Annotated in this window: 53 protein-coding genes and 1 pseudogene (2 of these 54 cut by a window edge); 27 read left to right on the top strand and 27 right to left on the bottom strand. The window is 41.2% G+C overall.

Features of this window, described 5'->3' with window-relative positions; all coding sequences use genetic code 11:
* From NMG88_RS17090 to NMG88_RS17105, 4 genes are all read right to left on the bottom strand, one after another.
* Positions 1 to 474, bottom strand: the start of a protein-coding gene (locus NMG88_RS17090; protein WP_254035645.1) for a serine/threonine-protein kinase. It extends 1,371 nt beyond the left edge of the window; only the first 474 of its 1,845 coding nucleotides appear in the window; its start codon is at positions 472 to 474; the stop codon falls past the left edge of the window.
* 162 nt (positions 475 to 636) lie between these two features.
* The gene (locus tag NMG88_RS17095; protein ID WP_254035646.1) at positions 637 to 1,245 is read right to left on the bottom strand and encodes a Uma2 family endonuclease; all 609 of its coding nucleotides are present in this window, start codon (positions 1,243 to 1,245) and stop codon (positions 637 to 639) included.
* Between the two features lie 107 nt (positions 1,246 to 1,352).
* Entirely contained in the window at positions 1,353 to 1,838 is a 486-nt protein-coding gene (locus tag NMG88_RS17100) for a molybdenum cofactor biosynthesis protein MoaE (RefSeq protein ID WP_042157380.1), read from the bottom strand.
* A 183-nt stretch (positions 1,839 to 2,021) separates the two neighbouring features.
* On the bottom strand, positions 2,022 to 3,020 hold the full coding sequence (locus NMG88_RS17105) for a polysaccharide deacetylase family protein (RefSeq protein WP_254035647.1): 999 nt from the start codon (positions 3,018 to 3,020) through the stop codon (positions 2,022 to 2,024).
* A gap of 227 nt (positions 3,021 to 3,247) precedes the next feature.
* Between NMG88_RS17105 and sixA the strand changes: the two genes are divergently transcribed.
* The 6 genes from sixA to nuoK all read left to right on the top strand — a co-directional run bounded on the left by sixA (position 3,248) and on the right by nuoK (position 8,270).
* Positions 3,248 to 3,742: a phosphohistidine phosphatase SixA gene (gene sixA, locus NMG88_RS17110; protein ID WP_026796335.1), complete on the top strand. Its 495-nt coding sequence runs from the start codon at positions 3,248 to 3,250 to the stop codon at positions 3,740 to 3,742.
* Between the two features lie 120 nt (positions 3,743 to 3,862).
* A complete protein-coding gene (locus NMG88_RS17115; RefSeq protein WP_042153892.1) occupies positions 3,863 to 5,035 on the top strand; it encodes a citrate synthase in 1,173 nt (390 codons plus the stop codon).
* Positions 5,036 to 5,231: 196 nt separating this feature from the next.
* Positions 5,232 to 6,350 (top strand): NADH-quinone oxidoreductase subunit NuoH, encoded by a 1,119-nt coding sequence (gene nuoH, locus NMG88_RS17120; protein WP_254035648.1) that lies wholly within the window; start codon positions 5,232 to 5,234, stop codon positions 6,348 to 6,350.
* Positions 6,351 to 6,496: 146 nt separating this feature from the next.
* Positions 6,497 to 7,093, top strand: coding sequence for an NAD(P)H-quinone oxidoreductase subunit I (gene ndhI / locus NMG88_RS17125; protein WP_026785466.1), 597 nt, complete (start codon positions 6,497 to 6,499; stop codon positions 7,091 to 7,093).
* Positions 7,094 to 7,207: 114 nt separating this feature from the next.
* Complete coding sequence (locus NMG88_RS17130) at positions 7,208 to 7,828, top strand: NADH-quinone oxidoreductase subunit J (protein WP_026785467.1); 621 nt, start codon at positions 7,208 to 7,210, stop codon at positions 7,826 to 7,828.
* A 130-nt stretch (positions 7,829 to 7,958) separates the two neighbouring features.
* Positions 7,959 to 8,270, top strand: coding sequence for an NADH-quinone oxidoreductase subunit NuoK (nuoK, locus tag NMG88_RS17135; protein ID WP_026785468.1), 312 nt, complete (start codon positions 7,959 to 7,961; stop codon positions 8,268 to 8,270).
* A gap of 51 nt (positions 8,271 to 8,321) precedes the next feature.
* Here nuoK and NMG88_RS17140 read toward each other — a convergent pair whose 3' ends face one another.
* The 5 genes from NMG88_RS17140 to ndhC all read right to left on the bottom strand — a co-directional run bounded on the left by NMG88_RS17140 (position 8,322) and on the right by ndhC (position 13,257).
* On the bottom strand, positions 8,322 to 9,584 hold the full coding sequence (locus tag NMG88_RS17140; RefSeq protein ID WP_042153887.1) for a M16 family metallopeptidase: 1,263 nt from the start codon (positions 9,582 to 9,584) through the stop codon (positions 8,322 to 8,324).
* Positions 9,585 to 9,838: 254 nt separating this feature from the next.
* On the bottom strand, positions 9,839 to 11,425 hold the full coding sequence (locus tag NMG88_RS17145) for an SdrD B-like domain-containing protein (RefSeq protein WP_254035649.1): 1,587 nt from the start codon (positions 11,423 to 11,425) through the stop codon (positions 9,839 to 9,841).
* 230 nt (positions 11,426 to 11,655) lie between these two features.
* The gene (locus NMG88_RS17150) at positions 11,656 to 12,159 is read right to left on the bottom strand and encodes an NAD(P)H-quinone oxidoreductase subunit J (RefSeq protein ID WP_026785471.1); all 504 of its coding nucleotides are present in this window, start codon (positions 12,157 to 12,159) and stop codon (positions 11,656 to 11,658) included.
* Positions 12,152 to 12,874: an NADH dehydrogenase subunit K gene (locus NMG88_RS17155; RefSeq protein WP_199918569.1), complete on the bottom strand. Its 723-nt coding sequence runs from the start codon at positions 12,872 to 12,874 to the stop codon at positions 12,152 to 12,154. The genes NMG88_RS17150 and NMG88_RS17155 overlap by 8 nt, the downstream gene beginning before the upstream one ends.
* Positions 12,875 to 12,894: 20 nt before the next feature.
* On the bottom strand, positions 12,895 to 13,257 hold the full coding sequence (ndhC, locus tag NMG88_RS17160; RefSeq protein WP_026785473.1) for a photosynthetic/respiratory NAD(P)H-quinone oxidoreductase subunit C: 363 nt from the start codon (positions 13,255 to 13,257) through the stop codon (positions 12,895 to 12,897).
* A 204-nt stretch (positions 13,258 to 13,461) separates the two neighbouring features.
* Between ndhC and NMG88_RS17165 the strand changes: the two genes are divergently transcribed.
* From NMG88_RS17165 to NMG88_RS17195, 7 genes are all read left to right on the top strand, one after another.
* Entirely contained in the window at positions 13,462 to 13,791 is a 330-nt protein-coding gene (locus NMG88_RS17165) for a rubredoxin (RefSeq protein WP_026785474.1), read from the top strand.
* A 25-nt stretch (positions 13,792 to 13,816) separates the two neighbouring features.
* Positions 13,817 to 14,824, top strand: coding sequence for a photosynthesis system II assembly factor Ycf48 (locus NMG88_RS17170; RefSeq protein WP_254035650.1), 1,008 nt, complete (start codon positions 13,817 to 13,819; stop codon positions 14,822 to 14,824).
* A 99-nt stretch (positions 14,825 to 14,923) separates the two neighbouring features.
* On the top strand, positions 14,924 to 15,172 hold the full coding sequence (gene psbE, locus NMG88_RS17175) for a cytochrome b559 subunit alpha (RefSeq protein ID WP_026785476.1): 249 nt from the start codon (positions 14,924 to 14,926) through the stop codon (positions 15,170 to 15,172).
* Between the two features lie 21 nt (positions 15,173 to 15,193).
* The gene (psbF, locus tag NMG88_RS17180; RefSeq protein WP_026785477.1) at positions 15,194 to 15,331 is read left to right on the top strand and encodes a cytochrome b559 subunit beta; all 138 of its coding nucleotides are present in this window, start codon (positions 15,194 to 15,196) and stop codon (positions 15,329 to 15,331) included.
* A 10-nt stretch (positions 15,332 to 15,341) separates the two neighbouring features.
* Entirely contained in the window at positions 15,342 to 15,461 is a 120-nt protein-coding gene (psbL, locus tag NMG88_RS17185) for a photosystem II reaction center protein PsbL (RefSeq protein ID WP_071782613.1), read from the top strand.
* A gap of 160 nt (positions 15,462 to 15,621) precedes the next feature.
* The gene (locus tag NMG88_RS17190) at positions 15,622 to 15,741 is read left to right on the top strand and encodes a photosystem II reaction center protein J (RefSeq protein WP_072005193.1); all 120 of its coding nucleotides are present in this window, start codon (positions 15,622 to 15,624) and stop codon (positions 15,739 to 15,741) included.
* A gap of 111 nt (positions 15,742 to 15,852) precedes the next feature.
* Positions 15,853 to 17,463, top strand: a complete 1,611-nt coding sequence (locus NMG88_RS17195) for a B12-binding domain-containing radical SAM protein (RefSeq protein ID WP_254035651.1) — start codon at positions 15,853 to 15,855, stop codon at positions 17,461 to 17,463.
* Positions 17,464 to 17,535: 72 nt separating this feature from the next.
* Here NMG88_RS17195 and NMG88_RS17200 read toward each other — a convergent pair whose 3' ends face one another.
* Complete coding sequence (locus tag NMG88_RS17200) at positions 17,536 to 18,108, bottom strand: Uma2 family endonuclease (protein WP_254035652.1); 573 nt, start codon at positions 18,106 to 18,108, stop codon at positions 17,536 to 17,538.
* A 229-nt stretch (positions 18,109 to 18,337) separates the two neighbouring features.
* Positions 18,338 to 21,370, bottom strand: coding sequence for a hypothetical protein (locus NMG88_RS17205; RefSeq protein ID WP_254035653.1), 3,033 nt, complete (start codon positions 21,368 to 21,370; stop codon positions 18,338 to 18,340).
* A 374-nt stretch (positions 21,371 to 21,744) separates the two neighbouring features.
* Between NMG88_RS17205 and NMG88_RS17210 the strand changes: the two genes are divergently transcribed.
* Positions 21,745 to 22,470: a winged helix-turn-helix domain-containing protein gene (locus tag NMG88_RS17210; protein WP_227381626.1), complete on the top strand. Its 726-nt coding sequence runs from the start codon at positions 21,745 to 21,747 to the stop codon at positions 22,468 to 22,470.
* A gap of 66 nt (positions 22,471 to 22,536) precedes the next feature.
* Here NMG88_RS17210 and NMG88_RS17215 read toward each other — a convergent pair.
* The 3 genes and pseudogenes from NMG88_RS17215 to NMG88_RS17225 form a co-directional block, all read right to left on the bottom strand.
* Positions 22,537 to 22,758 (bottom strand): annotated as a pseudogene (locus NMG88_RS17215) (serine O-acetyltransferase); the annotation flags it as partial.
* A gap of 353 nt (positions 22,759 to 23,111) precedes the next feature.
* The gene (locus NMG88_RS17220) at positions 23,112 to 25,262 is read right to left on the bottom strand and encodes a polyribonucleotide nucleotidyltransferase (RefSeq protein ID WP_027250159.1); all 2,151 of its coding nucleotides are present in this window, start codon (positions 25,260 to 25,262) and stop codon (positions 23,112 to 23,114) included.
* Positions 25,263 to 25,800: 538 nt separating this feature from the next.
* Complete coding sequence (locus NMG88_RS17225) at positions 25,801 to 27,789, bottom strand: protein kinase domain-containing protein (RefSeq protein WP_254035822.1); 1,989 nt, start codon at positions 27,787 to 27,789, stop codon at positions 25,801 to 25,803.
* A 185-nt stretch (positions 27,790 to 27,974) separates the two neighbouring features.
* On the opposite strand from NMG88_RS17225, the gene NMG88_RS17230 reads away from it, so the two are divergent.
* The 4 genes from NMG88_RS17230 to NMG88_RS17245 all read left to right on the top strand — a co-directional run bounded on the left by NMG88_RS17230 (position 27,975) and on the right by NMG88_RS17245 (position 30,748).
* Positions 27,975 to 28,967: a ribose-phosphate pyrophosphokinase gene (locus tag NMG88_RS17230; RefSeq protein WP_027250157.1), complete on the top strand. Its 993-nt coding sequence runs from the start codon at positions 27,975 to 27,977 to the stop codon at positions 28,965 to 28,967.
* Between the two features lie 120 nt (positions 28,968 to 29,087).
* Positions 29,088 to 29,510 (top strand): hypothetical protein, encoded by a 423-nt coding sequence (locus NMG88_RS17235; protein ID WP_235751387.1) that lies wholly within the window; start codon positions 29,088 to 29,090, stop codon positions 29,508 to 29,510.
* An 82-nt stretch (positions 29,511 to 29,592) separates the two neighbouring features.
* Complete coding sequence (locus NMG88_RS17240) at positions 29,593 to 30,528, top strand: NAD-dependent epimerase/dehydratase family protein (protein ID WP_027250155.1); 936 nt, start codon at positions 29,593 to 29,595, stop codon at positions 30,526 to 30,528.
* Positions 30,529 to 30,553: 25 nt separating this feature from the next.
* Entirely contained in the window at positions 30,554 to 30,748 is a 195-nt protein-coding gene (locus tag NMG88_RS17245) for a tetratricopeptide repeat protein (RefSeq protein WP_158295759.1), read from the top strand.
* A 15-nt stretch (positions 30,749 to 30,763) separates the two neighbouring features.
* On the opposite strand, the gene rsfS is transcribed toward NMG88_RS17245, so the two are convergent.
* Positions 30,764 to 31,180 (bottom strand): ribosome silencing factor, encoded by a 417-nt coding sequence (gene rsfS, locus NMG88_RS17250; protein ID WP_027250154.1) that lies wholly within the window; start codon positions 31,178 to 31,180, stop codon positions 30,764 to 30,766.
* A gap of 463 nt (positions 31,181 to 31,643) precedes the next feature.
* Here rsfS and rimI point away from each other — a divergent pair, with 463 nt between their 5' ends.
* Together rimI and NMG88_RS17260 are read left to right on the top strand one after the other, a co-directional pair.
* The gene (gene rimI, locus NMG88_RS17255; protein WP_026785488.1) at positions 31,644 to 32,261 is read left to right on the top strand and encodes a ribosomal protein S18-alanine N-acetyltransferase; all 618 of its coding nucleotides are present in this window, start codon (positions 31,644 to 31,646) and stop codon (positions 32,259 to 32,261) included.
* 396 nt (positions 32,262 to 32,657) lie between these two features.
* Complete coding sequence (locus NMG88_RS17260) at positions 32,658 to 35,135, top strand: ATP-dependent Clp protease ATP-binding subunit (RefSeq protein ID WP_042153862.1); 2,478 nt, start codon at positions 32,658 to 32,660, stop codon at positions 35,133 to 35,135.
* Positions 35,136 to 35,256: 121 nt separating this feature from the next.
* Here the strand turns inward: NMG88_RS17260 and NMG88_RS17265 are convergent, their stop codons facing one another.
* The 4 genes from NMG88_RS17265 to NMG88_RS17280 form a co-directional block, all read right to left on the bottom strand.
* Positions 35,257 to 35,700: a retroviral-like aspartic protease family protein gene (locus tag NMG88_RS17265; protein ID WP_042153861.1), complete on the bottom strand. Its 444-nt coding sequence runs from the start codon at positions 35,698 to 35,700 to the stop codon at positions 35,257 to 35,259.
* Positions 35,701 to 35,848: 148 nt separating this feature from the next.
* Positions 35,849 to 36,961, bottom strand: coding sequence for a hypothetical protein (locus tag NMG88_RS17270; protein WP_042153858.1), 1,113 nt, complete (start codon positions 36,959 to 36,961; stop codon positions 35,849 to 35,851).
* Between the two features lie 11 nt (positions 36,962 to 36,972).
* Positions 36,973 to 37,701, bottom strand: a complete 729-nt coding sequence (locus NMG88_RS17275; RefSeq protein ID WP_235759218.1) for a hypothetical protein — start codon at positions 37,699 to 37,701, stop codon at positions 36,973 to 36,975.
* Between the two features lie 39 nt (positions 37,702 to 37,740).
* On the bottom strand, positions 37,741 to 39,915 hold the full coding sequence (locus NMG88_RS17280; protein WP_227397756.1) for a dynamin family protein: 2,175 nt from the start codon (positions 39,913 to 39,915) through the stop codon (positions 37,741 to 37,743).
* A 441-nt stretch (positions 39,916 to 40,356) separates the two neighbouring features.
* Here NMG88_RS17280 and NMG88_RS17285 point away from each other — a divergent pair, with 441 nt between their 5' ends.
* On the top strand, positions 40,357 to 40,911 hold the full coding sequence (locus NMG88_RS17285) for a Uma2 family endonuclease (protein WP_227365763.1): 555 nt from the start codon (positions 40,357 to 40,359) through the stop codon (positions 40,909 to 40,911).
* Positions 40,912 to 41,041: 130 nt separating this feature from the next.
* Positions 41,042 to 42,124 (top strand): ATP-dependent 6-phosphofructokinase, encoded by a 1,083-nt coding sequence (locus NMG88_RS17290; protein ID WP_027250148.1) that lies wholly within the window; start codon positions 41,042 to 41,044, stop codon positions 42,122 to 42,124.
* Between the two features lie 124 nt (positions 42,125 to 42,248).
* Here NMG88_RS17290 and NMG88_RS17295 read toward each other — a convergent pair whose 3' ends face one another.
* Positions 42,249 to 43,340 carry a calcium/sodium antiporter gene (locus NMG88_RS17295; protein WP_026795878.1) on the bottom strand — a complete coding sequence of 364 codons (1,092 nt, stop codon included), beginning with the start codon at positions 43,338 to 43,340 and terminating at the stop codon, positions 42,249 to 42,251.
* Between the two features lie 186 nt (positions 43,341 to 43,526).
* Here NMG88_RS17295 and NMG88_RS17300 point away from each other — a divergent pair, with 186 nt between their 5' ends.
* Positions 43,527 to 44,078: a DUF1269 domain-containing protein gene (locus NMG88_RS17300; protein WP_026795877.1), complete on the top strand. Its 552-nt coding sequence runs from the start codon at positions 43,527 to 43,529 to the stop codon at positions 44,076 to 44,078.
* A 33-nt stretch (positions 44,079 to 44,111) separates the two neighbouring features.
* On the opposite strand, the gene NMG88_RS17305 is transcribed toward NMG88_RS17300, so the two are convergent.
* From NMG88_RS17305 to NMG88_RS17315, 3 genes are all read right to left on the bottom strand, one after another.
* Positions 44,112 to 44,729, bottom strand: coding sequence for a TVP38/TMEM64 family protein (locus tag NMG88_RS17305; RefSeq protein ID WP_036833210.1), 618 nt, complete (start codon positions 44,727 to 44,729; stop codon positions 44,112 to 44,114).
* 119 nt (positions 44,730 to 44,848) lie between these two features.
* On the bottom strand, positions 44,849 to 45,835 hold the full coding sequence (gene arsS, locus NMG88_RS17310; protein WP_042153849.1) for an arsenosugar biosynthesis radical SAM (seleno)protein ArsS: 987 nt from the start codon (positions 45,833 to 45,835) through the stop codon (positions 44,849 to 44,851).
* A 200-nt stretch (positions 45,836 to 46,035) separates the two neighbouring features.
* Positions 46,036 to 46,320, bottom strand: coding sequence for a hypothetical protein (locus tag NMG88_RS17315; RefSeq protein WP_042153848.1), 285 nt, complete (start codon positions 46,318 to 46,320; stop codon positions 46,036 to 46,038).
* Between the two features lie 78 nt (positions 46,321 to 46,398).
* On the opposite strand from NMG88_RS17315, the gene dusB reads away from it, so the two are divergent.
* A complete protein-coding gene (gene dusB, locus NMG88_RS17320; protein ID WP_026795872.1) occupies positions 46,399 to 47,406 on the top strand; it encodes a tRNA dihydrouridine synthase DusB in 1,008 nt (335 codons plus the stop codon).
* Between the two features lie 79 nt (positions 47,407 to 47,485).
* Here dusB and NMG88_RS17325 read toward each other — a convergent pair whose 3' ends face one another.
* Positions 47,486 to 49,750 (bottom strand): CHASE2 domain-containing protein, encoded by a 2,265-nt coding sequence (locus NMG88_RS17325; protein ID WP_254035654.1) that lies wholly within the window; start codon positions 49,748 to 49,750, stop codon positions 47,486 to 47,488.
* A gap of 32 nt (positions 49,751 to 49,782) precedes the next feature.
* Complete coding sequence (locus NMG88_RS17330; RefSeq protein WP_254035655.1) at positions 49,783 to 50,568, bottom strand: DUF928 domain-containing protein; 786 nt, start codon at positions 50,566 to 50,568, stop codon at positions 49,783 to 49,785.
* A 265-nt stretch (positions 50,569 to 50,833) separates the two neighbouring features.
* Here NMG88_RS17330 and NMG88_RS17335 point away from each other — a divergent pair, with 265 nt between their 5' ends.
* Entirely contained in the window at positions 50,834 to 52,723 is a 1,890-nt protein-coding gene (locus NMG88_RS17335) for a tetratricopeptide repeat protein (protein WP_254030223.1), read from the top strand.
* Between the two features lie 45 nt (positions 52,724 to 52,768).
* On the opposite strand, the gene NMG88_RS17340 is transcribed toward NMG88_RS17335, so the two are convergent.
* Together NMG88_RS17340 and NMG88_RS17345 are read right to left on the bottom strand one after the other, a co-directional pair.
* The gene (locus NMG88_RS17340) at positions 52,769 to 53,863 is read right to left on the bottom strand and encodes a CAP domain-containing protein (protein WP_227350499.1); all 1,095 of its coding nucleotides are present in this window, start codon (positions 53,861 to 53,863) and stop codon (positions 52,769 to 52,771) included.
* A gap of 163 nt (positions 53,864 to 54,026) precedes the next feature.
* On the bottom strand, positions 54,027 to 54,818 hold the full coding sequence (locus NMG88_RS17345; protein WP_227365771.1) for a Uma2 family endonuclease: 792 nt from the start codon (positions 54,816 to 54,818) through the stop codon (positions 54,027 to 54,029).
* Positions 54,819 to 55,324: 506 nt separating this feature from the next.
* On the opposite strand from NMG88_RS17345, the gene NMG88_RS17350 reads away from it, so the two are divergent.
* Together NMG88_RS17350 and dnaK are read left to right on the top strand one after the other, a co-directional pair.
* Positions 55,325 to 56,389: a hypothetical protein gene (locus tag NMG88_RS17350; protein ID WP_227365772.1), complete on the top strand. Its 1,065-nt coding sequence runs from the start codon at positions 55,325 to 55,327 to the stop codon at positions 56,387 to 56,389.
* 170 nt (positions 56,390 to 56,559) lie between these two features.
* On the top strand, positions 56,560 to 57,671 hold the 5' portion of the coding sequence (gene dnaK, locus NMG88_RS17355) for a molecular chaperone DnaK (protein WP_027250142.1). It continues 916 nt past the right edge of the window; 1,112 of the gene's 2,028 nt are visible here — the first part of the coding sequence; its start codon is at positions 56,560 to 56,562; its stop codon lies beyond the right edge, outside the window.

Genomic DNA, 57,671 nt, shown 5'->3' on the forward strand with positions numbered 1-57,671 from the left:
AATTACCGATTTTTGGTGAATAAATGCTAAAATAGGTAATAAATCTCCTAAAAGATTAATAATTTTAGCTTCTGAAAATGCCCCAGCTTGAGCTAATTCTTGAGCTAAATTTTGTCCTTCAATATATTCTTGAACCAGATATTGACGATGATCTTGGATTAAATAGGCGAATAATTCAGGAATTTGTTGATGTTTGCCTAAATGTTCTAATTGTATCGCTTCTTGTTTAAAAAGTTCTCCCGCTTTTTCTTGATTATTCGTACCTTGAGCTTGGGGTAAAAATTGTTTAATTACACAATAGGGTTGAGAAGGTTTATGCTCATCAACCGCTAGAAACGTCCGACCAAAACCCCCTTGTCCTAATATTTCTAACGCCCGATATCGATCTGTTAATAGTAATTTAGAACCACACTTTTGACAAAAAGTTGTTTTAGAGTTGGTTTGTAAACAATCGGGGTTAAGGCATTTACTCATGTTTAAGCCTAGGGATAGATGACAATGCTAATTTAATTATAGCCGTAAATTGTTCTGCTTGTACCGATAAATTCAAGAAACCGGGTTTCTGCAATAACTTTTGTTAATAACAACAAAGATGAGTTGAGAAACCCGGTTTCTGACCCCCCCCACACCTCCAAATTACCTGCGAAGTTGTTGACGAAAAGTTTGAATAGAGGCTAATTGTTGAGGATATAAAATTAATTGTTGTAAAAGTTCTAAATCTAGTTCTGGAAGTAACAAACTCTGATCAATTTTCTGATAATGTTGGTTCTGTAAACCATAAATTGAAAGTTGGTTATTTTGCCAAAACCAAACTTCAGGAACATTTAACCGTTGATAAATTTCTAGTTTATTGACTCCGCCACTGGTTAAAATTACCTCGATAACTAAATCAGGAATTTCTTTTTCTGTTATAATACAATAACTCTCATCGGGCTCACCTCCTCCCCGTTGTTCTTGAAGACGTAGGGTAGTAGAACCTAATGGAAAATATTCTATATTCCTTTCTTCAAAATAAACTTCTAATAAGGTGGCAATTCTTTTTTTAATCCCTTCATGACGACGACTCGGAGACACAATTTCTAATACTCCATTCCAGTAGGTTAGTCGCAATGATCCTTGATTACCAAGTTTATCAATTAAAGTCTCATAATATTGCCAACTCACCCCATTTATAAGCAAGTAAATGTCTTGTTCATGTAAGTCTTGATGTTCCTGTTCTAATTCTTGAATTAACTCAGTTAACATTCTTTGTTCCTCTTGAACTTTTCCTGTCTGTTCCGTGTTCCCTCCCCCCCTAGCCCCCCGTGCACGGGGGGTTTGGGGGGCTGTTCCGGTGTTCCCTGCTATCGAAATTAACAATTAGTTTCACAAGCGCCAATACTGACCCAACTACTTGAACCATCTTTCCAATGTTCTTTTTTCCAAATTGGTGCGGTATGCTTTAATGTATCAATCGCATATTGACAGGCTTCAAAGGCTTCTCGACGGTGAGGACAACCCACCGCAATTAAAACACTAATTTCACCAATTCTTAACCGTCCAATGCGATGATGAATCACTACACGGGTCACATCTGACCAAGAAGCGCGAATATCTGTGGCAATCTGTTCAAAGACTTTTATCGCCATCGGTTGATAGGCTTGATATTCTAAAGATTCCACGGGTTGACCATTGGTTTGATTTCTCACCATTCCACTCATAACCACAATAGCGCCATTTCTTTGATCATCGGCTAAAGTATAAATTTCCTCTAATAAAAGAGGCGCAATTGTAATTAAAAAACTATCCTGAAACTGAGGTTGATTTTCCGTTAATTTCGGTTCCAAACTATTAGAAATAATCACAACCTTAAACTCCTAAATTAACTAATTAACCTGTAGGGGCGGGTTTATTGAGATCTTTGTTAATCACCTAAATCTCGATGAACCTGCCCCTACGAACCTAACAATATTCTAAGGTTAGTGACAACCGATAATTGATCATAACTTTCCGGTGTCACTAATCCTTGATTAATGATAGACTTAAGGTTGACTGCTATCAGTAGATTGAGATGGTTCAACGGGTTTTTGATCCGCGAGTTTTAATAATTCAGGAACTGTGACAAAAGTATAACCCTGCTCTTTGAGTTTTTTGATCACAATTGGTAATGCTTTTATCGTAGCTGAACGATTTCCTCCCCCATCGTGCATTAAAATAATGCCACCGGATTTAGCCTGTTTTAAAACATTATCAATAATTTTGTCCGATGAAGCTTTCCAGTCCTGAGAATCCACTGACCATAAGATATTCACATGATTCTGCTTAAACGCATAATCCAGTAACCCATTATCCAAAACTCCCCCTGGCGGTCGAAATAAGGGACTTTCAACCCCGGTTACTTCTTCAATTAATTTATTGTTGCTTTCAATTTCCTCTGCGGCTCCTGCTGCACTATATTTGTGATAGCGATGACTCCAGGTATGGTTAGCAATAACATGACCTTCGTTAACTACTTCCTTGCCAATATCTTTCTGATTTTTGAGAGCATAACCCACCCAAAAGAAAGTAGCTTTAATATTATTATCTTTGAGAATATCTAAAACTTGTCGGGTACTCTTAGGCCAGGGGCCATCATCAAAGGTAAACGCAATTACTTTTTGTTCCCCAGGAAGACTCACTTCTTTAACGGTTTTCCCTTGGAATTGTTCAGGAATGGTATAGGTAAAGCGTTGAGTTTCTAGTTGTATTAAGGTATTTTTCAGGTTCTCTACTCCCTGGGCGATCGCATCTTTCGGATTTAAGTCCGATCTGGATATCACCGCAGGAGTTGTCCGCACCGTAGCAGTATCTTCAGCTTTTTGGGCTCCTTGAGAAATCTCCCTTTGGGGTTGTGAAGAAATCGCAGCAATACTCTGTTTACTGGCTCGTTCAACACGCAGATTAAATGGTAATATCACACCGATCACAAAACTTGTAGTCGCCGCTACAAGAGCAAAGAGGGCGATTTTTTGTTGTCGCAGGATAGAACTATACTGAGCCACGAGATTACTCCTTCACACCGAAATGAATTGTAGAACTGAGAGGGATTAAGCTGTACCTAAAAATATCCACCGATCTAACTTTGAGATCAGCATTTATAGACGCATAGTTTCAATAAAAAGTCAAGAAAAAGACTACAAATTTAACTTAACTAATTTTCAGAGGTTTCAAGATAAAACCTTTAAAATCTTAGTATATAAAGCTATCAACAAAAATATTTGTTTATTTTATGACTAATTTATATTTGATTCGTCATGGCATTGCCGCAGAACGGGGAACATATCAAAATGATGATCAACGCCCTTTAACCCAAGAAGGCGATCGCAAAACCCGCCAAGTGGCTAATCGCTTGAAACAACTTAACTTACAATTTGATCAAATTCTCACCAGTCCCCTGATTCGCGCCCGCCAAACCGCAGACATTCTCAAAGCCGTAGGATTATCTTCTAACCTAGAGGAATTTGCCCCCTTAGCTCCCGATGGCAAAATTGAGGATTGGATCTCTTGGTACAAAACTTGGCAGTTAACAGGGGGTAAAAGTTTAGCCTTAGTGGGACATCAACCCGATTTAGGATATTGGGCAGAATTATTAATTTGGGGACAGCCGAAAGCCTCCCTAATAGTCAAAAAAGCCGGAATTATGGGAATTAACCTGCCCGTCACTAACCCCATCGGGAATAGTCAACTGTTCTGGTTAACTCCCCCCAAATTTTTGTTAAGTTAAAGAGCCAAGGGTGATTCATCAGTGTCAGAAAGAGATAACAAAATCCTGTCAAAACGAAAACACTATCAATTGCTCTGGTAATGTAGCTTGATAAATATCCACACACATACATAAACTTCTATGACTGCCATTAGTGAATTCAAGCCCGGTCTTGAGGGTGTTCCGGCTACCTTGTCCAGTGTTAGCTACGTTGATGGACAAAAAGGCATTTTAGAGTACCGAGGAATTGGGATTGAACAACTGGCGAACCAGAGTACCTTTCTGGAAACCTCCTATTTACTGATCTGGGGAAAACTCCCCACCAAAGATGAATTAGCAGACTTTGAACATGAAATTCGCTATCATCGACGGATTAAATATCGAATTCGGGACATGATGAAATGCTTTCCCGAATCTGGACATCCCATGGACGCCTTACAAACTTCGGCGGCAGCTTTAGGACTATTCTATTCTCGTCGGGCTTTAGATAATCCCGAATATATTCGAGAAGCCGTTGTCCGGTTACTGGCTAAAATTCCCACCATGGTTGCAGCTTTCCAATTGATGCGAAAGGGTAACGATCCCGTACAGCCCCGGGATGATTTGGATTATTCCGCCAACTTTCTCTATATGTTAAATGAGCGGGAACCCGATCCGATCGCCGCCCGGGTCTTTGATGTTTGTCTCACCCTTCATGCGGAACATACTATTAACGCTTCTACATTCTCCGCCATGGTAACCGCTTCTACCCTCACCGATCCCTATGCGGTAGTAGCTTCGGCGGTCGGAACCTTAGCTGGGCCATTACATGGGGGGGCGAATGAGGAAGTTTTGACGATGTTAGAGGAAATTGGTTCTGTGGAAAATGTTGGCTCCTACGTGGATAATTTGATTGCGACCAAATCTAAAATCATGGGATTTGGACATCGGGTTTATAAAGTTAAAGATCCCCGGGCTACGATTTTGCAACAACTAGGAGAACAGCTATTTGAAAGGTTTGGCCATGATGAATATTATGAAATTGCTTTGGAATTAGAACGAGTTGTGGCTGATCGTTTAGGGGAAAAAGGCATTTATCCTAACGTTGATTTCTATTCCGGTTTGGTTTACCGCAAGTTAAATATTCCCTCAGATCTATTTACCCCGATTTTTGCGATCGCCCGGGTTTCAGGTTGGTTAGCCCACTGGAAAGAACAAATTACCAAAAACCGCATCTTCCGTCCGACTCAAATTTATACTGGTTCCCATAATGAAACCTATGTTCCCATTCATGAACGCAACTGCGCGATTAACCTACAAGGAGAAACTCTGTAAACCAGTTTGATCGCCGTATTCAGAGGGAATGTTCAGGCTATCAGGCTAAAGTTTTGAGGGCATTCAAACGCTATACTGGTTTACGGCAAAAAATTAGTGATCAGTTCTACAATGATGACTGATTACTGATGACTGATGACTGATTACTGATTACTGATGACTGATGACTGATTACTGATTACTGATTACTGATTCCATGAACCCAGGAATTGATTTACAAGCAAGTTTTGTAGAAGGCCTCACAGGTCTGGGCCTATCCTTAGAGATAGCCAAATTGTTTTGGCTAACTCTGCCCATGGGATTAATGATTGTATCTGCAACTGTTGGTGTTTTAGGAACGGTATGGCTAGAACGGAAAATTTCCGCCGCCGCCCAACAGCGCATTGGCCCTGAGTACATGGGGCCAATGGGAATCTTAGCCCCTTTAGCCGATGGTCTGAAATTACTGTTTAAGGAAGATACGATTCCCTTTAATGCAGACCCCTGGTTATTTACCTTGGGGCCGGTTATTGTCTCCATTCCCGTGTTTTTGTCCTATTTAATTGTCCCCTTTGGACAAAACATGGTGATTACGGATCTAAGTACCGCTATTTTTCTCTGGATTGCCCTTTCAAGTATTCAACCGATTGGGTTATTAATGTCCGGTTATGCCTCTAATAATAAATATTCTTTATTAGGAGGGTTACGGGCCGTCGCCCAATCCATTAGCTATGAAATTCCCCTGGCCTTAGCAGTTCTAGCCGTGGTCATGATTTCCAATAGTATGAGTACCTTGGATATCGTGAATCAGCAATCTGGCTATGGGATTCTAGGTTGGAATATCTGGCGTCAACCCGTGGGGTTCATGATTTTCTGGATTGCAGCCTTGGCCGAGTGTGAACGCTTGCCCTTTGACTTACCTGAAGCTGAGGAAGAACTGGTTGCCGGTTATCAGACTGAATATTCGGGGATGAAGTTTGCTCTGTATTATTTGGCCTCCTATGTCAACTTGGTATTGTCCGCTCTAATCGTGGCGGTCTTATACCTGGGGGGTTGGGATTTCCCGATTCCGGTTGATATGGTGGCTCCGCTCTTAGGAGTCAGTGAAACTACACCCTGGTTACAAGTCATTTTGGCGATGTTGGGCATCACCATGACCGTTTTAAAGGCTTATCTGTTAGTGTTTACAGCGGTTTTACTGCGCTGGACATTACCTCGGGTTCGGATTGACCAATTATTAAATCTAGGCTGGAAATTCCTATTACCCGTTGGCTTAGTCAATCTACTATTAACGGCCGCACTCAAGTTGGCTTTTCCCGTTGCTTTTGGCGGATAAAGCCAAATCAGTAATCAGTTATCAGTGTAAGATTTTAATTTGAAAGCTACTGATTACCAACTGAGTCTGAAATGCTGATTGCAGATCACTTAAATCTTTACTGATAACTAATTACTGTTTACTGATAACTGTTAGAGGGAGACATCATGCTCAAGTTTCTGAACCAAGTTACCGATTACGCGAAGGAAACCTTTCAATCTGCAAAGTATATCGGCCAGGGGCTTGGGGTTACGTTTGATCATATGCGTCGTCGCCCCATTACCGTTCAGTACCCCTATGAAAAATTAATTCCTTCTGAACGGTTTCGGGGGCGGATTCATTTTGAATTTGATAAATGTATTTCCTGCGAGGTTTGTGTTCGCGTTTGTCCGATCAATTTACCCGTTGTGGATTGGGACTATAACAAGGAAACCAAGAAAAAGCAGCTTAAACACTACAGTATTGATTTTGGGGTCTGTATTTTCTGTGGAAACTGTGTGGAATACTGCCCTACCAATTGCCTCTCGATGACGGAGGAATATGAATTAGCGGCCTATGACCGTCATGAATTGAACTATGACAGCGTAGCCCTAGGACGTTTACCCTATAAGGTGACCAATGATCCAATGGTCACACCGTTGCGAGAGTTCGCTTATTTACCCGCCGGGGAAATTGACCCCCATGATTTACCGGAAACGGCAGTTCGACCCGGGTTACGCCCAGAATCCATTATTGAACAAAAGTCAAAAGGCAATCAGGAGTAACGCTGGTACAGACGCGCCGTGGCACGTCTGGCCCACTGATTAAACTGATGACTGATAACTGATGACTGATAACTGATTAAACTGATTAAACTGATTACTGATAAGGATAGAATTGTGAATTTAGCGGAAGGGGTTCAAATTGTTGCTTTTGGCTTATTAGCCGTGATGATGATTGGGACAGCTTTAGGTGTGGTGCTGCTCAAAAATATCGTCTATTCTGCGTTTTTACTCGGGGGTTCATTTATTAGTATTGCTGGATTGTATATTCTCCTGAATGCTGATTTTGTCGCCGCCGCCCAGGTTTTAATTTATGTGGGTTCGGTGAATGTTCTGATCCTATTCGGGATTATGTTGGTTAACAAGAGAGAAACCTTTAAAGAACTGCCTCTAAACTGGCTGCGGAAGGGTGCAACCGCCATTGTCTGTGTGGGATTATTTGCCCTCTTAGGAACCATGGTCTTATCGACTTCTTGGTTAATTACTCCGATTGTTGAACCCGTGGGCGGTTCAGTTACATTAATTGGGCAACACTTTTTTAGTGATTTCCTGTTACCTTTTGAGTTAGCCTCGGTGTTTTTATTAATGGCAATGGTAGGGGCGATTATTCTTGCCCGTCGAGATTATATTTCTGATATTTTACCCACCCAAAAAAGTGAACCTCCGGTTTTAACGTTACAGGAACGTCCCCGGGAGTTGATTTCTGTAGCCAGCGATCGCCCTCAAAAGGGGGAGTAGGGAAGTAGGGGAGCAAGGGAAGCAAACTCTTTCTATTACCTATTACCTATTACCTATTAGCTATTACCTGTTCCCTGTTCCCTATTCCTTAATTTTGAACTACAATAAAATTGGAGAACAATAGAGATTTATGCAATTACAACTGGAGTATTTTTTGTTAATAGCAGCGGCTCTTTTTTGTATTGGAATCTATGGATTAATTACCAGTCGTAATGCCGTTCGAGTTTTGATGTCGATTGAATTATTATTGAATGCGGTCAACTTGAACCTCATGGCATTTTCTAACTTCTTAGATTCCGCCAATATTAGGGGTCAAGTCTTCACTGTTTTTGTGATTACCGTAGCTGCGGCGGAAGCGGCTGTAGGTTTAGCCATTGTTCTGGCTATTTATCGCAACCGGGATACCATAGATATGGAAGAATTTAATTTATTAAAGTGGTAAACCCAATCAGGATTTAAGGATCAACAAAATTAATATTTTAATCTTTAAATCCTAGGGTTGAACTACCATCACGGCATAATTTTCTAAATTCAGCAGTTCCTTCAAAACAGCTTGCAATTCTAAAGGGTCAAAAGATTGTATTTGAGCCGGATAAGTTACCGATATCTCGGGTTCTGCGACGGTAAAATAATATCCATATAGCCCCGCTAATTGTCCTGGGGTTTCCGTTGAAAACGCATAGTCATTACAGAGAAACCTTTGACTTCTCCTTAATTCTGGTTCTGAAATTGGCTGGTTCATTAACTGATTAATTTCTTCACAAATCAGTGCTTCTACTTTCTCTAAATGTCCAGGTTCTAATAAAGCACTAATCGTAAACAAACTAGACTCTTGTTGTAGGGAAAAGTCACTACAAATATCATGGACAAGCTGAAGTTTCTCCCGCAGTTTTTGGACTAATCGAGAGGTTCTTCCCGAAGCAACCACCGAAGAAAGCAAATCGAGTCCATAGGCTTGTCTTAATTGTTCCACTCCTGGGCCTGTCCAAGCTAAGGTTAAACGGGCTTCTTCAACATAAGGTAAACGCAGTTCCCGACGATGAATTCCCCGAATTTGAGGTTGCACCACTTCATAAAGATGGGTGTAAGTAGTTGGGGGTAAAAAGTTACTAAAAGCCTGACTAATCATATCCAGAGCTTGTTGTTCTTCTACATCTCCAATCATCACCACAGCCATATTTTCCGGTTGGTAGCGACATCGATGAAACCGTCGCATTTCATGGGGCGCTCGCTCCATTAATTTCGCTTTTGTTCCCAAAACCGAACGACTGTAGGGGTGACGTTCATATACAGTTTCCATTAATATCTGGAAACTCAGCCAATCGGGATCATCTTGAGCCTGACGAATTTCTTCTAAAACCACATCCCGTTCTCGATTAAACTCACCATCGGGAATACTTGCATGGAGCAATAACTCTCCCAAGGCGTTTAAGGTTTCCTCTAAATATTGAACGGCGGTTGTAATATAAAAATGAGCATAGTCGTGACTGGTAGCAGCATTGGCGACACCCCCGCAACTTTCAATCACATGATCAAACATCCCCGGCCCAATCCAATCTGTGCCTTTAAAAATCATGTGTTCCAGAAAGTGCGCCATCCCTGACCACATATCCGGCTCATAAATAGCACCAGCCCTAACCCAAACATCAACAACCACAACCGGAGTGGCGGTCATTTGCTGATGAATCACCGTTAAACCATTGTTCAGCTTAAAAGTGCGGGCGGGAAATTTTGAAGTTGTCAAAACTTGAGACAAATTATTTTAAGTTAAACTCCACTTAATTTAGCCTACTTCAAATTAATCAGCAGTAGTAGAGAAAATCTGAGTACCTTGATACAAATTGGCGTGTGCCCCACGCTAATTAATCCTTTTTGCAGAATGTTTAAAGCTGCGTTTCTATTTTTGCGGTCAAAAAATATCACCCTAGAGAAAAAGCTAATTCTAAGAATTAGTGCTTCCCTAGGATGAAGATTAATTAAACTGATCGATGTATCAATCAATCACTAAATTTAAACGACTGGGAATCCAGTATTAGGAAAGAAGGCGTTTTGGGCAACAACTTGGACTCCAGGAACAGGAACCAAAGTTTTTTCATTGATAGCAGGGGTCGGTTTAACACTAGACACACCGATAGCCAGTTGGGCTGCTTGACCCGAGCCTAAGATGACATTAGGAATTGCAGTGGTCGGGAAATTCCCTGTTGTCCGTACAATGTAGTCGCCCGGGGTGGTCAGGTTAAAGAAGCCAAAGGAACCAGACGCATCGGTAACAGAAGCCGGCTCAACCAAAGAAGTATCATTATCCCGTTTGGCGTTGTTGTTGAAGTCAAGATAGACTTGGACTCCGGCTTTGTTGGGTTCACCCGGTTGCACAATCCCATCCGAGTTTAAATCATTGAAAACAAATCCAGTAATGCTATCACGCAGCACCGCTGTCGGTGTCTGAGCAAAAGTATACAGGAAGTTGGCCTGAGCCGAACCGCCTGGAATCACAGGAGCATCAATGGTGGCTCCGGGCGACGGTGACGTTCTAACGTAGGCGGTGGTTGGGGGAAGTGAAGTCACCGGGAAGGTCTTGGCGACGGACAGAGGATCATTTAAAAGTTGGTAGGCGAGATAGGGGTTTTGAGCCAAGGTGGCGTTAGATTCCTGACCAACGTTGGTATTTAAGCCTTTGATAATATAAGCCCCATCAATACCACTGACCGTAGACTTTTCGCCCAAGTCAAAGACATTATTTCCGTTAGAGTCAAGAAAGACAGTAATGCCGTTAATTCCGGGTTCGTTGGCTTCTGGGACGCCATTACCATTTAGGTCATTAATGACTTTACCGTAAACACTATTGGGAACCACAACTCCCAAATCCGCTTTGTTGATAGTTGAGCCAGCAAAGACATCAACAACTAAGGGAGTATTGGTTGTTTGTAAATCACCCAGAATCGAGAGAGCTCCATCTACCTTATCAGCAGTTTGAGCAATTCTCAACAGGTAGGAGCCAGCAGGTAAAGCATTAAAGTTATAGAACCCAGCTTCATTGCTCAAGGTTCTGGGTTCGTTAGCATTCAGGAAACCATCGTTATTGAGGTCAATGTAGACTGGAACCCTGGGTAACGTGGCATCCACTAAGGGATCGTATACCTGAGTCTGAGGGGAAAACCCATTGGGATTGGCAATAACGTTGCCCTTATCGTCATAGGCGTAGTTGTAGAGACCCAGTAGATTGTTATCTACAAAGACAGCCCCATTAATGTTGCCAGTCAAAGACGGAACAATAGGAGGGATAACAACTGCCGCCGTATTTACAATATTAAATGTAGCTACCTCAGCAGGGGCTCCCGTCAGGGGAACAGCCGATAATGGAGTTGTCCGGGTCAAACCAGGGGAAACCGTTGATGCAACTAGGTAACTTCCCGCAGCGAGATTAGGAAACGAATAAAGACCGTTAACGTCAGTGGCAGCAATCTTTTCAGCAGTGTCGGGTAAACCATTGCCGTTGCTATCTAAAAAGACTGTGACACCCGGAAGTGCCGCGTCTCCAGCATCAAAGATGCCGTTGCGATTAATATCATTAAATGTTTTACCGTTGAGTGTACTCACGATTTGACTCCTCCACCAGAGTGAATTGCGAAACGCATCGAAAACTTAGACTGATTCCGTTTGACTTAGGGCAGAACTCCTTGCTCAACCTTCAACTACAACCCTTAATCGGAATCACTAGGGTGTATCCAGTCCAAGCAAGATATGAATTCTACATTATCGTAGGCAACTATATCAGACTTCCTAGAGATCTGGCAATTTTGATCGCCAGATTGAATTACGGGTTGCCATTAATAGGCATCTTGCAACTCATGGAAATCAGGAGAGATATAATCTTTTCTTAAAGGCCAACCCACCCAATCTTCAGGCATTAAAATCCGTTTCAGATTAGGATGACCTTCGTAGACGATACCATACATATCGTAGGATTCTCGCTCCTGAAAATCGGCTGCTTTCCATATCCAGTAGACTGAAGGGACTCTAGGGTCACCCCGTGGGACAAAGACCTTGACGCAGATTTCCTGCGGTTGTTCCACATCATCATCAATCTTAACTAAATGATAAACGCTGACGAGGGCATCTCCAGGGCCAGCATCATAAGCACATTGACAACGTAAGCAGTTAAAACCATAAGCATACAGGGCAGTGGCAAGGGGAATCAAGTAGTCTCGATCAACTTTAATCATTTCTACCCCCATGGCATTAGGGCCCAGGGATTCTTGCTCAAAACCATTTTCACTCAACCACTGGGAGACTTTCCCGACTTCGACTAAGGGGGCTTCAGAATTATCCACGTTTTTCCTCCTGGGCAGGTTCAGCCATTAAAGCGGGGGGAACTGCCCCACCCATGGCTTCGGTTAATTCCTTGGGGGGAACCTGACGGGATTGTGTCATCAAATATTGACCTGTTAAAATCGGTTCCACCGGTTTCAGATTGTGGGGGCGGGTGTAATAACGGTGGGTTTGTTGGAGATTGGCCCGCTCCTGTAGGGAATCATTGGCTACTTTTTTCCGCAGTTTGATCACCGCATCAATAATCGCTTCAGGACGGGGGGGACACCCGGGAATATAAACATCCACAGGAATTAATTTATCCACGCCCCGCACCGCCGAGGGAGAGTCCATACTAAACATCCCCCCGGTCACTGTACAAGCTCCCATAGCAATCACATACTTGGGTTCGGGCATTTGGTCGTACAGACGCACCAAAATCGGGGCGTATTTCATGGTAATAGTTCCGGCGGTAATCAGTAAATCCGCCTGTCGAGGGCTAGACCGGGGAACCAGACCAAAACGGTCAAAGTCAAACCGAGAACCAATTAAACCTGCAAATTCAATAAAACAACAGGCTGTCCCGTACAACAGTGGCCATAGGCTAGAGAGCTTTGCCCAGTTGTAAAGATCATCTACCGTGGTCAGGATCAAGTTTTCCGAGAGTTCCTGAGTCACTTGGGGTCGCTCAACCGGATTAATAATTTTTTCCATGTCGGGTGAAACGTTTTGAGTCATGGTTGTATCACTATCACTGTCTATGACCATTCCAAAGCACCTTTACGCCAGGCGTAAACCAGTGCAATGACAAGAATGGAAATAAAAATTAAGGCTTCAATAAAAGCCAAGAGTCCCAAATTGTGGAAGACAACGGCCCAAGGGTAGAGAAACACGGTTTCAACGTCAAAAATGACAAACACCAAGGCGAACATATAGTATCGGATGTTGAATTGAATCCATGCTCCTCCAATGGGTTCGTTTCCTGACTCGTAGGTGGTATGACGGACACCACGACGGCTTTTAGGCCCTAAAACCTTGGAAGCTGTCAAAGCCAGGATGGGAACTAGGCTGCATAAGATTAGGAAGCCTAAAAAGTATTCGTAGCCACTAAGAACAAACACAATAAATTACTGACCGTTCTGGGTTTGTAACTGATTTTTTACATTTTGACATACTCCCACCCTTAATCTTCGATCTCACGGGGATTCTTAAATTTAAACTTAGACAGGGCTTCCCAACTCAGAAAGTTTCCGTGATTTGCTCAAATTTTGTAATATTATTTAATAGTTATTTTAATAATCCCAAACTCATCCGGTGTTGAAGTTATGAGTGATCCGGCCACTGAAGTTACAGTCCTTGATCGCCATGAGTGTAGGGCTTGTGGCTATGTCTATGAGCCGACGAAAGGGAGTTCTAAGGTTTCTGCGGGAACAGCCTTTACCGATCTGCCCAAAAAATGGCGTTGTCCGGTTTGTGGTGCGCCTTCAAGCCAGTTTATCAATATTGGTTCTCAGGAAAACCCATCGGGGTTTGAGGAAAATAAAGGCTTTGGTTTGGGGGTCAATACCTTGACTGCTGAACAGAAGAATCTTCTAATTTTTGGGGCCTTGGCCCTAGGATTTTTGTTTTTTATGAGTTTGTATGGCTTAAGTTGAGGGAGTTCAAATTTCTTTGAATCTGATGCACATTGTTAAATTTCTGAAAAAAATTGTTATAGTATTGACAGTTGCTCTTATCTGTGTTAGCTGTCGCTACTTACCCCAACTCAGTTACAATCCCTGGGAAGTGGTTTCTACGGGAACCCAAGCCGATTTAGCTGATATTGCCTTTACCGGAACTAATCCCCAACGGGGTTGGGTTGTGGGGAGTGACGCTACGCTACTGGAAACAACTGATGGCGGTGACCATTGGGATGTGAAACAACTGGATTTAGGTGAGGAAAAGGTTCGCTTCAACTCCATCAGCTTTAACGGTGCTGAGGGGTGGATTGTAGGACTTCCCTCGATTCTGCTGCACACGACCAATGAAGGTCAAACTTGGGATCGGATTCTTCTGAATGCTAAGTTACCTGGATCTCCCTATAGTATTGAAGCTCTGAGTCCGAATAGTGCTGAAATGACTACGGATTTGGGTGCAATTTACCAAACCGAAGACGGCGGGAAAAGTTGGACAGCCCTGGTTGAAGATGCGGTGGGTTTTGTCAGAAATTTATCTCGCTCTGAGGAGGGTCGCTATATTAGCGTTTCGGCGAAGGGCAATTTTTACTCGACTTGGGAACCCGGATCTCAAGCCTGGGAACCCCATAATCGTTTTAGTTCTAAGCGACTAGAGAAAATTGGTTTTGGTCAGAATGGCCGCCTCTGGATGATTGCTCGTGGGGGTGAATTGCGATTTACTGACCCGGAAAATGCTACTGAGTGGAGTGAACCCATTAACCCTGAATATTCAACCAGTTGGGGATTTTTGGATTTGGCCTATCGCACTCCTGAAGAAATTTGGGTTAGTGGTGGCAGTGGAAACCTCCTCTGTAGTTTGGACGGGGGTAAAACTTGGCAAAAAGACGTGGAAGTGGAAAACGTCCCTTCTAACCTTTACAAAATCAAGTTCCTGGACTCGGAACGGGGTTATGTCCTGGGTCAACGGGGTGCTTTACTCCGTTATCAGGGTTCTACCCCACAAACGGCTTAAACCGATTCTGAGGAAATCTATGGAGTAGGCTTGTTCCACATTCCCTGCTCCCGTATCATTAGATTTGAGTATTTAACTTTTCCTTGAGGAGATTTAACGATGTCAGGTACAACTGGAGAGCGTCCTTTTGGGGATATTATTACCAGTATCCGGTATTGGGTAATTCACAGTATTACTATTCCGGCTTTATTTGTTGCGGGTTGGCTATTTATCAGCACGGGTCTGGCTTACGATACCTTTGGCACTCCTCGCCCCGATGAGTATTTTACTCAACAACGGCAGGAACTTCCGATTGTAAGCGATCGCCTGAATAGCAAAAAACAAATTAGCGACTTTTCAAGTAAATAGTTGACATAGGAGTTTAATAAAATGGCAACGGGTGGCAGTTCCAATGAACCCATAAGTTATCCGATTTTTAGTGTTCGTTGGTTAGCAATTCATACTTTAGCAGTACCTACGGTTTTTTTCTTAGGTGCGATCGCGGCTATGCAATTTATTCAACGATAGGAGACTAACTATGGATCGCAGTAATAATCCTAATCGCCAACCTGTGGAGTTGAACAGAACTTCACTCTATTTAGGTTTGCTGTTGGTTTTTGTTGTGGGTATTTTGTTCTCCAGTTATTTCTTTAACTAACTGGATTTTTTCTCGATTTAACAATTTTGGATTCACTTCGTGACGCTTCGCGAACGTTGATTGAAGAAACATATTTTTTTCTAAAATATTTATCCTAAATCTCATATCCAAAATCTAAAATCCCTTGTCAATTAAACTTTGAATTAACGAGGTAATAACTGTGTTGCAATCAGGTAGACTTCCTTTGTGGTTAGTCGCCACTGTTGCCGGAACTGGCGTTTTAGTGGTAGTTGGTTTGTTTTTCTATGGTTCTTATGTTGGTGTAGGTTCTTCCTTCTAAGAACGATGTCTAATCAGTTATCAGTTAACAGTTAATAGCCAACAACTCAACTGTTGAATATTAAACTGTTAACTGTTAACTCTTAAACTGTTAACTGTTAACTGATGACTGATGACTGATTCTGTCTTTGATGCTGAACGTTTACTTTTTACTCCGACACCCTCTAATTTAGATGCTATTCCAATTATTTTTGCCTTTCCAAATGAATATACCGTTGGGATTACCAGTTTAGGATATCAACTGGTTTGGGCAACTTTAGCGGTGCGTTCAGATGTAGAAGTCAGTCGTCTATTTACCGATTTACACGAACCTTTACCCCAACATCCTGAACTGGTGGGTTTTTCCTTTTCTTGGGAACTTGATTATGTCAATATTTTTGAGCGTTTAGAATTCTTAAATATTCCTTTACGTTCAATTCAAAGAACCGAAAAATACCCCTTAATTTTTGGAGGTGGCCCGGTATTAACTGCTAATCCAGAACCATTTGCCGATTTTTTTGATATTATTTTACTCGGTGATGGGGAAAATTTATTAGGCAATTTTATCGACGCTTATCAACAGGTGCGTCATGAATCTCGCCTAACTCAATTACGACATTTAGCACAAATCCCTGGAATTTATATTCCCAGTTTATATCAAGTATCTTATCACAGTTTAGACGGTGAAATTCAAGAGATTAAACCCCTAGATTCTAGTATTCCTTCCCAAGTTCAAAAACAAACCTATCGGGGCAATATTCTATCCGCTTCAACGGTCGTAACAGAAAAAGCAGCTTGGGAGAATATTTATATGGTAGAAGTGGTTCGTAGTTGTCCTGAAATGTGCCGTTTTTGTTTAGCAAGTTATTTGACTTTACCCTTTAGAACTGCTAGTTTAGAAGCCTCATTAATTCCAGCAATTGAAAAGGGACTACAAGTAACAAGACGCTTAGGTTTATTAGGGGCGTCGGTAACACAACATCCAGAATTTGATCAATTATTAGACTGTTTAACCCAACCGAAATATGATGATGTGCGGTTAAGTATTGCTTCAGTTAGAACTAATACCGTTACCGAAAAACTGGCAAAAACCTTAGCAAAAAGAGAGACTCGCACCTTGACAATTGCCGTTGAAAGTGGTAGCGATCGCCTGCGAAAAATTATTAATAAAAAATTAGAAAACGAGGAAATTCTGCAAGCAATTATTAACGCTAAAAATGGCGGTTTACAGGGTATGAAAATCTATGGGATGGTGGGGATACCAGGGGAAGAATTAGAGGATGTACAAGCCACCGTAGACCTAATGAAAGCCTTAAAAAAATCTGCCCCAGGCTTTAGATTAACCTTGGGTTGTAGTACCTTTGTTCCCAAATCCCATACTCCTTTTCAATGGTTTGGGGTGAATCCCGATGCCGAAAAACGCCTAAAATTATTAGAAAAACAGTTAAAATCAAATGGGATAGATTTTAGACCAGAAAGTTATAAATGGTCAGTAATTCAAGCGCTACTTTCTAGGGGCGATCGCCGTCTTTCCGATCTATTAGAATTAGTTAGAAACTATGGAGAATCCCTAGGAAGTTATCGGCGAGCCTTCAAAGAATTACGGGGAAAATTACCTACTATGGAATATTATGTTAACCAAAATTGGGATTTAGATCAAGTATTACCTTGGGAACATCTTCAAGGGCCCTTACCCGTCGCCACCCTAAAAAAACACCTCGCAGATTCTCTATCTGGTTCATAAGCAAAGCCCAGGAACTTTATGACCCCCTATCTATTTCTTAGCGTCTTTGTGCCTTTGTGATTTCTTCCTCACTTAAAAAGTTAACCAACGGAATAATTCATTAACGGATAATTGGTAATCTTTTAATATATCTAAAACGGGTAAAATTTGTTCTCCTTCAAATACTTCCGGTTGTTGTTTAGGTTTAAATACTAATACTAATCTTTCCTGGGGTTCAATTAACCAACCTAATTGTGTTTGATGTTTTAAACAGAATAAAATATTATTAATTACACGGGTTGTATTTTGTTCCGGGGATAATATTTCAATTGTCCAATCTGGGGCAATATTAACATCATTAGCGATTTCCCCTTGTTCATCTAGGGGAATATTTTTCCATTCTAATACAACAATATCAGGAACAATAGAACGCCCGCCAAAACTACAGCGTAACTCAGGGAAACTGTAAGCGATTTTAGCAGGTACGCCAATTTGATTAATGGTGTCATTTAGACGACCTTGAATGAGGCTATGTTTTCCTTTTGGCATGGGTTTTTGATAAACAACTCCGTTAATATATTCTTGGGCGGGTTTGGTTTCGGGTTGGGTTAAAAATTCCTCTAGGGAGAGAGATTGAATTTGGGGTTTATCTTCAATTTGAATCATAATTTCATTATTGAATCTAGTTATTTATATTGGGGGTAAATTAATTATACAAAAAAATGAACAAGATGCCAATGAGGAATATAGATACCAGCGATCTTGTCTATTGATTTAAAAAAAATATAAATGGGAAGGTTTAAGTAGGTAGGGGGGAAAATCCAAAAGTATGTAATGAAAATTTTATTGATCTTTACATCCTTTTGTTTCTTCCTACCTACCTACTGATGGGTAATTAGCCACCACCCATGTTATTCATTTTGTCAAAGGCTGTGGCAAGAGTATTAACATCTAATGCACCATAAAGCCCACCACCAATAGTGAAAACATCTTTAACAGCATTGATCACTTCCTGAGAGCTAATAATGCCATCTGCTGGGCCAATTCGAGACCCATCAATATCGAAGATTCCATCTACTTTGGTGCTAAGAAATGTTCTATCATTTGGTGATAACAAATCTTCATCAATGATGTAGTTAATATTAGAGCCTTTGACATAGTTATTTAACTCATCACTGGTAGCATTCAATAAAGCTGCTGTAGCTGAACGACCCAAGGCACTAATATTTCCATAGGTTTTGACTGCACCAGCGCCCGTACTGCCTTCTGCACTTAAAGCCCCTATGAGACTGTCCGTAAACCATTTAACACCAGAATTATCAGTGGGATATTTGAATAGACCACCATCTGTTGTACCTACACCAAAGGTTGTACTAAATTTGTCAGTAGTGTTGTAAACAAATTTTCCCTGATTTTCTCCCTCAATATACTTAGGCCAATACTGAAAATGTTGTGATTGTTTCCAGAAACCCGGGGTTTTACCCAAACCATAGGGCTTGAAGTTAGCGAAATTCAAACCCGTTTGGTCTTTACCCTGTAGGAGATAACCATCATTACCAACGGTTTGGGTATAGCCAGAAGGTAGAATTTCATAAACTTTTTTGCCTAAGGCATCTTGACCAAGGTTACTGAAAGACCATGTACCATTAGTAGCTGTAGTGGTTTTGACATCATCTCCATCATCATAAGAACCATTATTATTCTTGTCGATGAAGATTTCTACCCCGCCAAGTCCTGTATCATCTGTGGTGATACCATCACCTTTTTTATCTCGGTATTTCGTACCGGATATATTGAATAGTTTGAAATTAGCGAAATTTAAACCCGTTTGGTTTTGACCACCTACAGTCGGTAAAGTATAACCATCATTACCAACGGTTTGGGTATAGCCATCAGGTAGAATTTCATAAACTTTTTTGCCTAAGGCATCTTGACCAAGGTTATTGAAAGACCATGTACCATCAGTAGCAGTGGTCGTTTTAAGTTCTCCCTCATCATAAGAACCACTCTTGTTCTTGTCGATGAAGATTTCTACCCCGCCAAGTCCTGTATCATCTGTGGTGATACCATCACCTTTTTTATCTCGGTATTTCGTACCGGATATATTGAATAGTTTGAAATTAGCGAAATTTAAACCCGTTTGGTTTTGACCACCTACAGTCGGTAAAGTATAACCATCATTACCAACGGTTTGGGTATAGCCATCAGGTAGAATTTCATAAACTTTTTTGCCTAAGGCATCTTGACCAAGGTTATTGAAAGACCATGTACCATCAGTAGCAGTGGTCGTTTCAAGTTCTCCTTCATCATAAGAACCATTTTCATTCTTATCGATAAAGATGTTTATGCCGGCAAGTCCTGTATCATCTGAACTAATCTTGTCACCTGTTTGGTCTAAGTATTTCGTACCGGATATATTGAATAGTTTGAAATTAGCGAAATTTAAACCCGTTTGGTTTTGACCACCTACAGTCGGTAAAGTATAACCATCATTACCAACGGTTTGGGTATAGCCATCAGGTAGAATTTCATAAACTTTTTTGCCTAAGGCATCTTGACCAAGGTTATTGAAAGACCATGTACCATCAGTAGCAGTGGTCGTTTTAAGTTCTCCCTCATCATAAGAACCACTCTTGTTCTTGTCGATGAAGATTTCTACCCCGCCAAGTCCTGTATCATCTGTGGTGATACCATCACCTTTTTTATCTCGGTATTTCGTACCGGATATATTGAATAGTTTGAAATTAGCGAAATTTAAACCCGTTTGGTTTTGACCACCTACAGTCGGTAAAGTATAACCATCATTACCAACGGTTTGGGTATAGCCATCAGGTAGAATTTCATAAACTTTTCTGCCTAAGGCATCTTGACCAAGGTTATTGAAAGACCATGTACCATCAGTAGCGGTGGTCGTTTTAAGTTCTCCCTCATCATAAGAACCATTTTCATTCTTATCGATAAAGATGTTTATGCCGGCAAGTCCTGTATCATCTGAACTAATCTTGTCACCTGTTTGGTCTAAGTATTTCGTACCGGATATATTGAATAGTTTGAAATTAGCGAAATTTAAACCCGTTTGGTTTTGACCACCTACAGTCGGTAAAGTATAACCATCATTACCAACGGTTTGGGTATAGCCATCAGGTAGAATTTCATAAACTTTTTTGCCTAAGGCATCTTGACCAAGGTTATTGAAAGACCATGTACCATCAGTAGCAGTGGTCGTTTTAAGTTCTCCCTCATCATAAGAACCACTCTTGTTCTTGTCGATGAAGATTTCTACCCCGCCAAGTCCTGGATCACCTGTGATAATACCGTCACCTGTTTGGTCTAAGTATTTTGTACCGGATATATTGAAGGTTTTTGGGACTTCACCTTCAAGTTTGCTACTTCCACCACGTTCACCCTCTTCTATAGTACCATTACCATTGCTATCCGCACCTACACTTTGTAATCGTATCCCGATCTTACTAAAATCACTTACATCTAAACCGGGTGCTAAAAGATTAAAGGTTACTGATTGATAATCATCTTCCTGTCCTTTACCGCCTTTTCCAATTTGGACACCAAGTTGATAGGTTCGCTGATCTCCCCCTCCATTCAGGTTAACGTCATTATCAAGAGCTTCTATCCCATCGATAGTTGAACCTGAATCATCCAAATAGAGTTTTTTGAAGTCTGGACTTGTTGTTGCAACACCTGTTATTGCGTTAGGACTTGAAGATAGAGTGTTAGGGTCAATACTAAAGTTCTGATTAACAGTCAACCCATTATTAAAATTAGCAAAAAAACCTACGATGTCAGCAATATAGCCTGAAACAACGTCTAGTTTAACTTCAACTTGATTTGAACCATTATCAGTCAAAGTTACATTAACTTTAGCAGGAGCACCGGTAAATGGATTGAGTAAAAAGCTATTAGTAGCCATAGTTCTTATCCTTTGTTTATTATTTATCGCTTCCGTATTTTTACGGAACCCTTTGATCATTAAGATTACGAAGCAACTGTGTAAACTTTGTGTAAATACGGAGTTTTAAGCAGAATTTAATAATTTTTTTATAATTTGCTGGAAGAAAAATCAGATTTTGTGGGTTATAAGCGTGCAGATGTATAAGAAAGCACAGGAATTTCGCAATCAAGTTAATATATCGGATTAAGTACAGATATTGCTTTAGAATTGGGTACATAAGTATTACAAAACGAAGGAATGGCAATCTGATCCTAAAAAGTTTTTAGGCAGACCTAAACCTCCCAATTTTTATCAAAATCTTTTTTTAATTTATTTTTTTCGAGGATAAGAATATGTTATTCCCTGGTCAAATCTGCGTAGATACGGATTCATGTAGAGTCACTTATCAGGATGAAACTGTTGACTTATACCCCAAACAATACCAATTATTATTATTGTTTTTAAAACACCCCAACTATATCTTAAGCTATGATTTCATAATCAATCGGCTTTGGGATATGGATCATATTCCTACCTATAGTAGTATAAGAACCCATATCAAAAGTATCAGGAAAGCATTTAAAAAAGTCAAATATTCTGAAGAAATCATAGAAAATGTTTATGGGATGGGCTATAGATTAAATCCGGTTATTAACAATAAAATTCGAGAACATAATTCCCCCATACCATCGGTTTCTGGCTTCCAAAATCTCCTAAGTTTTAAAGGAATAGAGTATTTAGTGATCGATGATCAATTGATCATTCAATATTTATCACCTAATTTGATTTATTATTGCGATTATCCCCAACATCTTCAAGTGGGAGTTTATGCCGGAAATCCCTTTCCACAATTAATCGGTCTGGAAGAAGTCTTTGATAAAATTAGAAAAAAAGAGGATAAAACCTTTACAATTAAGAGAATTGCCAGAAATTGTTATCCTACAAGACCCGAATGTATTAACTTATATGTCATCGTTGATAAAGTTGAAGATATAGGGGATTTAGGAAAACAACTGGTCTTGGTATTCTTTGAAGATGCCTCTGAACAGATGATTTATAGCAATTGCCAGGGTGGTTAGGAAAATATTATAGGCTATCATTCCCGCTTTCGCACCGACTCCCAATTAAGTGTTTAACGCAATCGTTTATTCTGGATTTTTAGAAGATTTTGAAGAAATTATTTTAGCCGGAATTCCAACAACAGTTTGACCCGATGACACATCCGAAAGCACAACCGCATTGGCTCCAATACAAACATCATCTCCAATGGTTAAATCCCCTAAAATCTTGGCTCCTGCACCAATATTAACCCGTTTTCCTAACTTGGGAGCATCGAAAGGTTTATCTAAATAACGATTTCCTATTGATTAATATTTTTATTAAAATATAACTAATTCAGTAATAGCAAAAGCGATTGGACAATTAAGCGAAGATTATTTAGCACGTTTTTCCATCCGTGTTCATGATTCTATTGTTAATAATCAAAAAAATCAATATAATTACCTGTCTTTATTTGATTGGGCTAGATACGAGAATCCCACCCCTTTAGCGTAGCGTAGGGGTAGGAGTGTCAATTTCTTGTACATCAGGTTCAATTTGAGGAATTAATTGGAGAGTCAAATCGAATCCCCAATTTTGTAAAATATGCTGCTTTTTCAGGGGAATTTAGGGGGATCTAGTCTAGGATAAAAACACAGATCCATTACCCATTCCCCCTAACCTATTTCGCCCCTGCCGCCCGTGCAGCCGCAGCTTCATCGGGGTGAATATTCAGACGGGTCAGATTAATCCGACCTTTACTGTCAATTTCCCGAACTTTGACAATCACTTCATCCCCGACGGAGACTTCATCCTCCACCCGAGGAACCCGATAATCTGCTAACTGGGAAATATGAATCATCCCTTCCTTACCAGGAAGTAATTCCACAAATGCCCCAATCGGGATAATCCGAGTAATTCGGCCCACATACACATCCCCGGTATTCAGTTTGCGAGTCATGCCTTGAATGATTTGATAGGCGCGAGCCGCATTTTCGCTATCGGTGGAAGCAATTGTTACCGTACCATCATCATCAATATCAATTTTGACTCCGGTTTCTTCGGTAATCCCCTTAATGGTTTTCCCTCCAGGCCCAATCACCAAACCAATCAAATCGGGATCGATTTTTAAGGTTAATAACCGAGGAGCGTAGGGAGACAAATCCGAACGAGGTTTGCCAATTACCTCCAACATTTTTTCTAGGATATGCAGTCGGGCTGGTTTAGCTTGATGAATGGCATCCGCCACCGTCTTCATCGGCAACCCGGTGATTTTCATATCCATTTGTAGGGCAGTGACTCCGGTATCTGTCCCCGCCACCTTGAAATCCATATCTCCTAAAAAGTCCTCGATTCCTTGGATATCAGTGAGAATCCGAACTTCTTCCCCTTCTTTAATTAATCCCATCGCCGCCCCACTCACGGGTTTAGAAATCGGAACCCCGGCATCCATCAACGCCAGAGTCGAGCCACAGACCGAACCCATAGAAGTTGAACCGTTAGAAGATAAGACCTCTGAAACCACCCGAATCACATAGGGAAACTGATCCTTAGAAGGTAATACCGGAACTAAGGCCCGTTCCGCTAAAGCTCCATGACCAATTTCCCTACGTCCAGGCGATCGCATGGGTTTAGTTTCCCCAACCGAATAAGGGGGAAAATTGTAGTGGTGCATATAGCGTTTTTCTTCCTGGGGATGCAAGTCATCCAAATCCTGAGCATCTCCGGGCGTCCCTAAAGTGGCAATTGACAACACTTGAGTTAAACCGCGATTAAACAAACCGCTACCATGTACCCGTTTCGGTAAACAACTGACCTTACAAGATACCGGACGCACCTGATCCAAGCTACGACCATCCACCCGCACGCTATCTTCAACAATTTGCTGACGCATCAAGGTTTTGGTGATGTCCTTGAAAATCTGACTCACCAACTTAGAATCCTCAGCCACCGCCACCCGGAGTGGATCATCTGCGGGTAGAGTTTCAATCGGAGCAATCACCTCACTTTCCTTGATTTTATCTAGGTTGGCATCCCGGGCGGTTTTATCCAGATCATGTTGTTTGAGAACCTGTTTAACCGGGAGAGTGACGCGATCGCGGACAAACTGGATTAACCCCTGATTTCCTTCGGGGGGCTCTCCGGGTTTGACCTCAATTCCTAAGTCCCGCATTAATTCCTCTTGGGCCTTGATTAAATCACAAACCGCTTCATAACCAAAGTCGATCGCTTCGATAATATCCTGTTCCGGTAGTTGGTTCGCACCCGCTTCCACCATCACCACGCCATCAGGGGAACCCGCCACGACTAAATCTAAATCCCCATTTTTGACTTCCCGGTAAGTCGGATTGATAATAAAGTCATCTCCGACTAACCCAACTCGTACCGCAGCCATCGGGCCAAAAAAGGGAATTCTTGCCAAGATCACCGCTACAGAAGCACCCGTCACCGCTAAAACATCCGGGGGTACTTGTTCATCCATCGACAGAGTTGTGGCCACAACCTGAATATCATCCCGCAACCAATGGGGAATCAGAGGACGTAAGGGACGGTCAATCAAACGACTGGTTAAGGTAACGCGATCGGGTGGACGACCTTCCCTGCGTAAGAATCCCCCTGGAATTCTTCCCCCCGCGTACAGTCGCTCCTCATAGTCCACCAACAAGGGCAGAAAGTCCAATCCGGGTCTACCTTCGGCGCGAGTCGCAGTCACTAGAACTGATGTATCTCCAGACTCGATTAATACGGCTCCACCTGCCTGTGGCGCAAGTAAACCTATTTTGAGTCGAATATCCCTTCCATCAAAGGATATCGACTTAATGATCTCTTCCATGTATTTTATCTTCCTTCTTCTTCCACTATTCTCTCTCTGTCGCCATCGTAACACGGTGATGAGCACGGGTAGGGAGTAGTAAACCCTCACAATCAACCCTTAGTCATGAACAGTTAAGAATTTTCTAGTCGCGATTTCACAAGCAACAGAGGGAGTTTTAAAGTTGGACTGAGGTTTCTGATCTTCAATCTCATCCGACCTCATCAATTGAGGTTGATTTTGACTGATCTTTGTGTTTTAGAAACCTAAGTTCAGCTTTTTATTATAGTTGCTGACCCTCTCAATGAAATAATTCTGCGTTCTAACCTTTCAAAAATCCCCCCCTTTGTCGAGCTAAAGCCACATTAGCCACCGCCTGAGCGATCGCATTGCACCTTAAAATATTTGATCAACGTGAGTTCGATGGAGTGCGATCGCGATAAAACAGACGACTATATTGCAGGAACTTTATGTAGCAGCCGATGCCGCCCTATACCAAGCTAAGGCAATGGGACGAAATCGAGTATTGGTATCGGGTCAGGTAGGTTTAGATTCAGTTTCACTGAACGGGACTCGGTGCTAGGGTTCCTTCCTTGGCAGGTTCCGGGGTGGGACTTGGTTCTAAGGTTGGTTCCGGGGTAGGTTCGGGTGTAGGTTGTGGAGTAGGTTCGGGTGTAGGTTGTGGAGTAGGTTCGGGTGTAGGTTCGGGCGTGGGTTGGGGTGTGGGCTGTGGTGTGGGCTGTGGTGTGGGTTGGGGTGTGGGTTGTGGTGTGGGTTGTGGTGTGGGTTGGGGTGCTGGTGCAAAAGTTGGCTGAGGTATCGGTTCAGGTTCAGGTGCAAAAGTTGGTTGAGGTATCGGTTCAGGTTCAGCAGAGGGAATGGGTTCAGGTACCGGTTCCGGGGGGGTAATCGGGGTACGGGTATTAATTAAAGTCAGTTTTAACTCATAGTTGCTTTCGGGTAGTCCAGGAATATTCAGAATCACCGTATAATCCCCGCTTAAAGGGAGAGTTCCCTGCCATGAAGATACCGATGTGGGTTGATTAATTGTTTGTCCATCTGGGCCAACCAAGGTTAATAACACTCCATCTCCACTGACAGACGCATAAAACTGTTGTCCCGCTTCCGCAGGAACCACATAATTAATAGTTTGATTCGCCTTGAGATTACCCTTAAACACCTGTAACTCATCAACAGCCAAATTTAGGCGTTCTGTGGAGGATGTTGGCACCCCTGCTGGAGTCGTTGTCGGAAGCGGGGATGGTAAATTCGGAGGCGGTGTCAAGTTTGGTAATGGTATTCCGGGTAAGGGAATAGACGGACTCGCGCTGGGCGGATTCACCTGGGAAGACTTATCATCAGGGGAACGATCATTGGCTTTAAGCAATCCTTTTACTAAAGCCCAGGAACCCCAAGCCGCTAAACAAGCGACCAAAACACCCACCACGATTATCGTTGCGGGTTTTTCCCAGATAGGTTGAGATCCCAAAACATCAGGGTCAGGAAGTTGGGGATTGTTGGGAACCACAGGACTATGATTATTCTGGGCTCGCTGTTGTACCTGTGGAGTTACTAACGGCCGTCCTACCGCCAGGGTGGGAAGTTGAGAAAAATCGGGGTTAGAAGTTTGGGGAGTCGGTACAGGAGTCGGACGCGGTTGATTTTGCTGTGTTGGGGGAAAATTCAACGGCTGATTTAGGGTTTGTAGGGCTTGTTCAACTTCTGGGGCCGATTGATAGCGATCGCTCGGTTGCTGACTTAACATTTTATCAATAATTTGAGCAAAATTAGAACTAACCTGAGTATAGGGTCGCCAATTCCAAGATAAAGTCGTTTGATCTAATAAATATTGGGGTTCTTGCCCGGTTAATAAAACAATTGCCGTCACCGCTAAAGCATATAAATCACTACTGGGAAACGCCTGTCCGGTTTGAATTTGTTCAAAAGGTGCATAGCCTAATTTTCCCACCCGAGTCGCCGGAGGTAAGGTTAAATCCGGGGTATTAATTCGGGTAGCTAATTCAATCACCACCCCAAAATCAATTAATATCGGGAGTTGATCTTGATAACGTAAAATAATATTATCAGGAGAAATATCTCGATGAATAATTCCTAAATTATGAATATGAGCTAAAATCGGCAACATTTGCCTTAAAAACAGCACAATTTCTGCCTCTGTAAAGGTTTTTGGAAACCCAGAAGTGGTATTTTTTCGCTCCATTAATAGGGCGTGATAAGTTTTGCCCTCCACATAATCTTGAACTAAAAATAACCGTTGGTTTTCTTCAAAAACCGCTCCAAATTGTGGGATTTGAGCATGACGAATTTGGTAGAGAATTTGCGCTTCCCTGCGGAATAGTTCTTGGGACTTTTGTAGAGCGTAGGTTCCAGTTTGGACAGGAATAAATTCCTTCAGGGCGCAGCGCTCGTTAAACCTTCCTTGATCTTCAGCTAAATAGGTACGACCAAAACCCCCCTGACCTAAAATGCTAATCAAGCGGTAACGGTTTTGCAGAATTGTTCCAACGGGAATAGCAGTTTGAGTCATGCGTAAATGGAGATGAGTATTGGGAAAAACCACTAATAAAAAATTAATTCCTTATATTATAAGGCTTAGGCACAATCCTCAAGGTTAACACTGATAACAGACTACCGATTATGGATTACCGATTACCGATAAATTCATGATAAAATTGTGACAAATGAACTGTGAATGAACTGTGAGGGTTAGCTGTGATCCGTTCTGCTATATTGCCCCTTCCTTATTCTGAGCCATTGGTTGCTGATCATGGTCGGTTACGACTATTTTCGGGGTCGGCAAATATTCCTCTTTCCCTAGAGGTAAGCCGTTATTTAGGAATTGACTTAGGGCCAATGGTTCGTAAGCGATTCGCTGATGGAGAAATTTACATCCAGATTCAAGAGTCCATTCGAGGCTGTGATGTTTATTTGATTCAACCCTGCTGTTATCCGGTCAATGACAACCTAATGGAGTTATTGATCATGATTGACGCCTGTAAACGGGCTTCTGCTCGTCAAATTACAGCCGTTATCCCTTATTACGGATATGCTAGAGCCGATCGCAAAACCGCAGGTCGTGAGTCAATCACCGCAAAATTAGTGGCCAACTTGATTACTGAAGCGGGTGCTAGTCGGATTCTGGCCATGGATTTACACTCAGCCCAGATTCAAGGGTATTTCGACATTCCGGTTGATCATGTCTATGGTTCTCCGGTAATTTTGGATTACCTGATCAGCAAACAGTTACCCGATCTGGTGGTTGTTTCCCCTGATGTCGGTGGAGTCGCCAGGGCTAGAGCTTTTGCTAAAAAACTCAATGACGCACCCCTAGCGATTATTGATAAACGCCGTCAAGCCCATAATGTCGCCGAAGTTCTGAATGTAATTGGTGATGTTAAGGGTAAAACCGCCGTTTTAGTCGATGACATGATTGACACGGCTGGAACGATTTGTGAAGGCGCTCGTTTACTCCGTCGAGAAGGAGCGCGTCAAGTCTACGCCTGCGCCACCCATGCGGTCTTCTCTCCCCCTGCCATCGAACGTCTATCGAGTGGGTTACTTGAGGAAGTCATTGTGACTAATACAATTCCGATCATACCTGAGAAACAGTTTGAACAGTTAAAGGTTTTATCTGTTGCTAATTTGGTCGGTGAAACGATTTGGCGGATACATGAAGATAGCTCTGTGAGCAGTATGTTCCGTTAATTAAGTATCCGCATGATCAGTAATCAGTGATCAGTAATCAGTGATCAGTTATGCTCGGTGAAATCCATGATCAAATTCCCTAATCCTTTCCATCCTTTTTTGTTAACAGGTTGTTTCGGTATGGGGATTATTTTTTTATCCCTGTCCTCCGTTCAAGCTCAAGATCCAATTGATATTCCAGTACCCGTAATTCAGGGAACTCCCGCCCAAACCTATACCCCTGGGGCTTGGCAACCCGTAGCCAGAATTAATCCTAATCAACCGATAACTGTTACCATTACGAATCAAACCGGATATAATTTAGAAACGGGATTAACTACCGGAAAAACGAATACTCAAATTGCTCCAGGGGGCCAATTTACAATTAATAATGTTCCGGTTAATTCTGATATTGTCATTAATTCTATCGCTAGAGCCGCCGTTCTGGATTATAGAATTGATGTGCAAAATAATCAGGTTAATGTCACCGTAAAAACGGCGGCTGGTGTTGCCGGAGATAATGCAATTAATATTCAAAATACCGGGGCAATTTATATTTATTAATTGTTGGTTTTAGACCGGAATTTTTTTCGTAGTGAGGCGTTCACGCCTCTATGGAATTATTGAAATTTTTTAGGAGATAAAAATGCGAATTTTAATCATGGGTGGAACCCGATTTATCGGGGTTTATTTAACTAAAATATTAGTTAAACAAGGGCATGAAGTCGTTCTATTTAATCGTGGTAAAAAACCTGCACCCGTTGAAGGAATTAAACAAATTCATGGCGATCGCACCGATGCTAACCAAATTCAAGAAAAACTTGCTAACGAACAATTTGATGCCATTTTTGATAATAATGGACGAGAACTAAATGATACAAAACCCCTCGCAGATTTATTTAAAGATCGGGTACAACATTTTATTTATATGAGTTCGGCGGGAGTGTATTTAAAATCTGATCAAATGCCCCATATTGAAGGGGATGCAACTGACCCGAAAAGTCGTCATTTAGGTAAATACGAAACCGAGAGTTATTTGCAAGCCCAAAATTTACCCTGGACATCAATTCGCCCTACCTATATTTATGGGCCATTAAATTATAATCCCTTAGAATCGTGGTTTTTTGATCGGATTGTGGCGGGTCGTCCAATTCCAATTCCGGGGAATGGATTTCACCTCACCCAGTTAGGTCATGTCAAGGATTTAGCCACCGCAATGGCCGCGGTTTTAGGGAATCAAAACGCTATTGGTCAGGTATATAATATCTCAGGAGAACGTTATGTTACCTTCGATGGTTTAGCTAAGGCCTGTGCTATTGCTGCGGGGAAATCATTGGATACAATTCAACTGATTCATTACGATCCTAAACAGTTTGATTTTGGCAAACGTAAAGCATTTCCGATGCGAGTTCAACACTTTTTTGCTGATGTGCATAAAGCTATCCAAGATTTAAACTGGACACCCGAATTTGATTTAATTTCCGGTTTAAAAGATTCCTTTGAAAATGATTATTTAGCCCGAGGTTTAGATCAAACAGAAGTTGATTTTTCAACCGATGATGAAATTATCGCTAATCGTTAAAAAAAGAAGCTATCGAGGTAACTCTTTGTACCGTCGCGGTAATGCTTTAGGGAACTTAAAGCATTACCAAGAGGCTATTTCTTCATATCAAAAAGCCTTACAATATCGTCCAGATTATCCAGCAGCAAAGGAAGCGAAAGAAAAGGTAGAAAAAGAAATTCAAGCATTGAATAGTCAAATAAATCCTACGAGTCAGACGGATGATGCTTCTTCTCAATAGGATTTTAGAGTTTAATTAATCCGATTGCCAATTGACTCGCTCGGCGTGACCCCAGAATGCCTCTAATTTATAGAAATCCCGTCCTTGAGGTAACAAAATATGGACAATCACATCACCATAATCCATTAAAACCCAGTTGCCCTCGCCTTGGCCTTCGACTCTCAGGGGAAGTCGTTCTAATTCTATTTCTACTTGGTCTGAAATCGCTTGAGAAATTCCCCGGAGTTGAGCTTGGGAAAAACCGGTTACAATTACAAAATAATCCGCTAAATAAGAGACTTCTGACACACACAGAACCAGAATATTATCTGCTTTCCGGTCATCTGCGGCTCGGGCTGCGACTAGGGCAGTTTCCCGACTGGTATGCTCATCAACATTAGCGCCAGATATCATTTGCTTAGAAGCATATTGGGTTTGGGCATGATCAACCATTCAGTTTTTTTTCCTCATAAATCAAGGGTAACAATCAAATCAAGATATAGCAATCCTACTAAATAGGTTCTAATATTGGCTCCTTGCTGTGCCTGGGTTTCAGGCCCATTTATTCCTATAACTCAAATAGGATTGCTATATAGTGATTATTGTAATCATTATTTTCGATTTTGGAAGATTCAGTTTTAGGAAAAAACCCAATAGGAGTCGGTTGACACTCTCAGGTCTAAAGACACGCTCGTTTTCAATCTCTCAAATATCTTTATACGGTGACTAATTGGGCAGTAGTTTACTATGGGCAAAGGGTTTTAAATCTTAATTTAAAAAAAATATTTGAGTTAATGGAATATTCAGATCTTGTTATCCGTTTTAATCCAAGTATGAAATTACTATTCGATCATAATCTCTAGTTATTCAATGCGTTACAATAGAATAGAAGGTTAGTTAGAAGATGTTCGTTTAAATGGGAAAACAATATTTAGAACTAAAACCGTTAACAGAAAATCAACTTTCTGCTGTGGTGGAACTCGATCAACGGTGTTTAGGGGGACTTTGGACAAAAGACGGTTATCAACGGGAAATAGATAGTCCGAATAGTGATTTAATTATCTGGAAACCGGAACAAGAAATAGGGAATAGTGAACATAAAAAAGAAGAGTTTCAATTACCTAAAATAGAATTAAATCATGGAGGAAATTCAGGGAATGAATTAATCGGAATTGGTTGTTTGTGGGCAATATTAGAGGAAGCTCATATTACTATTTTAGCGATTGATCCAGAATATCAAGGCAAAGGTTTAGGTCAGGCGTTATTATTTCAATTATTAGTATCGGCTTGGAAACGTAAACTAGAACGAGCCACCCTAGAGGTGAAAGTTTCTAATCAACCTGCGATTAATTTATATAAGAAATTTGGCTTTAAAGAAGCAGGACGTCGTAAAGGATATTATCAAGATACCGGAGAAGATGCCCTAATTTTGTGGCGAGGGGATCTCCATCATCCTCATTTTCCCCAAATTCTGTATCACTGGTATCAAGAAATTTGTTTAAAGTTAACCACGGAGCTTACAAACCCGATCTAAGCTACTACGGTTCTGAAATCAATGTGCTAGAATCCATCAATAAATCAATTAAAATCGAAAGTAATCCTTAGCCTCAACACAGTTGAGGCTATTAGAGAGACAACCTCTATACAGAATCAAAATTAAATTTAGGGTAGGCTGTACCTATTGAAATCTTGATCCCTGTGGGTAGTTTACAGAACTCTCTAGGGCAAGTTGTAGGTCAACGCCAATGGGGAAAACAATTCCGATTGGAAGCAAAACCTGACAACGCCGACCTAGAAACGGATTCAGCGAGAAATTAAAGTCCAAAAATGAACCCTTTCGTTTTTGAGTCAACTTTTTAATTTTTCCGAAGTTAGAAGTCTCACGCTAAAATTAGCGTAACGGGTAAGCAACAGGTGATGGGAATTAGCCATGTTTGAACGCTTCACAGAAAAAGCCATTAAAGTCATCATGTTAGCCCAGGAGGAAGCACGTCGCCTGGGGCATAACTTCGTGGGAACTGAACAGATCCTCCTGGGTCTGATCGGCGAAGGGACAGGCGTTGCAGCCAAAGTCCTGAAATCAATGGGAGTCAATCTCAAAGATGCCAGGATCGAGGTGGAAAAAATCATTGGTCGAGGTTCGGGGTTTGTCGCCGTCGAGATTCCTTTTACCCCTCGCGCCAAAAGAGTTCTGGAACTGTCCCTGGAAGAAGCTCGCCAACTGGGACATAACTATATTGGCACGGAACACCTGCTTCTCGGTCTGATCAGGGAAGGGGAAGGCGTCGCCGCCAGAGTCTTAGAAAACCTGGGGGTTGACCTCTCGAAAGTTCGGACTCAAGTAATTCGGATGTTGGGTGAAACGGCTGAAGTTGCTGCCGGAGGTAGTAGCAGTCGTACCAAGACCCCAACTTTAGATGAGTTTGGATCAAATTTAACCCAAATGGCCGCCGAAGGTAAACTCGATCCGGTGGTCGGTCGCCAAAAAGAAATCGAACGGGTGATCCAAATTCTCGGTCGGCGTACCAAAAATAACCCAGTGTTAATTGGGGAACCGGGTGTTGGTAAAACTGCGATCGCCGAAGGCTTGGCCCAACGCATTGCCACGAACGATATTCCCGATATTTTAGAGGATAAACGGGTTGTCACCTTAGATATTGGGTTACTGGTCGCCGGAACCAAATATCGCGGGGAATTTGAAGAACGGTTGAAAAAAATCATGGATGAAATCCGCACTGCGGGTAACGTCATCCTGGTTATTGATGAAGTCCACACCCTGATCGGGGCGGGGGCGGCCGAAGGTGCCATCGATGCTGCTAATATCCTCAAACCCGCTTTAGCCCGGGGCGAGTTGCAGTGCATCGGGGCGACGACCTTAGATGAATACCGCAAACACATTGAACGGGATGCGGCCTTAGAACGTCGGTTCCAACCCGTGATGGTGGGTGAACCTTCGGTTTCCGAAACCATTGAAATTCTGTTTGGGTTGCGCGAACGTTATGAGCAACACCATAAACTGAAAATTTCCAATGAGGCCCTCGAAGCGGCGGCTAAACTGTCGGATCGTTATATTAGCGATCGCTATTTACCCGATAAGGCCATTGACTTAATGGATGAAGCGGGTTCCCGGGTGCGTTTAATCAATTCCCAACTGCCTCCGGCGGCCAAAGAATTGGACAAAGAACTGCGCCAAGTTCTTAAAGAAAAAGACGAAGCGGTGCGTTCCCAAGACTTTGATCGGGCGGGAGAATTGCGCGATCGGGAAATGGAAATTAAGGCTCAAATTCGGACTATTAGTCAAACCAAGAAAGCCGAAACCACCCGCAGCGAAGACGATAGCCCCATTGTCACCGAAGAAGACATCGCCCAAATTGTGGCCAGTTGGACAGGGGTTCCGGTGAACAAACTCACCGAGTCTGAGTCCGAAAAACTGCTGAATATGGAAGGAACCCTGCACCAACGTTTAATTGGTCAGGATGAAGCGGTTAAAGCCGTTTCCCGTGCCATTCGTCGCGCCCGGGTGGGTCTGAAGAACCCCAACCGACCGATCGCCAGTTTTATCTTCTCTGGGCCGACTGGGGTGGGTAAAACCGAATTAACCAAAGCCTTAGCAGCCTATTTCTTCGGGTCAGAAGAAGCGATGGTGCGCTTGGATATGTCCGAATACATGGAGCGTCACACGGTTTCTAAGTTAATTGGGTCGCCTCCAGGCTATGTGGGATACAACGAAGGCGGACAACTCACCGAAGCGGTGCGTCGGCGTCCCTATACGGTGGTGCTATTTGATGAAATCGAAAAAGCCCACCCCGACGTCTTCAATATGTTGCTGCAAATCTTAGAAGATGGTCGTTTGACCGATGCTAAAGGTCGGACGGTGGACTTCAAGAATACCTTGATCATTATGACGTCTAATATTGGATCGAAGGTGATCGAAAAAGGTGGCGGTGGTTTAGGGTTCGAGTTCTCGGAAAACCAAAACGATGCCCAATATAACCGTATTCGCAACTTGGTTAATGAAGAACTCAAACAATATTTCCGTCCTGAATTCCTCAACCGTTTGGATGAAATTATTGTCTTCCGTCAGTTGAATAAGGAAGAAGTCAAGGAAATTGCCGTGATCCTGTTAAAAGAAGTCTTCGGACGCTTGATCGAAAAAGGCATTACCTTGGAAGTGACGGACAAGTTCAAAGAAAGGTTAGTGGAGGAAGGCTACAACCCCAGTTACGGGGCGCGTCCTCTGCGTCGGGCGATTATGCGGTTACTCGAAGATAGTTTAGCAGAAGAAATTCTGTCTGGACGGATCAAAGAAGGGGATACTGCTGTTGTCGATATCGATGAAAACGCTCAAGTGGTGGTGTCCCAAAGTCTCACCAGTCGGGAATTGTTACCCCAAGGTGCTGAGTCTTAATTCATTTTAATTATATCTTGTTTGAAACCCCTCACCTAACAATTGAGGGGCTTTTTTTGTTGTTGGGCTTTAGCCCCATCTTCGATGTTAGGAAGTTCTTAATTGCTTCCTCCTTCTTCTGCTACAAAATCGTTAAATAAGTTTCTGTTGGACTGATGGGTAACGCCTTCAAGGTTTGATTTTGTAAGTCGATTTCTAACCCCAAAGCTTCTAAAGGTATGACTCCTAAAAGAGCATCTTTACCTCCTGGTAATTCTAAGCACTCGAAGGTTCCTTCCCGCTCAAACATTGATATTTTGGCATCTTGGAAAATTCGGGCTTTACCAATACCCATAGCGGTGGCTACGTCCACTTCTTTAAGGAGTTTTAGCCCCAGTTTGGCGATCGCATCTTGTGGTAAACATAGGGTAGTTGCACCCGTGTCTACTAATACATTTTTGAGGGTAATTGAGCGTATTTGGTCTTCTGATTTAACCCCAGCCTCCGCTAGAATTTGGTCGGCGCGGTTAGTAATTGTTAGAGTAGCGAAAACTTTTCCCATTTCATGGTTGCTTTGAATTTGCATATTTTTCTCCTACTTAAGAGTTGGAGTTATTGCGTTTTTTAATTGTAACTTATTTTGAGGGCGATCGCGTAGGATCAAGAAACCCGATTAGGGGTCAACGGCTGTTGACCCAATTATGCGCGATAACCCTAAAATATCTGGCGGTTATTTATTTTTGAACTCCATTGATACGCTCTATTAAGGGCAAGCCTTTATCAGTAAATTCCTTGGCATAATTAAAGATGTCTTCGATTAGTTTGTCTTTTTGTTTTATAGTTTTTTCTTTGTTAACTATGATGTCTTCCTGATCATTAATTCTTTTATCCTGGTCGGCAATTTTGTCTTCCTGATCGCCAATTGTTTTTTCATTCTGTTCAATTTGTTGTTTTTGCATATTGGGAATATTACTGTAATACAAGTAATGTCCAACTATGCCAATTAATAAACCGATTACAAAAGCGACAATAATTGGTATCCATTTTTTTAGGGGAGAATCTTCTGGACTTCTTTTATCACTTCTTGAAGAGGCTGAAAAAGGTGTCGGTAAACCCGAAGGAGACGTATAAGGAGTTCCAAATTTCCCTTTTTCTGGCTGTGAAGATGTATTAGGATCACGATTAGAATCAGAAGGCTGACCGCGAAAGTTGCCACCTTTATCACCCTCCAATGGAATCCACTCATCATCAGAAATCCCATCGGACAAACCACGCCAAACTTGTTTTTGCTCAAGATTATCTTTAGATACCGTTGAGGATACTACAACTAACATCCCCTCTTGCATGGGCAAACAATACTTTTTCAGTTCGTCAATTAGGCTATCTTTCAAGGCGGATAATTTGCCGATTTTTTTAGAGGAATCAGCGCGGTTATTTTCAACAGACGGAAGATCAAGCTTCTTCGGTTCTAATTCCTCAAAATCGACTTCAAACCCTTGAGTATTATTTTTAGAAAAAACAGCTTGATCGATTTTAGCCGATAACTTGCCATTCAAAGCTTGAATTGAAATCGCCCGCAAGGTTTCTTCATCAGAATTATCACCAACCCACAAAACCGAATTTTTGATTTTCCGAGTCCGGTTATCGATGCGATTTTGCGATTTCAAGGCCGTAACCAATAAAGATAACTGACCATTGGCACGATAAATCACCAAAGAAAAATAATCGCCATCCACCATTTCGAGCATTCGCTTGAAATTATCCGGCAGATTGGAACTTTTCGTTGGATTTTTACCTAACCAGCAATACTCTTTAGAAACCCCTCGGCTTTGTACATAAAGTTCCATGATTAATCTCCTTATAGTTTCAATAACTCTATCCCTTGAACAATCTCAGCTTCATCGGGTCTGGGTTGTGCAAAGCGACTGACGGCATTTCTCAGTTCAGCATTTCGACCAAAAGAATCCAGAATTCTGGTGAATATAGAAGCGCGTCTCTTATCCAGATGTAATTTCAGCAAAAAGCGCAATAGATACCGCAAAGGAACTTCAGTATTTTTCGGCTGATAGGGGTCGCTGGGCTGGCCTTTGCGATAGTAGAAAATTGGCTGATTGTCAATTTCCTCAACTCGTGAAAAAACTACACTGCCAACGGTTTGAACTGGAGTAATCACTACCGCTACTTTTGGCAATAACTTCTCACTCGCAAACTGATTCAGCATTTTCTGATATTCTTCTCTCACCTTTCTAAATAAATCTGGGGGGTTTTGCATATATTTTTCACATTTGACCGGTACCAGAATTACTAAACGAGGTGAATCTAAATCCTTGTAGAGAGTTTTGAATAGATCATTTAATTGCGTGGGCTGATTAAACTCCTCATGGTATTTTCCTCCCTTTTCCATTAAAGCTGGGGTCTCAATGGGAATCAAAACCGCTACGGATTCTCGAATCAATTCTTTAACTTTGTTTTTGTTGTCATCCTGTCCTAACCATCCGCCTGGATAATCTTGAAAATTAATTTCTAAAGCTGGAGGAGTTCCGGTTTGTCCAAACTCAAACTTAAATGAACGTGGGTTAAATGCCATTGACGATCCTCACAACGTTACTTTGGTTTTTTGATGGTTCTACAAATTCTTTAAAGACCCTTCTAAGTCATCGATATGACGAGAAACCGACTTTAAAAGTCTTGACCATTCTTGACTGGCATCAATTTGCTTTTGCAGTTTTTCAAACTCATCCCAAATCTGATGCCGCTTTGGGCCCAAAAATCTTTTCCACTCCTTCCTTGCGCTTTTTGCCCGGAGGACGCGATCGGCAAATTCTTCCACAATGGCAAATGATGCTTGACTCGGTTCTGATAAAAATCCATTTAAAGCATTTTCACAATTGTAAATGGTTTCTTGGTACAGTTCGTTTAAGTGGTCTAAAACATCTTGAGCATTCGCCCCTTCCGTTTTCAAGCCTGCGGTTTTATCCGGGGTTAACGGATCTAATTGCAAGCGAATCCGATGCTGAATTAATCCGCGATAAGACAGATTAAATTCTGATAAAATATCAAACCCTTTTTTCAGTTCCGTATATTTAGAGGGAATTTGACTGGCAACTTCCACCAGAAAGTCTGCCCCACCAACATTTGCCAGACCTCCTAAATCACATTTTTCCACTAAAACCTTAGCCACTTCTGCTTTTGTCCCTTCAATGGTTTCTTTCAATCCTTTATCCATATCTAGGAATTTCAGGGATAGACTCGTTCTCATTTCTATCAAATATTCACTGTAAGTGCTGGCGTAAGATTGTAATTTATTTCGGCGTTTCTTCACTTGTTCAAGCGTGGGCATCTCGACATTTTGCCGACAGTCTTGCAACACTGCCTTAATTTGGTTTTTCAGGTTTTCATCGGGGTTTTCACGAGTTTCAATTAGTTTGTCTATTAAGGCCGTCATTTCATTAGTGATCGTGTTCCAAAACTCATCAAATAAATCATCATATTGAGCCTCTATTTCATTCTGATCGATATGTGGTAGGATTCCCTGTGCTAATTGCAATTGCTGCTTTAAATCAGTGAGACTGGCTTGCAAATCGGTAATTTTTTGTTGAGTGTAATTCCGATCTAGTTGAGTGACATTTGATCGCAGATTATCCAGAACTGCCTGAAGCACTTTGTTATTGGCATCTTCTGGAGAAGAACAATCAGCAATCACCCAATCCAAGACGGGCATTTTCACCGTTTCCGAATCAATATCTCGTTTCAGAGAACGGCAACTTTCCCGATTTTCGCCATTGCGATCAGCATTGAGGACAAAAATAGACCGAGAAGGCAAATTGTTTAAAGCTTTATTCGCCAAATCATATAATTTTGTGTCGCTTTGCTCGAAGTTTGCCCGGTCTTTGGACGGCTTGCGAATAAATAGAATAAAATCCACTTCTTGAGCTAGGGCTTCAATGACTAAACTCTCATCTCCTAAGCGAAAATCCCCTAAACCGGGGACATCTACTAAAGCGATCGCGCCAATTTCATCAACCGGAAAAGCACAAGAGATTTTAACGTGCTTCACCGCCAAACATTCATGGTTAATCAGTTGATAGTCCTGATTATATTTTGATGCCACATAATTAGAAATATCTGACTGATCTTGAATTGTTAAATAACCACGCCCCAAGTGTTCTTGATATTTTTTCCCGTTGCTGTGATAATCATCTTTCAGACGGTTATAAATATTAATGTCAGTTTGATCCGCGTCAGTGGGTAAATTGGGAATGGCTCTATGGGCAAACGCTTCAAAAGAATTGGGAACTGGGGTGAGTCCGAGTTTCTTATAATAGGGAGTGATTATCTCGATTAAAAAAGATTCGTGATCGTGAAATTGAATTTCTGCGGTAGTCAAATTCCCAGCTTTATGAGAAATGGTGCTTCGCGCTGCGGTGCAAGCTTTCCCTTGCATTGCCGGAATCACCTCATTTTTTAGTCCACTCAAACTCTGCAACAGGGTGCTTTTGCCTTGTCCCATCCGACCAATTACCCCAATATTTAGGGTTTTACGAGAAAATCTCCCCTGGAGTCTACCCAGTGATGTCAAGTGTTCCCTGATGTTTTCCTCAAAACTGGCAAAATCCAGTGTTTGGAGTTTAGACTTGGTGGCTTCATCTCCTGACCAATGCAGAAGCTGGCGATCTCGCTCTTGTTCTAATCGCTGGAGCGAAGCATAAAGCGATGATAACCCCGTTTCAATATCTGTCAGCTTTTTGGCGAGGGGCTGACGTTGGCCAATAATGCTCTGAATTTCTTGGCTCTTGTTCATGCTAGTATATTTATATTCATGTACATAGGTTAACTTTAGTTAGACATTATACCAGAAAGTATCCTTGGGAGTTCATGAAGCAAATTTATTCAACTTCTCTTAACCCCAAAACTACTCACAGAAACTTAGTTTCTTGCACGTTGCTAAAATAACGTGAATTCGATGGGCGTCTCTGCATCCTTGCTATTATTAAAAGAGATATTGAGCGAATTTGCTCTGGTAAAATTGTCCCATCTTCTGCTCGAATTTGGTCGGCGCGGTTAGTGATTGTTAGATCCGATAGTCCGTGCTCAGAGAGTATAATAATCTTGTTGCAGAGGATTGAACAAAAGTTTTACTCAAAGGCAAAAAAAAGTTATCCATTGCTGTTAGGTTGCTCGATCAAGTGATCGCACCCTAATCAGCTATCTTATAAATACCCACTCCTAATTGTTGATGAAGATGACTATATCGATCGCAAAATGGAAACTGGACGACTATCACCGCATCGTTGAAATGGGTCTACTCGACGAGCGCCCCGTTGAACTACTGCATGGAGAAATTGTTCAAATGTCCCCAGAAGGAGAACCCCACGCCTATTTCAGCACTGAAGCAGGTGATTATCTTAGCCGTTTACTGGGAAATCGGGCCCTAGTTCGTCACGCTAAACCCATTACCCTTGCTAACGACTCCGAACCCGAACCTGATATCGCCATTGTGGAACGTTTGGGGCGGGAATATCTCAGTCATCATCCCTATCCTGAGAATATTTTCTGGGTGATAGAATACTCCAACTCCAGCTTAGAAAAAGACTCTACTGTGAAATACCGGATCTACGCGGAAGCGGGAATCTCCGAATATTGGTTAGTTAACCTACAGCGCCGGGAACTAATTATTTATCGTGATCCCAGGGATAGCGAATATGGCTCCAAAATCACCTTAACAGAAGGTGAAGTTACACCCCTAGCATTTCCAGATATCCAGATTCCCATTGAAGCCATGATTTCAGCAGATTGATCCGCGTATATCCGGTTATTCTGCCTGCCGATTCCTGATTAAAATATTAAAGATGAGCAAAGATTTGTCAATCATTTGCCAATCGGATGTAATCTAAAATTTGCATCTGTAAATCCAGAATTCGCCAAACATGGTAGAACACAAACGCATTGGTATTTTAACCAGTGGGGGGGACTGTGCAGGTTTAAACGCAGCAATTCGGGCTGTGGTTTATCGGGCGGCAGGAATCTTGGGGTGGGAAGTCTTCGGTATTCGAGAAGCCACCCAAGGGTTAATGACTCGTCCTGTGAACAGTGTTCCTCTGACTATTGATAAAGTTGATAATATTCTCACCGCCGGGGGGACAATTTTGGGAACCACCAATAAGGGTGATCCCTTTGCCTTTCCGATGCCGGATGGAAGTTTGTTGGATCGCTCCGAGGAGATTATCGAAGGCTATAATCTCTTAGGACTGAATGCTTTAATTGGTATCGGTGGAGATGGCAGTTTAGCGATTTTGCGACGCATTGCCCAACAGGGAAATATGAACTTAATTGGGATTCCTAAAACCATTGATAATGACGTGGGTAGCACGGATTTATCTATTGGGTTTAGTACCGCCGTTGATATCGCTACTGAGGCTTTAGATCGCCTGCATTTTACCGCCGCTAGTCATAGCCGCGTGATGATTTTAGAAGTCATGGGCCGAGATGCGGGACATATTGCCCTCCATGCGGGAATTGCTGGCGGTGCAGATATTATTTTAATTCCTGAACTTCCCTACAGTTTGGATAGCATTTGTCAGCATATTGCAGAACGACAAAAACAAGGGAAAAACTATTGTTTAGTCGTTGTTGCAGAGGCGGTTAAAACGGAAACGGGAGAACCTGTGACGATGATTAATCGTATGGGACAAGCTCGTTTAGGGGGCATTGGACAATATCTGGCCGATGAAATTTGCGATCGCAGTGGCGCAGAAACGCGAGTTACTGTTCTCGGTCATATTCAACGGGGGGGAACTCCTTCACCAATTGATCGGATTATTGCTTCTGCTTTTGGAGTGGCGGCGGTGGATTTGATTCTTGAGGAGAATTATGATCGGGTTGTCGTTTGGCGAGATCGGAATGTATCGAGTATTCCGATTTTGGATGCGATCGCTCAATATCGGGCTGTTAATGCTGATGATATTTTAGTAGAAACGGCCCAAAGTATGGGGATTTGTTTAGGGAATTAATTCTGTTGTAAAGACGTGCTCTAGCGCGTCTTTATCTTCTTAAGTTAAGATCCAATAATCAGGCTGTTTTATTTGTTTACAGATAATAATCTCTCCCCTAGCAGAAAAGGGGAGTTAGGTATGCTTAAGAGTTTAAACGTTTGCGTTTGGTTTGATAGCTGCGGACTGTGGTGACAATTAAAGTAATAATTGTAATTGGAATTACAAAACCGATCATCACCAAATTAAACATGGGAAGTTGAGAATGTTTTGAAGAATCGAGAATTAAATAGGTAGCGTAGGCAAAATAATAGGCTAAGAAAAGTATACCTTCCCAACGGTCAATAGATTTGCCCGTATAAAAAATCGGGAAACAGGAAATTGCCACTGCAATCATAACTGGAATATCAAAATTTAAAGCCGCAGTAGAAACATTGATTCCGGCTGGGGAAACAGCAGAGGAGAGTCCTAAAACTGCCAGGATATTAAAAATATTGCTACCGATGACATTACCCACAGCAATATCCCGTTCTCCTTTAATCGTAGCCACAACAGAACTGGCTAATTCTGGCAGGGAAGTTCCTGCGGCTACAATAGTTAATCCGATGACTAATTCACTGACTCCAATAGCTCTAGCGATAGAAATTGAACTTTCAACCAACCAATTAGACCCCTGAACAAGCAAGACTAATCCGACAATAATTAAGCCAATATTAATGATCCAGTTTTTCGGAGTATTTTCAATCTTACTCCCGGATTCATCTTCGTTTGATTCATCATTTTTTTGTTTCTTGGCTTCATAAATTAAAAACAGAGTATAAACAATTGCCCCAATAAATAAAATCGTTCCATCAACCCGACTAATTGTACCATCACTGCCAAACATTAAGGTCAAAACAGACACCCCAATCATAATCGGAACATCTAACCGAATTAACTGATTAGCTACCATTAAAGGAGCAATTAAAGCCGAAATTCCTAATATGATTAACACATTAAAAATATTACTACCGACAACATTTCCCAAGGCGATATCCGCTTGACCTGCAAAAGCTGATTGAATACTAACTGACATTTCTGGAGAACTGGTTCCGTAAGCAACAATTGTTAGTCCCACAAGTAAGGAAGGAATTCCCAAAATTGAAGCAATGGTTGAAGCTCCACGGACTAATAGTTCCGCGCCCAAAACCAGTAAGACTAAACCCGCTATCAGTAACAAAATCACGCTCAAGCTCATAGAATAAAAATCCTTAACCGTTAAAGTTTGGTCTTTTTGTTTACAATGAAATATCACAACTCCTTTTGTTAATTTATCATGGTTTTAATCGACTTTGTTATTGGGGTTGTGGTAAGGTGGAGGGAATTAGGATTGCGATCCGTATAGACCTAATTTGTGTAAACCATAAATTTTGAGGAATAAAACATGACTTATTCGGAAGATTTAACAACTTTAGTTGTTGTTGCTTACCCTGAGCAAGAAAAAGCCAAAGAAGTTCTAAAAGAACTCAAGGAATTGCAAATAAAAGGGATTATTTCTATTGTCAATGCTGCGGTTATGGTCAAGAATGAAAAAGGGAAAGTTGCCATTAGTGAAACCGGAGATACCGATGCTAAAGGTGGAGCAATTATTGGCGGAATTACGGCGGGATTAATTGCCCTATTCAACCCGATTGGAGCATTAGGAGTAATTGCTTTAACCGCAGGTGGGGCGGGAGTTGGAGCCTTAATTACTCATTTTATTGATTTGGGATTTCCTCAAGAAGATCTGAAAGAACTTTCTGAATCTTTAACCCCGGGAAGTTCAGCTATTATTGCCTTGGTTGAGCATACTTGGGTAGATAAGTTAACGGAAACTTTAGATGAGTATGCCGGAAAATTGTATAAACGTTCGATTAAATCGGATATTGCTTCTCAACTGGAAACAACAGCAAAAACAGTCAATACTGAAGTGGAATCTACACCCCCAGAAGCCTAATTAATCTAAGTAAAAATAGGTGGAATTTTCCACCTATTTAATTTTTTGATTTAGAGCATTTTGGGCAATTTTAGTGATATAAATTGTAACGATTACCGTTACGATTAACCCCATTCCATAGAATAACCATTCTACCGAGGTACGCGATCGCTCTCCCATTCCTAACTGGGCTAAACTTCCGATTAAAGATCCCACATAAACATATAAAATTGTACCGGGTAACATCCCAATCCAAGAGGCTAAAAAATAATCTTTTAAAGAAACATTCGTTAGTCCAAAAGCATAATTAAGTAAATTAAATGGAAATATTGGAGAAAGACGAGTTAAACCCACAATTTTCCATCCCTCTTGACCCACCGCTTGATCAATAGCTTTAAATTGCTCGTGATTTTCTAGTTTCTTAGCAACCCAATCCCTGGCAAAATATCGTCCAATTAAAAAAGCAAAGGTAGCTCCAATTACTGAACCAATAGAAACATAAATTGAACCCCAAAATACCCCAAAAACAACTCCCGCACCCAAGGTTAATAGAGAACCAGGGACAAATAATATTGTAGCTAAATTGTATATAATAATAAATGCTGCTGGCCCCCAAAAGCCCAAATTTGCCACCCAATCTAAGAGATTTTTTAATAAGTCTTGAACGCCCATTTTATTCTCCCAAGTATTAAAATTATAGCCCTGAGCAGGTTAGTTTTGAGAACTTCTTTATCTTCTTTGTGTCTTTGTGGTTAAATTTGGCTTGATCCTTGTCAAGATCACCTATAATTTTAAACTAAAGATCCTCCACAACTAGAACCACATCCGGCGGTACATCCATAACAATAGGAAGCTGTTTTTACCGTTTCAATTAAATCTAAATTATTAGCATTTAATAAATCACTTACCGTTAAGATATTTCCTGAAGCATTGCGGGCGGGAATATTTTCCATTTGGTTAAAATCACAATCATAAATATAGCCTTGATAATCAATAGATAATTGATGACGACACATTAAATTAGATACAGTTTCGGGATTATAATTAGATTCTAAAAATTCTAAATAGGAAGATTCTAATTTTTTCTGCTGTAAATAAGACTTTGTGCGCCCGATGGGTAAATTTGTAATCGTTAATAGTTGATTAAAATGAATATCCAAATCTTTTTTTAAATAATCTTTATACGCTTGTTCAAGTTGAGATTGTTCGGGCGGTAAGGTGAACTTTTCGGAGGTTGGTAGGGCGGGGTTATAAACTAAATCTAAGATTAATTCCGGTGTTTTACCATAGCCCAAACGGTTTAACCATTGAATGGCTTGAATAGAATCCTGATAGACTCCTTTTCCTCGCATTTTATCTACATTATTTTCTAAATAACAAGGCAAAGATGCAACAATTCTTAATTGATTATCTGCACAATATTCGGGGATATCTTCATAACCTGGGACAAAATAAAGGGTTAAATTAGACCTAACAATAACTTGTTTTTTGCTTTTTCTTGCTGCTTCTACTAAAGGTTTAAATCCATAATTCATTTCTGGTGCCCCTCCGGTTAAATCTACCGTTTGAATTTGGGGAAACCGATTAATTAATTCAATTAGTTGTGAAGTAATATCAGGGTTCAGTTCTTCGGTACGTTTTGGCCCAGCTTCGACATGACAATGGTTACAAGCTAGATTACACCGTTTTCCTAAATTAATTTGTAATATTGTAATTGGTTGTTTTGTGAGGGGAAAACCGAGTTTTTGTGAAAACGGGGTCAGCGTTGTTTGAATCATGAGTTAAATTTGGATTAACTGTAATATTTAGCTTGTGCTAATTTTAGCATAAAAATAGCGATATAATCTTATTAAAGATTATATTTATTATTTCAATGTTATCTTTTCTGTCTCGTATCCCGTCTTTTTAGAGATTAATTATCCTAAATTAATCCAGTGATTAGCCCGAAATTAGAGAAAAAATGCTAATCACTGATGATTTATCTATTAATCGGCTGTTCCAATTGTGCTGGACGACCAGTAATATTAAATTTCTGCATCAAATACAAAACTCCCGCCGCCATAAACACCCCAAAAACCAACCCAATCACCGTTAAAATAATAAACGAACGTTGAATAATTTCCAAGGTTCTAGGGTCATGTTTTTTGGCTTCAACATCTTCAATTTCTTCAGAAACTTCACTCGGTTCGGGTTGGGGAAAGTGCAATTTATTCGCGTTGCCATTTTGATGAAACGGGCCAGGATTATTTGAGGGAAAATTCATAATAAAATCCAAAATGATTTAAACCGTTAACTCATTCTATTATAGAGATACTCGGACTTACTTTGTTCCCTTTTAACCATGATTGTTCTTTCCCCAGAATTGAAACAACGTTTATCCACACCCCTAAAAATTGGCACTGTAGAAGTCAACAGTCGTGTCCTCCAATCCCCCCTATCCGGTGTCACAGATTTAGTTTTTCGGCGCTTAGTACGTCGCTACGCCCCCGACTCCATGATGTACACCGAAATGGTTCACGCCAGCGAAGTCTGTCATGTTCGGGGACTTCCAAAAATCATGGAAGTTGACCCCAAGGAACGCCCAATTAGTATTCAATTATTCGATTGTCGCCCCGATTTTTTAGCCGAAGCCGCCCAAAAAGCCGTTCAAGAAGGAGCCGATACTATTGATATTAATATGGGTTGTCCTGTTAATAAAATTACGAAAAATGGGGGCGGTTCTTCGTTATTGCGACAACCGGAAATGGCAGAAACTATTATTCGGTCAGTGGTGGCGGCCGTGGATGTGCCTGTCACCGTAAAAACCCGGATTGGTTGGAGTGATGAAGAAATCACAATTTTAGATTTTGCCCGTAGAATGCAGGATGCGGGGGCAAAAATGATCACCATTCACGCCCGCACCCGCGCCCAAGGTTATCACGGTCAGGCAAAATGGGACTGGATTCGACAGGTTAAGGAACAGTTAAGGATTCCAGTGATTGCCAATGGCGATATTTTTTCCGTAGAAACGGCGATTCAATGTTTACAAGAAACGGGCGCTGATGGGGTAATGTGTTCACGAGGAACTCTGGGTTATCCGTTTTTAGTTGGAGAAATTGACTATTTTTTGAAAACCGGAGAATTTAAAACCCTTCCCTCCGTAATTGAACGGTTGCAATGTGCAAAAGAACACCTCCAAGCGTTGTGGGAATATAAGGGTGAACGGGGAATTTATCAATCTCGAAAACATTTAACCTGGTATGCAAAAGGGTTTCCTGGGGCGCACGAATTACGGGATCATTTGGCCAGAATTGAAACCGTTGCTCAAGGATGGGAATTATTAGATGATGCAATAAATCAGTTATCCTAGAACAGTTTTTTTGCCTAGAAAACTTTAGAATAGCGTTGATACGTTTCAATCTTTGACTTGAGTTTGAAACAGCCCTGCATTAACTAGGGTGGCTATGGGGGTCAACTTTTAACACATTAATCGTTTGATAAAGTTGATTCAGATATTGTTCCACCTCTGGGGATTTAGCCGTAAACCCCACATAAAAAGCTCCCGGTTTCGCCGATTTTTCTAGGACTTTTGCATAAATATCATCACTCCATTGTTCTGATTTTAATTTAATATTAAGTTTTAAATTTGCTAAAGCCCCAGGAATAATATGATTATTCGCCTCCGTAATAATTAAACCTCCTTTTTCCGATAATTCCACTAAACTTGCCATTAAAATACCGTCGCTGATATGTTTTCCTTCTAAAATAAAATATTGTAATAAAATAGGAGTTGGAATTGGATAAAAATGCTGTTCTTGTTTAGAAATAAATAGATTATAGTTACCTAAAATTCCCCCGACTTCATAAATAGTAATAGACTTTTTGACTCCCTTGGGCTGAACTAATTTTTGATTTTCAATCTTAATCAAATTCCGACCCGCTTGATTTAATGTCATTTCAGAGATTAAAATTTGTCCTCCAGTTGTATAGGATTCAATCCGATAGGTCAAATTAACTTGACTTCCTACAACTCCATATTTTGTGCGTTTTTCTGACCCAATATTTCCTACCACAACTTCCCCCGTATTAATTCCAATTCCCATGTCTAAAGGAGATAAATTCCACTTTTCTAATTGTTCATTCACCTTCTGCATAGCTAATTGCATGGCTACCGCACAAGCAATCGCCCGTTGAACATCATCTTCCCGTAAAGTAGGAGCTCCAAATAAAACTAAAATTCCATCCCCCATAAACTCATCAATAGTTCCTTGATAGGTAGTAATCACATCGGCCATACAGGACAAATAAAAGTTTAAAATTTTAACTACTTCTTCAGGTTGTAAACGTTCTGAAAGAGCCGTAAATCCGCGTAAATCCGAGGTTAAAATGGTGATTTTTCGGCGTTCTCCTCCGAGTTTTAAACCTTCGGGTCTTTCTAATAAATTAGAGACAATTTCAGCACTCAAATAACGTCCAAAAATATTCCTAATATCCGAAGCGGAACGGGCAATATAAGCGGTAATGGCGATGGCTGAACCCGCTAAAGCTAAAAAGGGAGGAACCACCGGAATCCACCATCCTTGAATAAATAAAATATAGGTACTTCCCAGTAAAATTGTCGTGGATAAAATTGAAATAAAAACCTGTCGAATAATTAATAATTGTACTTTAGACGTTGCCCGAAATTTCCAGGTTAAAATTGCTCCTGCTGCTGACCAAATAAATATCCAAATCCATTCTAAAGTATCGGGTAACGTCTTAATTAACGGACGACTATCTAAGGCTGCACTAATAATTTGACTGGCAATATGGGCATGAACTTCCACCCCCGCCATGCGTTGATTTGCCGATAATGTATAGGGAGTGGACATTAAATCTTTGAAACTTTCCCCTACGGAACCGATTAAAATAATTCGATTTTTTCCCCAATCTTTAGGAAGTTTATCGGTTAAAATATCCTGAAAAGAAACAATCTCAAAACTGCGATTATATCCCCGATAATTTAAAAATATTTGATATCCTCCAGCATCAGCCCTTACATAGCCCCCATCATTTTTAGACAATGGTTTAAAAATAGTATCTTTAAATTTCCACCAATTATTAGTTCCTGGAACTATTTCTGGAGATATTCCTTGAGCATCTAAATAAAACATTGCCAAAAACAATCCCAAACTGTAGGAAGGTTGTCCCTGACCATTATTAATAAGTAATAACGCCCGCCGAATAATATTATCTTCATCTAAAATTAAATCATTAGCTGCTACTCGATTTTTTTCTTTCAAAATTGGAGGGGCGGCAACGGATTCTAAGGATTTATCCCCTACAACTTTTTCAATTCCTAGTAAATTGGGAGTTTCTGCTAAGATTTTAATTAACTGTTTATGACCGGGTTCAAAGGGTAAATCTCGATAAATGTCTAAGCCAATAACCGTTGGTTTCATGGCTACTAATTTCTCGATTAATTGAGCATAAATTTGGTCGGGTACATAACCTTGGCCAATATATTTCATATCGGCTTCATCTAACCCGACAATCGCAATTCTTTTATCCCTAGGTTCCGGGGGACGTAGACGCATATATTGGTCATAAACTGCCCATTCCCAGGACTGTAAAATCCCAGAAAAACGCAGCAAGATTACAAGACTAGCCATAACTGGGGTTGTAATCCAAACGCCACGCCACTCCCATGCTAATTGTTTAATTTTTGCTCTCATAGAGCTTATTTTACGATATATCCTTGAGCTTTCTAGGGTGTAGATTTAGATTGATGATCAGAATTACTCACCGTTGTTTCTGGTGCAAAGGGAGCTTCGGCAATCTGTTGATTAATCTTAATAGATGTCAGAAGTTCTTTCCATAATTCCGGTTCAGTATTTCGCATCTGAGCCATGATCATTAAGGTATCTTGCCAGAGGTTTTCCCTAGCATAAAGTTCGGCTTTTTTTAAGGGACTTTGAGCTTTTTCTATTTCATTTTTGAATGTAGGATTGAGTTCATTTCGCTGAATAGAAACCTCTAAGGTATCAATAAATTCTTGTTCCTCTGTTCCACAGGTAATCGAAAAAGTCCATTGATATTGACTTCCGGTTTCTAAGGTTACATTTTCTGGGAGTTTAATCTGCAAAATACTTGGTTTTAAAGGAAGTTGTACGACTGTTTGGTAAACCTCTTTGCCCTGTTGATTAATCAGAACAAATTCACCCGTTTTTACCTTGGATTCAGGAACATAAACAAAAAATGTGGGATGGGCAGAAACCGTTAAGGTCTTCTGACTGGGGACTAAGGCGGTCATTTTTGTATTCCCCAGGCCGCACTCGCTGGCAGAAGGGGTTTCACTTTCACCCCCTCGGGTTCCTCCCCCAGCCGTACTCACTGGCCCATCTCCCTTCGGTGCGGGGGGAAATTGTAAACTGATTTGTAGGGGGCTACTAACCGGATTTTTTGCCCGTGAAACAACATTCGCTAGACTCGCCGTAGTCGGTAACAGAATGCCTAAAATCAAACTCAAAGAACCAATAGATTTGATAACCATGGGATTATGCCTCTTTAAAATATCCATTATAATAATCCCTAAGATGCACTATCTGGATCAAAAAATCTATATTCCGTATGGTGAGTTTCCACACCAAATTAGCAAATTAGGGCTTCTTTTGGGCGATCGCCAATTTCCTGACGAATTTTTAAAGATTTAGGATCAGGTTCTTAAAGGATGATAATCAATTATAAGCTGTTAAGCATCTAATTGACTGGTTTCTGATTAAGTGATAGAGTAGATAAATTTAATTGTACCTGAAAATATGACCCCATCTAATCCAGAAGATAGTCTAATTATGACTGAATCAACTCATCCTGATGCCGCCATGATAACTGAATTATATCAACAGGCGATTAAATATCAAGAAAGTGAGAATTTCAACGAAGCGATCGCTTGTTACCAAAAACTAATTAATATTGAACCTAAATTCCTCTTAGGATATCAAAGAATTGGCAATATTTCCCTAAAAACTCAACAATTTGAACAAGCGATTACAGCTTATAAAAAAGTGATTGAATTAAGTCCTAATGAATTTTGGGCTTATAATAATTTAGGAGAAGCCTTAATTAAATTACAGCGCTGGGAAGCTGCAATTCCCATCTATGAAAAAGCCATTCAACTCGACCCGAATTGCTTTTGGGGTTATAATGGTTTAGGGGAATGTTTAACCCAAACTGAACAACTAGAAAAAGCCGTTCCTATTTATCAAAAAGCGATTCAATTAGATCCTGAATTTTGGGGATCTTATCAGAAGTTAGGAGAAATATTAACGACTTTAGAACGATGGGAAGAAGTAATTCCTATTTATCGCCGTGCGATTGAATTAAAACCAGACTTTTTTTGGTCGTATGTAAGTTTAGCAAAAGTATTAATTCATTTAGAAAGATGGGAAGAAGCTATTCCCATTTGTCAGCCAGCGATTTCTATTGATCCTAATTTCTTTTGGTCTTATATTAATTTAGCCGATTCCCTATTTAATTTAGAAAGATGGCAAGAAGCCGTCGATGTTTATACCACAGCCAATCAAATTAAATCGGATTTCTTTTGGTCTTATAAAAATTTAGGAGATGGGTTAATTCAATTGCAACGATGGCAAGATGCAATTTTAGTTTACCAACAGGCTATTGAATTAAATTCAACGGAAGCATCATGTTATTATAACTTAGGTTTAGCTTACCTTAATTTACAACAAAAATCCGATGCAATTAATTGTTTTGAAACCGCTTTAAAACTGGAACCGGATTATATTTCGGCTCAAGAAAAATTGAATGAACTCATCGAAATTTCTTCTATTTCTGATTCTACCCCATCACCAAATCAACTCGAACCGATTGACTGGTTAAAATATTATCCTACATGGGGACAAGCACCTTCTTATCTGTTACCTAAACCCGTTTCTTTGGGCAAAAATCCCCAAACTGGAAAATGGCAATTTCCCGTTCCTCCTAAAGATTTGAGGTTTGTTTTTGATGATAATAATGAGGAGTATTATCTCAACTCTGGAAAAATCCAAATTCAGGTCATGTTAAGTGTATTGCGAGAGTGTGGATATTTCCTCAAAACCGGAAGCCGAATTTTAGATTTTGGTTGTGCATCGGGACGGATTCTTAGGGAATTAGCTGATTTATCGGATATTTGTGAAATTTGGGGAATGGATATTAGTGCCGATTGTATTGCTTGGTGTCAACAAAATATGAGTCCTCCCTTTCATTTTTTTGTCGGAACAACCCTGCCCCATTTACCCTTTGAAGACCGCTATTTTGATTTAATTTATGCGGGTTCAGTCTTCACCCATATTGATGATTTAGCCGATGCTTGGCTGTTAGAACTGCGTCGGATTTTAAAACCCGGAGGACTAGCTTTTATTACAATTCAAGAAAGTTATATTTTTGATAAAATCAAAGAATCTCCTGAATTATGGCTTTCTAATAATAATGTCTGGCCTCCAGAACAAAAACAAGCCTGTATTCAGAACTATTTTGAATATATTAATCAAGATTTTGCCATGTTTACCCTAGGACGGGATACCCGGTCTTTGGTTTTCTATGACGTGAATTCTTTCCGGGAAAAATGGAAACCCTTTTTCCAAGTTTTGGCGGTTAAACAAGAAGCCTATTATTGGCAAACGGGAATATTATTAAAGCGCCTGTGATTTATAGTAGGGGTAATTCATGAATTACCCATTACCTCTTACCCATTACCCATTACCCAATGACGTCCCAAATACCTGTGTCCAATAGTGGTTCCAATTTTCAAACCCCGTATCATTTTCTAAATAGAAATAGCCAATGCCAATTTCGGCGTAATTGGGGTTAAGTAGGTTTTCCCGGTGTCCTGGACTATCAATCCATCCCTGAACCACTTCATCGGGGGTTTGATACCCGGCCCCAATATTTTCACCGATAAAAGAAAAAGTGTATCCCTGGTCTTGGGCACGGCTGGCGGGGGTGGAACCATCTAAGCCGATGTGGTCAAAAAAGTCTTCCTGCGCCATATCTTGACTCTGTTCTTGGGCGGCTGCATTCAACTTAGTGTTCAGAGTTAGGGGACGTAAACCATTTTGACTGCGGAAATCATTAGTTAAGTTTAAGACCTGTTGCACAAAGTCAGAGGGAGGAGGAGAGATATTATCTTTTTTCAAAGTAAATCCCTGACCGATGAAATCACTCGCCTGTAAGTCCGATGGCACAATGCCATCCAAAAGGGCGAGTTCTTCGTTAGTAGCACTGACAACCAGGCGAGTTTGATTACTTCCTACCGCTTGGACTTGCACTTCGCCGACGTTATTAGGCAGTTGAATCAAATCAATATTCCGTTCAAAATCCCTAATCCAGTCCCGTCCTTGACCTTGTTGTTGTAGCAAAAACACATCCTGACCAATGCCTCCGGTGAGGGTATCAGCCCCTAAGTCCCCTGATAAGGTATCATTTCCCCCTTCACCGTTTAAGACATCATCGCCTTTCCCCCCAAATAAACTATCAAACCCCTCGCCCCCAAAAAGAGTATCGGCGTCTAGGTTGCCAAACAGGACATCATTCCCCGCTTCTCCCTCAAGGATATCCCCATCCTTACCACCAAATAGGGTATCGGAACCTTCCCCACCCCATAACTGGTCAAAACCTGTGTTCCCTAAAATCAACTCATTATCACCGAGACCGAATACAGTATCATTCCCATCGAGTCCTAACACCCCGCCGGGATAGTTGGATAACTGTCCTGGGAATAGGGAAATTAATTCAGATGAGTTATTCCCGACTAAAGCGCCAATAGAAGAATCTGGAATTAAAGCCATGGTTATACTATTTATAAAACTTTATACAACAGTAAAATCCTTAACTTTGATTATATCAAATTATTTTTTATAGGTAGTTAATTTTTGTATTATTTTTATATATAATTTTTTGTATTGCAGGGGTTTAGATAGTAAACCCCTACAGTTTTTTTCACAAAAATGCTCAATCTTCGGGTGTAACTCCTAATGCTCGTAATTGCGCGGCTAAACGTTCCGCCCGTTGAGCTTCCATTTCTGCCCGTTGAGCTTCCATTTCTGCCCGTTGAGCTTCCATTTCTGCCCGTTCATTTCCTGTTAATAACAAATTCCCGGCACTATCCCACCAGCGCAACCAAGGCAATTCTACATTTTGATATTCACCTTGCCAAATTCCTAATTCAACGCCGAGACAAGCAATAGGATAGTGTCCTCGTTCATTTTTTGGCAAAGGTTGAAAGCGATTTTCAACCAAATGATACACTTCAATACTGGATTTTTGCACTTCATAAATCCCATAAAATGCTGGATGAATGACTTGCTCATAAACCCAGAATTTACCCGGTTTTTTACCTTCTGATTCCGCCGTCCATAAAGAGGTTTTATCCCGTTCTTCTGAACCATCTCCAGAGACAAATTCTAAAATAATTAAAGGGGCAACATATTCCTGCCAAAGCACATAGGAACGTCGCATTTGACCGTTTAAACTAGGGGGAACATTAGCAACATAAAACCAATCTGGTGCTTCTGCTCCCCGTTGGGGTGGGTCAGTTATGCGCCAATAAATCCCACTATCTTGACCAATACAATAGTATCCATCGGGATGAATTTTTTGCAGAACCGGGTTAATAGAATCGGTGAGTAAAATACTTTGAGGATGTTCTTGAAAATTTTTCACAAATGTACCGTCTGAGTCGGGGAGTTGTGTATGGTCAGGTAAGTTTGTTGTGGGTTGTTCAGTGGGAAAGGTTATTGTCATAGCAGTATTTAAAATCAGGTTAATTTTGATTCTTTTGGGTTTATTTTTAAATAAATAATCACAACTTCTTGGGGCGATTGCTATTATCATTGGTATGCGATCGCCTACTTTTGGCATCCTAATATATGGCGTGTTTGCGTAAGTCCTGTCAGATCCATAATAAGGATGGAGTGATCAAGGAGCGGTAACGCTCCTATGGACTCTAACTGTAGAAACTCCTGGGTTTATCCAATACGGATGGGGATTCAGTACATTGACACTCTCAGGTCTGAAGACACTGAGTTTTCAAGCTCCCAGACTTATGTTATAAGCAAGTTAACCCGTATCAATCTTGATCGCAACTGCTGCCTCCTTCTCAAGAAAGGGTGCAAATGTTGAAATGTCCTGATAGTGTTGATTCTTGACTTAAGTTTAGTATAAAGCCCTGGATCAATTTTTAAAGAAAAAGGGTTTTTACTCGCCGTGTCCTTGCTCCCATAAGGGATGTGTCTCCGCTAAGAGGTGTTATGAGTCCTTCTCCAAATCGTTCCTCTCGATCCAAACGTTCTTCAAGCTCAACTCCAGCTAGTGAGCCAGCCGTGCATAAGTCTCAAGATGTTTCCATTGATACACCGAACGAAAGTGAAAGTGTAACTATAGAAACGCCAGAAACCCCAGAAACCCCAGAAACGCCGGAAACCCCAGAAGATACGCCCCAGACGAGTCTTGACAAGTCTGAACCGGATCAAATAGAGCAAACCGCAGAATTAGAGCCAGATGCCCTCGACTCCTTCGAGCGACTCTGGCAACGTCCGATTCCGCCCCCCAGCGAAGCCCGTCAATATCGAGCCATTGGATTAGTTCATGGCCGATATATTGCTTCTGCGGATCAGTTTACCCAGGGAACCTTACTAACCAGTGAAGGGAAACTGCTTGATGCGGTGTTATTGGGTCGAGTCATGAGTTTAGTGAAAAAACATATTGACTTAGATCAAGATCATATTTGGGTGGTTTATCCCCGTACCCGCCAAGAAGAAGATAATCTGCACGTTCAAATTATGGGGGTTTGGGAACCCCAAACCCTGAGAACCGAGGATTCTACCGCCGTTACTTCCGAAACTCAATTAGCAGTATCAGAGGATAAAACCGGTGATTTAGTGAATGTTCAGCAGGGCTATTTTTCTATTCGAGGTGAGGTTGTTTATCAATCTCAAGAAGTTGAAAAGTATGTGATTGTTAAAATTCGCCAAGCTCCCCGCAAAGATAATGATAAACCTAAGTTTTTTAAACTGAAACTAATAGGAATTGCTGGGATGAGAGCCATCGGTCATTTCTGGGATTTGCACGTTCAGTTAAAAGAAGATTATTTAGTCATCCAAGAAAGCCATGATATTGGCATGATTCCGACTAAAAAACGCCGACCTCCGTTCTCGAAAGGTGGCCCCAGAAGACCATCCGGTGAAGGTCAGTTTAATACTGGATCTCATTCTCCCTATAAGCCTAAATTCCCATCGGATGAGGCGCCACCTCCGGCGCGTCGAGAACCGATTGCTAAACCGTTAAAACGGAAATCTTCTGAGGAAGAAAGCTAAAATCAGTTATCAGTTATCAGTTTTCATCAGAACAGGCTTCAGACCTGAAAGTATCAATTCTATTACCCCTTTGGGTTTCACCGCCGAGGTCAGACGTTACAATGCGTTACAACACGATAGAATAGGAGTGATCTAGCCGGAAACCATATAGACAAGGAGATAAGCAACGCATGGGCAAAGTAGTCGGCATTGACTTGGGAACAACGAACTCCGTGGTTGCGGTCATGGAGGGCGGAAAACCCGTTGTGATTGCTAACTCTGAAGGGATGCGAACCACTCCCTCCGTCGTTGGGTTTACCAAAGAAGGAGAACGCATCGTGGGACAGATGGCTAGACGACAAGCGGTTTTGAATCCCCAAAATACCTTTTATGGGGTCAAACGACTGATGGGTTGTCGCTATTCTGATCTCACTGCTGCCTCAAAACGGGTTCCCTACACGATGCGACGGGATGAAACCGATAATATTCGGATCAAATGTCCCCGGGTAAATAAGGATTTTGCCCCGGAGGAACTTTCAGCAATGATCTTAAAAAAATTAGTCGAAGAAGCGACTCGGTATTTGGGGGAAGAAATTACCGGGGCTGTAATTACGGTTCCTGCCTATTTTAATGATTCTCAAAGACAAGCTACCAGAGATGCCGGACGCATTGCCGGATTAGACGTTAAACGCATATTAAATGAACCGACGGCGGCTTCTTTAGCTTATGGTTTGGAACGGCAAGATTATGGGACTATTTTAGTCTTTGATTTAGGCGGTGGAACCTTTGATGTCTCAATTTTAGAGGTCGGGGAAGGGGTATTTGAAGTTAAATCTACCTGTGGGGATACCCAACTGGGCGGAACGGATTTTGATCAGAAAATTGTTGATTGGTTAGCAGAACAATTTCTATCAGAAGAAGCGGTGGATTTAAGACGCGATCGCCAATCTTTACAACGGTTAACAGAAGCCGCCGAAAAAGCCAAAATAGAGCTTTCTGGGGTGGGAGTTACTGATATTAATTTACCCTTTATTGCAGCCACAGAAGACGGCCCTAAACACTTGGAAATCCGCCTAACTAGAGGGGAATTTGAGGGGTTATGTGGAGATTTAATTCAACGGTTACGCCGTCCAGTAAAACAGGCTTTAGCCGATGCTGGATTAACCTCTAATGATATTGATGATGTGATCTTAGTCGGGGGTTCTACCCGAATGCCAATGGTGCAACAATTAGTGAGAAGTTTAATTGATTTAGAACCGAATCAAGGGGTTAATCCTGATGAAGTTGTGGCCGTTGGTGCGGC

The organism is Planktothrix agardhii, assembly GCF_904830935.1.
Taxonomy (GTDB): domain Bacteria; phylum Cyanobacteriota; class Cyanobacteriia; order Cyanobacteriales; family Microcoleaceae; genus Planktothrix; species Planktothrix agardhii.

What these genes read in the sequence shown, in the direction of transcription:
- NMG88_RS17095 (WP_254035646.1), bottom strand. Translation starts at nt 1,245, where the DNA reads ATGTTAACTGAGTTAATTCAAGAATTAGAACAGGAACATCAAGACTTA.
- sixA (WP_026796335.1), top strand. Translation starts at nt 3,248, where the DNA reads ATGACTAATTTATATTTGATTCGTCATGGCATTGCCGCAGAACGGGGA.
- NMG88_RS17115 (WP_042153892.1), top strand. Translation starts at nt 3,863, where the DNA reads ATGACTGCCATTAGTGAATTCAAGCCCGGTCTTGAGGGTGTTCCGGCT.
- nuoH (WP_254035648.1), top strand. Translation starts at nt 5,232, where the DNA reads ATGAACCCAGGAATTGATTTACAAGCAAGTTTTGTAGAAGGCCTCACA.
- ndhI (WP_026785466.1), top strand. Translation starts at nt 6,497, where the DNA reads ATGCTCAAGTTTCTGAACCAAGTTACCGATTACGCGAAGGAAACCTTT.
- nuoK (WP_026785468.1), top strand. Translation starts at nt 7,959, where the DNA reads ATGCAATTACAACTGGAGTATTTTTTGTTAATAGCAGCGGCTCTTTTT.
- NMG88_RS17155 (WP_199918569.1), bottom strand. Translation starts at nt 12,874, where the DNA reads ATGACTCAAAACGTTTCACCCGACATGGAAAAAATTATTAATCCGGTT.
- NMG88_RS17165 (WP_026785474.1), top strand. Translation starts at nt 13,462, where the DNA reads ATGAGTGATCCGGCCACTGAAGTTACAGTCCTTGATCGCCATGAGTGT.
- NMG88_RS17170 (WP_254035650.1), top strand. Translation starts at nt 13,817, where the DNA reads ATGCACATTGTTAAATTTCTGAAAAAAATTGTTATAGTATTGACAGTT.
- psbE (WP_026785476.1), top strand. Translation starts at nt 14,924, where the DNA reads ATGTCAGGTACAACTGGAGAGCGTCCTTTTGGGGATATTATTACCAGT.
- psbF (WP_026785477.1), top strand. Translation starts at nt 15,194, where the DNA reads ATGGCAACGGGTGGCAGTTCCAATGAACCCATAAGTTATCCGATTTTT.
- psbL (WP_071782613.1), top strand. Translation starts at nt 15,342, where the DNA reads ATGGATCGCAGTAATAATCCTAATCGCCAACCTGTGGAGTTGAACAGA.
- NMG88_RS17195 (WP_254035651.1), top strand. Translation starts at nt 15,853, where the DNA reads ATGACTGATTCTGTCTTTGATGCTGAACGTTTACTTTTTACTCCGACA.
- NMG88_RS17200 (WP_254035652.1), bottom strand. Translation starts at nt 18,108, where the DNA reads ATGATTCAAATTGAAGATAAACCCCAAATTCAATCTCTCTCCCTAGAG.
- NMG88_RS17205 (WP_254035653.1), bottom strand. Translation starts at nt 21,370, where the DNA reads ATGGCTACTAATAGCTTTTTACTCAATCCATTTACCGGTGCTCCTGCT.
- NMG88_RS17210 (WP_227381626.1), top strand. Translation starts at nt 21,745, where the DNA reads ATGTTATTCCCTGGTCAAATCTGCGTAGATACGGATTCATGTAGAGTC.
- NMG88_RS17220 (WP_027250159.1), bottom strand. Translation starts at nt 25,262, where the DNA reads ATGGAAGAGATCATTAAGTCGATATCCTTTGATGGAAGGGATATTCGA.
- NMG88_RS17225 (WP_254035822.1), bottom strand. Translation starts at nt 27,789, where the DNA reads ATGACTCAAACTGCTATTCCCGTTGGAACAATTCTGCAAAACCGTTAC.
- NMG88_RS17235 (WP_235751387.1), top strand. Translation starts at nt 29,088, where the DNA reads ATGGGGATTATTTTTTTATCCCTGTCCTCCGTTCAAGCTCAAGATCCA.
- NMG88_RS17240 (WP_027250155.1), top strand. Translation starts at nt 29,593, where the DNA reads ATGCGAATTTTAATCATGGGTGGAACCCGATTTATCGGGGTTTATTTA.
- rsfS (WP_027250154.1), bottom strand. Translation starts at nt 31,180, where the DNA reads ATGGTTGATCATGCCCAAACCCAATATGCTTCTAAGCAAATGATATCT.
- rimI (WP_026785488.1), top strand. Translation starts at nt 31,644, where the DNA reads ATGGGAAAACAATATTTAGAACTAAAACCGTTAACAGAAAATCAACTT.
- NMG88_RS17260 (WP_042153862.1), top strand. Translation starts at nt 32,658, where the DNA reads ATGTTTGAACGCTTCACAGAAAAAGCCATTAAAGTCATCATGTTAGCC.
- NMG88_RS17265 (WP_042153861.1), bottom strand. Translation starts at nt 35,700, where the DNA reads ATGCAAATTCAAAGCAACCATGAAATGGGAAAAGTTTTCGCTACTCTA.
- NMG88_RS17270 (WP_042153858.1), bottom strand. Translation starts at nt 36,961, where the DNA reads ATGGAACTTTATGTACAAAGCCGAGGGGTTTCTAAAGAGTATTGCTGG.
- NMG88_RS17275 (WP_235759218.1), bottom strand. Translation starts at nt 37,701, where the DNA reads ATGGCATTTAACCCACGTTCATTTAAGTTTGAGTTTGGACAAACCGGA.
- NMG88_RS17280 (WP_227397756.1), bottom strand. Translation starts at nt 39,915, where the DNA reads ATGAACAAGAGCCAAGAAATTCAGAGCATTATTGGCCAACGTCAGCCC.
- NMG88_RS17285 (WP_227365763.1), top strand. Translation starts at nt 40,357, where the DNA reads ATGACTATATCGATCGCAAAATGGAAACTGGACGACTATCACCGCATC.
- NMG88_RS17290 (WP_027250148.1), top strand. Translation starts at nt 41,042, where the DNA reads ATGGTAGAACACAAACGCATTGGTATTTTAACCAGTGGGGGGGACTGT.
- NMG88_RS17295 (WP_026795878.1), bottom strand. Translation starts at nt 43,340, where the DNA reads ATGAGCTTGAGCGTGATTTTGTTACTGATAGCGGGTTTAGTCTTACTG.
- NMG88_RS17300 (WP_026795877.1), top strand. Translation starts at nt 43,527, where the DNA reads ATGACTTATTCGGAAGATTTAACAACTTTAGTTGTTGTTGCTTACCCT.
- NMG88_RS17305 (WP_036833210.1), bottom strand. Translation starts at nt 44,729, where the DNA reads ATGGGCGTTCAAGACTTATTAAAAAATCTCTTAGATTGGGTGGCAAAT.
- arsS (WP_042153849.1), bottom strand. Translation starts at nt 45,835, where the DNA reads ATGATTCAAACAACGCTGACCCCGTTTTCACAAAAACTCGGTTTTCCC.
- NMG88_RS17315 (WP_042153848.1), bottom strand. Translation starts at nt 46,320, where the DNA reads ATGAATTTTCCCTCAAATAATCCTGGCCCGTTTCATCAAAATGGCAAC.
- dusB (WP_026795872.1), top strand. Translation starts at nt 46,399, where the DNA reads ATGATTGTTCTTTCCCCAGAATTGAAACAACGTTTATCCACACCCCTA.
- NMG88_RS17325 (WP_254035654.1), bottom strand. Translation starts at nt 49,750, where the DNA reads ATGAGAGCAAAAATTAAACAATTAGCATGGGAGTGGCGTGGCGTTTGG.
- NMG88_RS17330 (WP_254035655.1), bottom strand. Translation starts at nt 50,568, where the DNA reads ATGGTTATCAAATCTATTGGTTCTTTGAGTTTGATTTTAGGCATTCTG.
- NMG88_RS17335 (WP_254030223.1), top strand. Translation starts at nt 50,834, where the DNA reads ATGACCCCATCTAATCCAGAAGATAGTCTAATTATGACTGAATCAACT.
- NMG88_RS17340 (WP_227350499.1), bottom strand. Translation starts at nt 53,863, where the DNA reads ATGGCTTTAATTCCAGATTCTTCTATTGGCGCTTTAGTCGGGAATAAC.
- NMG88_RS17345 (WP_227365771.1), bottom strand. Translation starts at nt 54,818, where the DNA reads ATGACAATAACCTTTCCCACTGAACAACCCACAACAAACTTACCTGAC.
- NMG88_RS17350 (WP_227365772.1), top strand. Translation starts at nt 55,325, where the DNA reads ATGAGTCCTTCTCCAAATCGTTCCTCTCGATCCAAACGTTCTTCAAGC.